The 55982-nt window shown below is 75.2% G+C and carries 55 protein-coding genes, 1 other RNA gene and 3 pseudogenes (2 of these 59 running past the window's edge); 31 read left to right on the top strand and 28 right to left on the bottom strand.

Going from position 1 to position 55982, the window contains the following annotated elements:
- Positions 1-1512, top strand: the 3' portion of a protein-coding gene (locus GC089_RS07605) for a ubiquinol-cytochrome c reductase cytochrome b subunit (RefSeq protein WP_155377168.1). Its footprint begins 264 nt before the window's first position; the window shows 1512 of its 1776 coding nt (coding positions 265-1776); its start codon lies beyond the left edge, outside the window; its stop codon occupies positions 1510-1512.
- 128 nt (positions 1513-1640) lie between these two features.
- Positions 1641-2269 (top strand): annotated as a pseudogene (locus GC089_RS07600) (superoxide dismutase).
- A 123-nt stretch (positions 2270-2392) separates the two neighbouring features.
- On the opposite strand, the gene GC089_RS07595 reads toward GC089_RS07600, so the two are convergent.
- The 4 genes from GC089_RS07595 to coxB form a co-directional block, all read right to left on the bottom strand.
- On the bottom strand, positions 2393-2893 hold the full coding sequence (locus tag GC089_RS07595; protein ID WP_155377167.1) for a GNAT family N-acetyltransferase: 501 nt from the start codon (positions 2891-2893) through the stop codon (positions 2393-2395).
- A 131-nt stretch (positions 2894-3024) separates the two neighbouring features.
- A complete protein-coding gene (locus GC089_RS07590; RefSeq protein ID WP_155377165.1) occupies positions 3025-3423 on the bottom strand; it encodes a cytochrome c oxidase subunit 4 in 399 nt (132 codons plus the stop codon).
- On the bottom strand, positions 3420-5240 hold the full coding sequence (gene ctaD, locus GC089_RS07585) for a cytochrome c oxidase subunit I (protein ID WP_155377163.1): 1821 nt from the start codon (positions 5238-5240) through the stop codon (positions 3420-3422). Before ctaD ends, GC089_RS07590 begins: the two co-directional genes overlap by 4 nt.
- A complete protein-coding gene (gene coxB, locus GC089_RS07580) occupies positions 5240-6112 on the bottom strand; it encodes a cytochrome c oxidase subunit II (protein WP_155377161.1) in 873 nt (290 codons plus the stop codon). The genes ctaD and coxB overlap by 1 nt, the downstream gene beginning before the upstream one ends.
- Before the next feature lie 181 nt (positions 6113-6293).
- Between coxB and GC089_RS07575 the strand changes: the two genes are divergently transcribed.
- On the top strand, positions 6294-7457 hold the full coding sequence (locus GC089_RS07575; RefSeq protein ID WP_370514092.1) for an aminotransferase class V-fold PLP-dependent enzyme: 1164 nt from the start codon (positions 6294-6296) through the stop codon (positions 7455-7457).
- Positions 7454-7696 (top strand): sulfurtransferase TusA family protein, encoded by a 243-nt coding sequence (locus GC089_RS07570; protein ID WP_155377157.1) that lies wholly within the window; start codon positions 7454-7456, stop codon positions 7694-7696. Before GC089_RS07575 ends, GC089_RS07570 begins: the two co-directional genes overlap by 4 nt.
- 81 nt (positions 7697-7777) lie before the next feature.
- On the opposite strand, the gene erpA is transcribed toward GC089_RS07570, so the two are convergent.
- Positions 7778-8128 carry an iron-sulfur cluster insertion protein ErpA gene (erpA, locus tag GC089_RS07565; RefSeq protein WP_155377155.1) on the bottom strand — a complete coding sequence of 117 codons (351 nt, stop codon included), beginning with the start codon at positions 8126-8128 and terminating at the stop codon, positions 7778-7780.
- A 127-nt stretch (positions 8129-8255) separates the two neighbouring features.
- Positions 8256-9479 carry a glycerate kinase gene (locus GC089_RS07560; protein WP_196250858.1) on the bottom strand — a complete coding sequence of 408 codons (1224 nt, stop codon included), beginning with the start codon at positions 9477-9479 and terminating at the stop codon, positions 8256-8258.
- A gap of 144 nt (positions 9480-9623) precedes the next feature.
- On the opposite strand from GC089_RS07560, the gene nadA reads away from it, so the two are divergent.
- The 3 genes from nadA (at position 9624) to GC089_RS07545 (ending at position 12076) form a co-directional block, all read left to right on the top strand.
- On the top strand, positions 9624-10829 hold the full coding sequence (nadA, locus tag GC089_RS07555; RefSeq protein WP_155377153.1) for a quinolinate synthase NadA: 1206 nt from the start codon (positions 9624-9626) through the stop codon (positions 10827-10829).
- Between the two features lie 49 nt (positions 10830-10878).
- Complete coding sequence (locus GC089_RS07550; RefSeq protein WP_155377152.1) at positions 10879-11478, top strand: DJ-1/PfpI family protein; 600 nt, start codon at positions 10879-10881, stop codon at positions 11476-11478.
- Positions 11479-11548: 70 nt separating this feature from the next.
- Positions 11549-12076 (top strand): thioesterase family protein, encoded by a 528-nt coding sequence (locus GC089_RS07545; RefSeq protein WP_155377150.1) that lies wholly within the window; start codon positions 11549-11551, stop codon positions 12074-12076.
- An 83-nt stretch (positions 12077-12159) separates the two neighbouring features.
- On the opposite strand, the gene GC089_RS07540 is transcribed toward GC089_RS07545, so the two are convergent.
- Entirely contained in the window at positions 12160-13566 is a 1407-nt protein-coding gene (locus GC089_RS07540) for a dipeptidase (protein ID WP_155377148.1), read from the bottom strand.
- Between GC089_RS07540 and GC089_RS07535 the strand changes: the two genes are divergently transcribed.
- Positions 13544-14200, top strand: a complete 657-nt coding sequence (locus GC089_RS07535) for a DUF3043 domain-containing protein (protein ID WP_196250941.1) — start codon at positions 13544-13546, stop codon at positions 14198-14200. The two genes, GC089_RS07540 and GC089_RS07535, sit on opposite strands and share 23 nt — an antisense overlap.
- 68 nt (positions 14201-14268) lie before the next feature.
- On the opposite strand, the gene GC089_RS07530 is transcribed toward GC089_RS07535, so the two are convergent.
- Both GC089_RS07530 and GC089_RS18395 read right to left on the bottom strand, forming a co-directional pair.
- Positions 14269-14931, bottom strand: coding sequence for a YitT family protein (locus GC089_RS07530; RefSeq protein ID WP_196250857.1), 663 nt, complete (start codon positions 14929-14931; stop codon positions 14269-14271).
- A complete protein-coding gene (locus GC089_RS18395) occupies positions 14928-15071 on the bottom strand; it encodes a hypothetical protein (RefSeq protein ID WP_196250856.1) in 144 nt (47 codons plus the stop codon). Before GC089_RS18395 ends, GC089_RS07530 begins: the two co-directional genes overlap by 4 nt.
- A gap of 61 nt (positions 15072-15132) precedes the next feature.
- Here GC089_RS18395 and GC089_RS07525 point away from each other — a divergent pair, with 61 nt between their 5' ends.
- Together GC089_RS07525 and GC089_RS19635 are read left to right on the top strand one after the other, a co-directional pair.
- On the top strand, positions 15133-16212 hold the full coding sequence (locus tag GC089_RS07525) for a PLP-dependent aminotransferase family protein (RefSeq protein WP_255449050.1): 1080 nt from the start codon (positions 15133-15135) through the stop codon (positions 16210-16212).
- Positions 16095-16583 (top strand): aminotransferase class I/II-fold pyridoxal phosphate-dependent enzyme, encoded by a 489-nt coding sequence (locus GC089_RS19635; RefSeq protein WP_255449060.1) that lies wholly within the window; start codon positions 16095-16097, stop codon positions 16581-16583. The genes GC089_RS07525 and GC089_RS19635 overlap by 118 nt, the downstream gene beginning before the upstream one ends.
- A gap of 28 nt (positions 16584-16611) precedes the next feature.
- Here the strand turns inward: GC089_RS19635 and GC089_RS07520 are convergent, their stop codons facing one another.
- The 4 genes from GC089_RS07520 to GC089_RS07505 are packed head-to-tail and all read right to left on the bottom strand — an operon-like array spanning position 16612 to position 18670.
- Positions 16612-16824 (bottom strand): hypothetical protein, encoded by a 213-nt coding sequence (locus GC089_RS07520; protein WP_155377143.1) that lies wholly within the window; start codon positions 16822-16824, stop codon positions 16612-16614.
- On the bottom strand, positions 16821-17873 hold the full coding sequence (locus GC089_RS07515; RefSeq protein WP_155377141.1) for a quinone-dependent dihydroorotate dehydrogenase: 1053 nt from the start codon (positions 17871-17873) through the stop codon (positions 16821-16823). The genes GC089_RS07520 and GC089_RS07515 overlap by 4 nt, the downstream gene beginning before the upstream one ends.
- A 9-nt stretch (positions 17874-17882) precedes the next feature.
- On the bottom strand, positions 17883-18314 hold the full coding sequence (locus GC089_RS07510; protein ID WP_155377139.1) for a hypothetical protein: 432 nt from the start codon (positions 18312-18314) through the stop codon (positions 17883-17885).
- A complete protein-coding gene (locus GC089_RS07505) occupies positions 18311-18670 on the bottom strand; it encodes a hypothetical protein (RefSeq protein WP_155377125.1) in 360 nt (119 codons plus the stop codon). Before GC089_RS07505 ends, GC089_RS07510 begins: the two co-directional genes overlap by 4 nt.
- 81 nt (positions 18671-18751) lie before the next feature.
- Between GC089_RS07505 and GC089_RS07500 the strand changes: the two genes are divergently transcribed.
- Positions 18752-20230 carry a leucyl aminopeptidase gene (locus GC089_RS07500; protein ID WP_155377123.1) on the top strand — a complete coding sequence of 493 codons (1479 nt, stop codon included), beginning with the start codon at positions 18752-18754 and terminating at the stop codon, positions 20228-20230.
- A gap of 50 nt (positions 20231-20280) precedes the next feature.
- Here the strand turns inward: GC089_RS07500 and GC089_RS07495 are convergent, their stop codons facing one another.
- Complete coding sequence (locus tag GC089_RS07495) at positions 20281-20640, bottom strand: oxidoreductase (protein ID WP_155377122.1); 360 nt, start codon at positions 20638-20640, stop codon at positions 20281-20283.
- A 187-nt stretch (positions 20641-20827) separates the two neighbouring features.
- Here GC089_RS07495 and lpdA point away from each other — a divergent pair, with 187 nt between their 5' ends.
- The 3 genes from lpdA to GC089_RS07480 all read left to right on the top strand — a co-directional run bounded on the left by lpdA (position 20828) and on the right by GC089_RS07480 (position 25152).
- Positions 20828-22210 (top strand): dihydrolipoyl dehydrogenase, encoded by a 1383-nt coding sequence (gene lpdA / locus GC089_RS07490; protein ID WP_155377120.1) that lies wholly within the window; start codon positions 20828-20830, stop codon positions 22208-22210.
- A gap of 27 nt (positions 22211-22237) precedes the next feature.
- Positions 22238-24163: a 2-oxoglutarate dehydrogenase, E2 component, dihydrolipoamide succinyltransferase gene (gene sucB, locus GC089_RS07485; protein WP_155377118.1), complete on the top strand. Its 1926-nt coding sequence runs from the start codon at positions 22238-22240 to the stop codon at positions 24161-24163.
- A gap of 77 nt (positions 24164-24240) precedes the next feature.
- Complete coding sequence (locus GC089_RS07480; protein WP_230685137.1) at positions 24241-25152, top strand: TIGR01777 family oxidoreductase; 912 nt, start codon at positions 24241-24243, stop codon at positions 25150-25152.
- Here GC089_RS07480 and GC089_RS07475 read toward each other — a convergent pair.
- The 4 genes from GC089_RS07475 to GC089_RS20005 are packed head-to-tail and all read right to left on the bottom strand — an operon-like array spanning position 25127 to position 29930.
- The gene (locus GC089_RS07475) at positions 25127-26509 is read right to left on the bottom strand and encodes a hypothetical protein (protein ID WP_155377117.1); all 1383 of its coding nucleotides are present in this window, start codon (positions 26507-26509) and stop codon (positions 25127-25129) included. The two genes, GC089_RS07480 and GC089_RS07475, sit on opposite strands and share 26 nt — an antisense overlap.
- Before the next feature lie 52 nt (positions 26510-26561).
- The gene (locus GC089_RS07470; RefSeq protein WP_155377115.1) at positions 26562-27608 is read right to left on the bottom strand and encodes a Gfo/Idh/MocA family oxidoreductase; all 1047 of its coding nucleotides are present in this window, start codon (positions 27606-27608) and stop codon (positions 26562-26564) included.
- Positions 27609-27666: 58 nt separating this feature from the next.
- Positions 27667-29601: an MMPL family transporter gene (locus GC089_RS07465; RefSeq protein ID WP_370514091.1), complete on the bottom strand. Its 1935-nt coding sequence runs from the start codon at positions 29599-29601 to the stop codon at positions 27667-27669.
- The gene (locus GC089_RS20005) at positions 29595-29930 is read right to left on the bottom strand and encodes a hypothetical protein (RefSeq protein ID WP_370514090.1); all 336 of its coding nucleotides are present in this window, start codon (positions 29928-29930) and stop codon (positions 29595-29597) included. Before GC089_RS20005 ends, GC089_RS07465 begins: the two co-directional genes overlap by 7 nt.
- On the opposite strand from GC089_RS20005, the gene GC089_RS07460 reads away from it, so the two are divergent.
- Positions 29929-30507 carry a MarR family winged helix-turn-helix transcriptional regulator gene (locus GC089_RS07460; protein ID WP_230685136.1) on the top strand — a complete coding sequence of 193 codons (579 nt, stop codon included), beginning with the start codon at positions 29929-29931 and terminating at the stop codon, positions 30505-30507. The two genes, GC089_RS20005 and GC089_RS07460, sit on opposite strands and share 2 nt — an antisense overlap.
- A 10-nt stretch (positions 30508-30517) precedes the next feature.
- Positions 30518-31207: a lipoyl(octanoyl) transferase LipB gene (lipB, locus tag GC089_RS07455; protein WP_155377113.1), complete on the top strand. Its 690-nt coding sequence runs from the start codon at positions 30518-30520 to the stop codon at positions 31205-31207.
- Positions 31208-31233: 26 nt separating this feature from the next.
- Here the strand turns inward: lipB and GC089_RS07450 are convergent, their stop codons facing one another.
- Positions 31234-31737, bottom strand: a complete 504-nt coding sequence (locus GC089_RS07450; RefSeq protein WP_155377111.1) for a flavodoxin domain-containing protein — start codon at positions 31735-31737, stop codon at positions 31234-31236.
- 186 nt (positions 31738-31923) lie between these two features.
- On the opposite strand from GC089_RS07450, the gene lipA reads away from it, so the two are divergent.
- The 3 genes from lipA to GC089_RS07435 are packed head-to-tail and all read left to right on the top strand — an operon-like array spanning position 31924 to position 34526.
- On the top strand, positions 31924-32937 hold the full coding sequence (lipA, locus tag GC089_RS07445) for a lipoyl synthase (protein WP_155377110.1): 1014 nt from the start codon (positions 31924-31926) through the stop codon (positions 32935-32937).
- Between the two features lie 51 nt (positions 32938-32988).
- A complete protein-coding gene (locus GC089_RS07440) occupies positions 32989-33738 on the top strand; it encodes a DUF4191 domain-containing protein (RefSeq protein WP_155377108.1) in 750 nt (249 codons plus the stop codon).
- A gap of 29 nt (positions 33739-33767) precedes the next feature.
- Complete coding sequence (locus tag GC089_RS07435) at positions 33768-34526, top strand: alpha/beta fold hydrolase (protein ID WP_196250855.1); 759 nt, start codon at positions 33768-33770, stop codon at positions 34524-34526.
- 20 nt (positions 34527-34546) lie between these two features.
- On the opposite strand, the gene GC089_RS07430 is transcribed toward GC089_RS07435, so the two are convergent.
- The gene (locus GC089_RS07430; RefSeq protein WP_155377106.1) at positions 34547-35050 is read right to left on the bottom strand and encodes an RDD family protein; all 504 of its coding nucleotides are present in this window, start codon (positions 35048-35050) and stop codon (positions 34547-34549) included.
- Positions 35051-35228: 178 nt separating this feature from the next.
- Here GC089_RS07430 and glnA point away from each other — a divergent pair, with 178 nt between their 5' ends.
- Together glnA and GC089_RS07420 are read left to right on the top strand one after the other, a co-directional pair.
- The gene (gene glnA / locus GC089_RS07425; RefSeq protein ID WP_155377104.1) at positions 35229-36653 is read left to right on the top strand and encodes a type I glutamate--ammonia ligase; all 1425 of its coding nucleotides are present in this window, start codon (positions 35229-35231) and stop codon (positions 36651-36653) included.
- 171 nt (positions 36654-36824) lie between these two features.
- Positions 36825-37187: a hypothetical protein gene (locus GC089_RS07420; protein ID WP_155377102.1), complete on the top strand. Its 363-nt coding sequence runs from the start codon at positions 36825-36827 to the stop codon at positions 37185-37187.
- Positions 37188-37199: 12 nt separating this feature from the next.
- On the opposite strand, the gene GC089_RS07415 is transcribed toward GC089_RS07420, so the two are convergent.
- From GC089_RS07415 to GC089_RS07400, 4 genes are all read right to left on the bottom strand, one after another.
- Entirely contained in the window at positions 37200-38450 is a 1251-nt protein-coding gene (locus GC089_RS07415; RefSeq protein ID WP_155377100.1) for a cytochrome P450, read from the bottom strand.
- Positions 38451-38556: 106 nt separating this feature from the next.
- On the bottom strand, positions 38557-42531 hold the full coding sequence (locus GC089_RS07410) for an Ig-like domain-containing protein (protein WP_155377099.1): 3975 nt from the start codon (positions 42529-42531) through the stop codon (positions 38557-38559).
- A 148-nt stretch (positions 42532-42679) separates the two neighbouring features.
- A complete protein-coding gene (locus GC089_RS07405; RefSeq protein ID WP_155377097.1) occupies positions 42680-45727 on the bottom strand; it encodes a bifunctional [glutamine synthetase] adenylyltransferase/[glutamine synthetase]-adenylyl-L-tyrosine phosphorylase in 3048 nt (1015 codons plus the stop codon).
- Positions 45728-45732: 5 nt separating this feature from the next.
- Entirely contained in the window at positions 45733-47070 is a 1338-nt protein-coding gene (locus GC089_RS07400; RefSeq protein ID WP_155377095.1) for a glutamine synthetase family protein, read from the bottom strand.
- Positions 47071-47175: 105 nt separating this feature from the next.
- Between GC089_RS07400 and panB the strand changes: the two genes are divergently transcribed.
- Both panB and GC089_RS07390 read left to right on the top strand, forming a co-directional pair.
- Complete coding sequence (gene panB, locus GC089_RS07395; protein WP_155377093.1) at positions 47176-48048, top strand: 3-methyl-2-oxobutanoate hydroxymethyltransferase; 873 nt, start codon at positions 47176-47178, stop codon at positions 48046-48048.
- Positions 48045-49046, top strand: a complete 1002-nt coding sequence (locus GC089_RS07390; protein ID WP_155377091.1) for an endonuclease/exonuclease/phosphatase family protein — start codon at positions 48045-48047, stop codon at positions 49044-49046. Before panB ends, GC089_RS07390 begins: the two co-directional genes overlap by 4 nt.
- Before the next feature lie 20 nt (positions 49047-49066).
- On the opposite strand, the gene GC089_RS07385 is transcribed toward GC089_RS07390, so the two are convergent.
- The gene (locus tag GC089_RS07385) at positions 49067-49237 is read right to left on the bottom strand and encodes an SPOR domain-containing protein (protein WP_155377089.1); all 171 of its coding nucleotides are present in this window, start codon (positions 49235-49237) and stop codon (positions 49067-49069) included.
- Between the two features lie 74 nt (positions 49238-49311).
- On the opposite strand from GC089_RS07385, the gene map reads away from it, so the two are divergent.
- From map to rnpB, 7 genes and pseudogenes are all read left to right on the top strand, one after another.
- Positions 49312-50184, top strand: a complete 873-nt coding sequence (gene map / locus GC089_RS07380) for a type I methionyl aminopeptidase (RefSeq protein ID WP_155377087.1) — start codon at positions 49312-49314, stop codon at positions 50182-50184.
- On the top strand, positions 50181-50963 hold the full coding sequence (gene ppgK, locus GC089_RS07375; protein ID WP_155377085.1) for a polyphosphate--glucose phosphotransferase: 783 nt from the start codon (positions 50181-50183) through the stop codon (positions 50961-50963). Before map ends, ppgK begins: the two co-directional genes overlap by 4 nt.
- Before the next feature lie 221 nt (positions 50964-51184).
- The gene (locus GC089_RS07370) at positions 51185-52270 is read left to right on the top strand and encodes an acyl-CoA desaturase (RefSeq protein ID WP_155377083.1); all 1086 of its coding nucleotides are present in this window, start codon (positions 51185-51187) and stop codon (positions 52268-52270) included.
- A gap of 26 nt (positions 52271-52296) precedes the next feature.
- Positions 52297-52809 (top strand): DUF6191 domain-containing protein, encoded by a 513-nt coding sequence (locus GC089_RS20000; protein ID WP_370514089.1) that lies wholly within the window; start codon positions 52297-52299, stop codon positions 52807-52809.
- The gene (locus GC089_RS19995) at positions 52806-53057 is read left to right on the top strand and encodes a VOC family protein (protein ID WP_370514088.1); all 252 of its coding nucleotides are present in this window, start codon (positions 52806-52808) and stop codon (positions 53055-53057) included. The genes GC089_RS20000 and GC089_RS19995 overlap by 4 nt, the downstream gene beginning before the upstream one ends.
- A 274-nt stretch (positions 53058-53331) precedes the next feature.
- Positions 53332-53928 (top strand): annotated as a pseudogene (locus tag GC089_RS07355) (DUF817 family protein); the annotation flags it as partial.
- Positions 53929-54139: 211 nt separating this feature from the next.
- Positions 54140-54534: RNase P RNA component class A (gene rnpB, locus GC089_RS07350), an RNA gene on the top strand.
- A 67-nt stretch (positions 54535-54601) separates the two neighbouring features.
- Here rnpB and GC089_RS07345 read toward each other — a convergent pair.
- From GC089_RS07345 to GC089_RS07335, 3 genes and pseudogenes are all read right to left on the bottom strand, one after another.
- The gene (locus GC089_RS07345) at positions 54602-55003 is read right to left on the bottom strand and encodes a VOC family protein (protein ID WP_155377081.1); all 402 of its coding nucleotides are present in this window, start codon (positions 55001-55003) and stop codon (positions 54602-54604) included.
- A gap of 46 nt (positions 55004-55049) precedes the next feature.
- Positions 55050-55283, bottom strand: a pseudogene (locus tag GC089_RS07340) (ArsR/SmtB family transcription factor); the annotation flags it as partial.
- A gap of 44 nt (positions 55284-55327) precedes the next feature.
- Positions 55328-55711, bottom strand: a complete 384-nt coding sequence (locus tag GC089_RS07335; RefSeq protein ID WP_155377079.1) for a tautomerase family protein — start codon at positions 55709-55711, stop codon at positions 55328-55330.
- A gap of 63 nt (positions 55712-55774) precedes the next feature.
- On the opposite strand from GC089_RS07335, the gene GC089_RS07330 reads away from it, so the two are divergent.
- On the top strand, positions 55775-55982 hold the 5' portion of the coding sequence (locus tag GC089_RS07330; protein ID WP_155377078.1) for a YaaA family protein. 572 nt of this gene lie beyond the right edge of the window; 208 of the gene's 780 nt are visible here — the first part of the coding sequence; its start codon is at positions 55775-55777; its stop codon lies off the right edge, out of view.

The raw sequence follows: 55982 nt of genomic DNA, 5'->3' as shown, positions 1-55982 counted from the left end.
GTCGAGATGTCGGAGGCCTTCGCCTCCACGCTGCGGCTCTCCTTCGAGGTCAGCGGCGGTCTGCTCATGCGGCAGATCCACCACTGGGCGGCCCTGATCTTCGTCGCGTCGATCGTGACGCACATGATGCGCGTGTTCTTCACGGGCGCGTTCCGCAAGCCGCGCGAGATCAACTGGCTGGTCGGGTTCATCCTCCTGATCCTCAGCCTCGCCGCCGGCTTCTCGGGCTACTCGCTCCCGGACGACGTGCTCTCCGGCAACGGCCTGCGCATCACCGACGGCGTCGTCCGCTCGATCCCGATCATCGGCAGCTACCTGTCGTACTTCATCTTCGGCGGCGAGTTCCCGGGCCACGACATCATCCCGCGCCTGTTCACCGTGCACATCCTGCTCGTGCCCGGCCTGATCCTCGCGCTCATCGCCCTGCACCTGTTCTTCGTGGTGCTGCACAAGCACACGCAGTACCCGGGCTCGGGGCGCACGAACGCGAACGTCGTCGGGTACCCGCTGTTCCCGATCTACGTCGCGAAGGCCGGCGGCTACTTCTTCATCGTGTTCGGCGTGATCGCGCTCATGGGCGCCACGATGTCGATCAACCCGGTCTGGAACTACGGGCCGTACGACCCCTCCCCCGTGTCCGCCGGCGCCCAGCCGGACTGGTACATGCTCTTCCTCGAGGGATCGCTGCGTCTCATGCCCGGCGGCGGCACGGAGTTCGTCATCGGGGGCGACAACGGGTTCACCGTCTCGCTCAACGTGCTCGTGCCCGCGGTGGTCGTGCCCGGCGTGCTGTTCATGCTGCTGGCGCTCTACCCGTTCGTCGAGGCGTGGGCGACCGGCGACAAGCGTGAGCACCACGTGCTGGACCGTCCGCGCAACCGGCCGTTCCGCACCGCGTTCGGCTCCGCGCTGCTCATGGCGTTCTTCATCCTGGTGCTCGCCGGGTCGAACGACCTCATCGCCACGCACTTCCACCTGTCGATCAACGACATCACGTGGGTGTTCCGGATCCTGTTCTTCGTGGGTCCGTGGGCGACGTTCGTCATCACGAAGCGCATCTGCCTCGCGCTGCAGCGCAAGGACCGCGAGCTCGTGCTGCACGGGCACGAGACCGGTCAGATCGTGCGCTTCGCGTCCGGCGAGTACATCGAGGTGCACAAGCCCCTCGACGCGCACGAGCGGTGGCTGCGGGTCCAGCACGACCCGGTGCGTCCGCTGGAGATCGAGCCGGCGGAGGACTCGCGCGGTGTGCGCCGGCCCGGTTACCGCAAGGACCGCATGCGGCAGCGGATCTCGCGGATGTTCTACGAGGACCGCGTGGAGCCGGTGACGCCGGCCGAGCTGGAGGCGGCGCACGCCCACGGCGGCAACCACGACTCCCTCGGCTCGGTGCACCAGGAGCACGCCCAGGTGGGTGCCGCGGCACCCGCCGGGGAGCCGGCCCCGACCGGTGGCGGTACGCGCCTGGTCGCGCCGGTGGACGAGACGGGCGACGACGCGCGGAAGAAGTGACCCCGCGCGACCGTTGACCAGGTCGGACATGTCGCACGCGGTGTCCTCCCGCTCCGGTGGGAGGGCACCGCGTCGGCATACCAGGACGCCGCAGCACGCGGCTGCGGCCCGACGCAGGAAGGCAACAGATGGCTGACTACACGCTTCCGGACCTGCCCTACGACTACGCGGCGCTCGAGCCGCACATCTCCGGCCGGATCATGGAGCTGCACCACGACAAGCACCACGCCACCTACGTCGCCGGCGCCAACACGGCGCTGGAGAAGCTCGCTGCGGCGCGCGAGGCCGACGACCTGGCCGCGGTGAACCTGCACGAGAAGAACCTCGCCTTCAACCTCGGCGGGCACGTCAACCACTCCGTCTTCTGGCAGAACCTCTCCCCGAGGGCGGCGACCGTCCGACGGGCGAGCTGGCCGCGGCCATCGACGAGTTCTTCGGCTCGTTCGACGCCTTCCAGAAGCACTTCGCGGCCAACGCCGTGGGTATCCAGGGCTCGGGCTGGTCCGTCCTCGCGTGGGACTCGGTGGGCCAGAAGCTCGCGATCTTCCAGCTCTACGACCAGCAGAGCAACTTCCCGCTCGGCGTCGTCCCCGTCGTCATGCTGGACATGTGGGAGCACGCGTTCTACCTCGACTACGTCAACGTCAAGGCGGACTACGTCAAGGCGTGGTGGAACGTCGTCAACTGGGCGGACGCGGAGCAGCGCTTCACGCGCGCCCGCTCGCAGACGGCCGGGCTCATCGTCCCGACGGTCTGAGCCGACCGCAGTCGCACGACGGCCGCGTCCCCTCGGTGGGGCGCGGCCGTCGCCGTTCCTACGCCCGGTCCGCGCGCTCGACGCGTCGGTGACGACGCACCCCTCGCGCCGTCGCCACCGTCCTCACCGGACGTGCCGCACGACGGCGAGGCCGAGCTGCTCGTCGACGGTCCGGGCCCCGTCGGGGACGAACCCGTTGCGCTCGTAGAAGCGCCGCGCCCGGGGGTTGCTCTCGGCGACCCACAGCTGGCCGGGCTCGTGCGGCGGGACGACCACGTCCAGCAGTGCCTGACCCGCGCCGGTCCCGTGGTACGACGCGAGGACGTACAGGAGGTACACCTCCCGGACCCGCACCGGCTGGTGCTCCCCCACGTGCCGGCTCGCGGCCGCGAAGGCGAGCCCGACGATCCGGGCCCCCGACTCCACCACGGGCACGACCCCGTCGCCTGCGAGCCAGCGACGCCAGGTCGCCGTGCGGCGCTCCTGCGTGTCCGACCGCCAGTGGCCGGCCGGCAGCAGCGTCGCGTACGTCTCCACCCACGACGCGTGGTGGACGGCCGCACAGGCGGCGGCGTCGTCCGGGGACGCGCGACGGACGGACCACGGGGGCGACGAGCCGGGCACGCCCCCACCCTGCCGTACCGGGATGCATCACCGCGACGTGGTGACGAACGCCCCACAGTGCGTAGCGAAAGACGGCGACGGCCCGCCACGACGAGTCGTGACGGGCCGTCCGCGTGCGTGCCGCTGATGCCTCAGTGGGCGTGCTGCCCCCGCGAGAACTCGAACACCCAGCCGACGAGGCCGATCGCCCCGAGCAGCAGGGCCGGGGCCATGAGCCACCAGCCGACCGCCATCGAGAGGAACGCGACCGAGGCCGCGAGACCGATCACCAGGGGCCACCACGACCACGGGCTGAACACGCCCTGGTTGCCGGCGCCCTGCTCGATCTCACCCAGCTCGTCGTCCTCGGGACGGGCGTCGATGCGCCGCGCCAGCAGGGCGAAGTAGCCGCCGATCATGCCGACGAGCCCACCCACGAGCGGGATGCCGACGGTGCCGACGGCCTCCCCGCCGCTCCAGAACGCGTAGATCAGGCCGACCGGGATGAAGAACATGATCCCGTAGAGGAAGAGCCGCGCCTCGAACTTCATCGCTCGTCCTCCTGCCGGTCCTGCACGTCCTCGATGCTGTCCTCGACGACCGTGGCCGAGGACTTCTGCTCCTCGCCGCTGCCGCTGGCGACCCGCTGCTCCGCCTGCTCACGCTGCCCCGTGCGCTCCGACGTCCAGTCGAGCGGCCCGGGATCGGCCGGCTCGACCTGGTCCATCGCAGCCACCTCGGGGTGGTGCAGGTCGAACGCCGGGCGCTCGGAGCGGATGCGCGGCAGGGACGTGAAGTTGTGCCGCGGGGGCGGGCAGCTGGTGGCCCACTCGAGGGAGCCCCCGTAGCCCCACGGGTCGTCGACGGCCACGAGCGGCGCGCGACGCCACGTCACGTACACGTTCCAGAGGAACGGCAGCGTCGAGGCCGCGAGGATCACCGAGCCCACCGTCGACAGCTGGTTCATCCACGTGAAGCCGTCCGCCGGCGAGTAGTCCGCGTACCGGCGCGGCATGCCGACCACACCCAGCCAGTGCTGGACCAGGAAGGTCATGTGGAAGCCGATGAACAGCAGCCAGAAGTGGATCTTGCCCAGGCGCTCGTCGAGCATCCGCCCGGTGAACTTCGGCCACCAGAAGTAGAAGCCGGCGAACATCGCGAAGACGACCGTCCCGAACACCACGTAGTGGAAGTGCGCCACCACGAAGTAGGTGTCGGACAGGTGGAAGTCGAGCGCCGGGCTGGACAGGATGATCCCGGTCAGACCGCCGAAGAGGAACGTGACGAGGAACCCGATCGACCACAGCATCGGCGTCTCGAACGTGAGCTTGCCGCGCCACATCGTGCCGATCCAGTTGAAGAACTTCACACCGGTCGGCACCGCGATGAGCATCGTCATGAACGAGAAGAACGGCAGCAGGACCGAGCCCGTGACGTACATGTGGTGCGCCCACACCGTGACGGACAGCGCCGCGATCGCGATGGTCGCGTAGACGAGGCCCTTGTAGCCGAAGATCGGCTTGCGGCTGAACACCGGCAGGATCTCGGTCACGATGCCGAAGAACGGCAGCGCGATGATGTACACCTCGGGGTGCCCGAAGAACCAGAACAGGTGCTGCCACAGCAGGGCGCCACCGTTCTCCGGGTTGAAGATCTGCGCGTCGAGGCGCCGGTCCGCACCGAGCGCGAACAGCGCGGCGGCCAGCGGCGGGAACGCCATCAGCACGAGCAGCGACGTGATGAGGATGTTCCAGGTGAAGATCGGCATCCGGAACATCGTCATGCCGGGCGCGCGCATCGTGACGATCGTGGTGATGAAGTTGACGGCACCGAGGATCGTGCCGAAACCGGTCAGCGCGAGGCCGAACACCCAGAGGTCGCCCCCGACGCCCGGTGAGTACACCGTGCTCGAGAGCGGCGTGTAGGCGAACCACCCGAACGACGCCGCACCCTGCGGGGTGAGGAAGCCGCCGGCGGCGATGAGGCCGCCGAAGAGGTACAGCCAGTACGCGAACATGTTGAGCCGCGGGAACGCCACGTCGGGCGCACCGATCTGCAGCGGCATGACGATGTTGGCGAAGCCGGCGAACAGGGGCGTCGCGAACAGCAGCAGCATGATCGTGCCGTGCATCGTGAACGCCTGGTTGTACTGCTCCTTGGACTGGAACAGGTCCATGCCCGGCGTGAACAGCTCGGCGCGGATGAGCAGCGCCAGGATCCCGCCGATCGCGAACCACACGAACGACGTGATCAGGTACATGTAGCCGATCGTCTTGTGGTCGGTGGAGGTGATCCACCGGACGACCGTGCGGCCGAGCGTCTGACGGCGCGGCGCCAGACCCGGGATCCGCTCTGCCTGGGCGACCATCAGTTCTCGTCCTCCCCCGCGACCTCGTTGAGGTTCTGCTGACGGCTGTACTCGAGGCTCAGCGCACCGGTCTGGCCCTTCTCGCGGAGCTCGTCCATGTGGGCGTCGTACTCCTCCTGCGAGACGACCGCGACGTTGAAGAGCATCGAGGAGTGCTCCTCACCGCAGAGCTCCGCGCACTTGCCGCGGTAGAAGCCCTCACGTGTCGGGGTCACCTGGAACGTGTTCGTGACGCCCGGGATCATGTCCATCTTGTAGAGGAACTCGGGGATCCAGAACGAGTGGTTGACGTCGCGCGACTCGACGATGAACTCGACGCGCTGGTCGACCGGCAGGTAGAGCGTGACCTGACGGTCGAGGGTCTCGGGGTCCTCGCCGACGGCGCGTGCGTGCTGACCGGTCTCGTAGACGTCGTCGTCGAGGTAGTTGAAGTCCCAGCTCCACTGCTTGCCGATGACCTGGATGTTCACGTCCGGCTCGGCGGACGTGTCCTGCATCGCCATCGTGTCGCGGTTCGTGTAGTAGAAGAGCACGCCGATCATGACGATCGGGAGCAGGACGTACATGACCTCGAGCGGCACGTGGTAGCGCAGCTGCACGGGCAGGGTGTCGTCGTCCTTGCGCTTCCGGTAGACGGCGACGCACCAGAGGATCAGGCCCCAGGTGATGATGCCGACGATCAGCGCGGCGATCCAGGAGCCGACCCAGAGCTGGACGACACGACCGGTCTGGTCGGTGACCTCCTGGTCGGAGTCGCCGGGGAGCCAGCCACGCTGGACCGTCTCGGAGCAGCCGCTGAGCACCAGCACGAGGGCCGAGGCCAGCAGGGCCGCGGTCACGCGCCGGGCGCGGCGGGGGGAATCCGGGTGCACGGGGGCCTTCCACTCGCGTCCCTGCCGACCACGCCCCGTACCGGCGCGCGGTCGTGCGGGACCTTCGTCCTCGACCCGTGCAGCCTAGCGCGCCCCACGCGGGGTGACGTGCCGCGGCGCTCCTTTGGCGACGCGGTGTCAGCACCGTCACACGTCGTCCCCGGGGGCGTCCGGCACTAGCGTGCCGGACGTGAACGCGTCCGCGCCCGCCGCCCGCGCCGTCCTGGACGTCGCCGGGCACGCCCCCCTGCGTCCTCGCGCCCGAGCGGCCCTGCTCGAGGCTCTCGACCAGGGCTGGGCCGACCCGCGCCGGCTCTTCGCCGAGGCACGCCGTGCCCGCATGCTCCTCGACGGCGCGCGGGAGGCCGTCGCCGGTGTCGTCGGCGCCCGCACCGAGGAGGTGGACCTCTTCGGGACGCACACGGCGGCGCTGCACGGGGCCGTCCGCGCGGTCGCGCGGGGCCGGCGCCGGCAGGGTGCGGACGTCGTCGTCGGCGCCGTCGAGCGCGCCGCCGTGCACGCCGCCGCGGCGTTCGTGGCCGCGCGCGGTGAGGGCACCGTGACGACGGTCCCGGTCGACCGCGCGGGACGGGTCGACCCGGAGGCGTTCGACGCGGCCGTCGGGCCGGGCACGGCCCTCGCCGCGCTGCAGCACGCGAACGGCGAGGTCGGCACGCTGCAGCCCGTCGGGCCGGTCCACGACGGGCTGCGCCGGCGGGGCGTCCCCCTGCTCGTCGACGCCGGTGCGAGTCTCGGGCACGTCGACGTCGGGGCGGCGTGGGACCTGCTGGCGGCGGACGCCGGCGACTGGGGCGCACCTCCCCTCGGCGTCCTCGTGACGCGCACCGGTGTGCGTCGCTCCCCCGACTGGCCGGAGGACGAGGACCGCTGGTCGCCCGGCGGCGTCCCCGTCCCGCTCGCCCTCGCCGCCGCCGTCGCGCTGCAGGACGCGGTCGCCGACCGCGCGCGGGCGGACGCCCACCGGCGCGCGCTGGTCGACGTCGTGCGGGCGCGGGTGGCCGCCGAGGTGCCCGACGTCGACGTCGTCGGCGACCCCGAGGCGCGGCTCCCCCACGTCGCGACGTTCTCGTGCCTCTACGTCGACGGCGAGGCGCTCGTGACGCAGCTCGACCGGCTCGGCCTGGGGGTCGGCTCGGGATCGGCGTGCACGTCGGGGGCGCTGGAGCCCAGCCACGTGCTGGCGGCGATGGGTGCGCTCACGCACGGCAACGTGCGCCTCTCGCTGCCGGTCGACGTGCGCGAGCAGGACGTGCACCGCCTCTGCGACGCGCTCCCCGGTGTCGTCGCGCAGGTCCGGGCCGCCGCCGGCGCGGTCGGGCTGTGAGCGGGCCGGGCGGCGACGCCGCCGAGGTCGACGCGCGGGGGCTCCGCTGCCCCGCGCCGGTGCTGCGCGCCGCGGCCGCAGCGCGCACGCTGCCCGCCGGCGCGCTGCTGCGCGTGACCGCCACCGACCCGGCCGCGGCCGTCGACCTGCCCGCCTGGGCGCGCATGCGCGGTCACGAGCTCGTGACGTGCGAGGGCACCGGCGACCTCGTCGTCGTCACGGTCCGCCTGACCGGCTGAGGCCGGCCGGCGGACGCCCCGCACGCGCACGGGCCCGCGACCGGTGTCCGGTCGCGGGCCCGTGGGGCAGGGCGCAGGGGCTCAGGCGAACGAGCCACCGCAGGCGCAGGAGCTGCCCGCGTTCGGGTTGTCGATCGTGAAGCCCTGCTTCTCGATCGTGTCCGCGAAGTCGATCGTGGCGCCCTCGAGGTACGGCACGCTCATGCGGTCGACCACGACCTCGACGCCGTCGAAGTCGCGCGTCGCGTCGCCGTCGAGCAGGCGCTCGTCGAAGTACAGCTGGTAGATCAGGCCGGAGCACCCGCCGGGCTGCACCGCCACGCGCAGGCGCAGGTCGTCACGACCCTCCTGCTCGAGCAGGGCGCGCACCTTGTCGGCCGCCACGTCCGTGAGTTGGACGCCGTGGGTCGCGGTCTGCGTGGTCTCGCTCATGTCACTCCCGGTTCAGCCAGAGACGGTCCTCGACGGTCGCAACACCGCCGACCGGGCCGTTGTTCCCGCCCAGCGTACGCCCGCCGCACCGCGCACGGCGGTGACCTGTGTCGCAGCGCGCCGACGGTCAGGCCGGCGACCACGTCCGGGCGACCCGGGCGGCCCGGGCAGCCAGCGTGCCGGCCGGGTCGGCCAGCGCGGCCGCCACCTGCTCGGCGCCGTCGGCCACCGCGTACGCCGCCGCGACGCCCGCCGCGGACAGCTCGCGCCGGCCGACCAGCACCTCGCCGGCGACCACCACGGTCGGCACGGCGAGCGGGAGGGCCCGCGCGGCGACCTCGGCCACGACCTTGCCGTGCAGCGACTGCCAGTCCGTGCGCCCCTCCCCGGTGACCACCAGGTCGTGGGCGGCGATCCGGTCCGGCAGCCCGAGCGCGTCCGCGACGAGGGAGGCGCCGGGGACGAGGCGGCCGCCGAGCAGCGCGAGCGCGAACCCCACCCCGCCCGCGGCCCCCGCCCCCGGCAGAGCCGTCCAGCGCGAGGCGCCCGACCGTGCGCCCGGCCGTGCGCCAGGCCGTGCCGCCGGCGGTGCGAGCAGGTCGCGGCGGACCGGGTCCGGTCCGAGCGCTGCCGCCGCCGCGTGCGCGAAGACCCCGAGGGCCCGTTCGAGGTCCTGCGCCTGCTCGGGCGTCGCCCCCTTCTGCGGTGCGAACCCGGCGGACGCCCCCTGCAGACCGAGCAGCGGGACGTCGACGTCGACGGCGGCGACCAGGTCGACGTCCCGCAGGGCGTCGCGCAGCGCGGGCAGCCACCGCAGGTCCTGCTCGCGCACGTCGTGCAGCGCACCCCCGCCGCGGCGCAGGACGGCCCCCGCGGTGCCGACCGCCCCCTCCCCGAGCAGCGTGTCCGCCAGCTCGGCCAGCAGACCGGCACCGGCGTCGTTGGTGGCCGAGCCGCCCAGGCCCACGACGACCCGCCGCGCCCCGCCGGCGAGGGCGGCCGCGAGCAGGACGCCCGCGCCGGCGCTCGTCGTGCGCGTCGGGTCGCGCCGCGCGGGCGGCACCAGGTCGAGCCCGAGCGCGTGGGCCGACTCCACGTACGCCGTCGTGCCGAGGCGGAGCACCGCGGCCGGCACGCGGTCGCCGAGCGGACCGGTGACCGTGACCGCGTCGACGTCGCCCCCGAGGCTCGTGCGCAGCGTGGCGACGAAGCCCGGACCCCCGTCGGCCATCGGGCAGGTGGTGACCTCGTCGTGCGGGGCCCCGCCCCGCCAGCCGGCCGCGAGGGCGTCCGCGGCCTGCGCCGCCGTCAGGGCGGTGCCGAAGCAGTCGGGGGCGAGGAGCACGCGCACCGGGCGATGGTGGCACGGCCGGGGGCCGCCCGGTCACGTCGACGCACACGCGCCGAGGACCCGGGCGAGGCCCGCGCAGCGCCCGCGTCCGGACGGGACGGACGGCCCTGCGCCCGGGCGTGACGCGTGTGGGATCATCGCGCCGTGAGCCTCACCCTGCCCACGACCGGGACGTTCGCCGAGCCTGCTCCGTCCGCGCTGCTGCTGCTGGGACGAGGCGCCGACCTCGCCTCGGAGCGGGGCGTCGAGTGCGCGGGCGCGCTGCCGGACCCGAGCGACCCGACCCTCGTGGAGCGGGCCCGCGTCGCGCGTGCCGCGCTCGGCGAGCGGGCGTTCGTGCTCGGCCACCACTACCAGCGCGACGAGGTCATCGCGTTCGCGGACGTCACGGGTGACTCGTTCAAGCTCGCGCGGGAGGCGGCGGCGCGTCCCGACGCCGAGTTCGTCGTCTTCTGCGGCGTGCACTTCATGGCCGAGTCCGCCGACATCCTCACCGCCGACTCCCAGCAGGTCGTCCTGCCGGACCTCGCCGCGGGCTGCTCCATGGCCGACATGGCCGCGATCGACCAGGTCGAGGACGCGTGGGACGTGCTGGTCGACGCCGGTGTCGCGGACGACACGGTGCCGGTGACGTACATGAACTCGACGGCCGCCATCAAGGCGTTCACGGGTCGGCACGGCGGGACGGTGTGCACGTCGTCGAACGCGCACGTGGCCCTGCGCTGGGCGTTCGAGCGGGTCGGGGGCGTCGCCGGCCGCGGCAAGGTGCTGTTCATGCCCGACCAGCACCTGGGACGCAACACCGCCGTCCTGCAGCTGGGGCTCTCGCTGGACGACTGCGTCGTCTACGACCCGCGCAAGCCGGGCGGCGGCCTGACGGCGCAGCAGCTGCGTGACGCGCGCATGATCCTGTGGCGGGGGCACTGCTCGGTGCACGGGCGCTTCTCGGCGCGCAACGTCGAGGACGTGCGGGCCGCGGTGCCCGACGTCACGGTGCTGGTCCACCCGGAGTGCCGGCACGAGGTCGTCACGGCCGCCGACATGGTGGGCTCGACGGAGTACATCATCAAGGGCCTCGACGCCGCCGCGCCCGGCTCGTCGTGGGCGATCGGCACGGAGCTCAACCTGGTGCGCCGCCTCGCGCAGGCGCACCCCGAGCTGTCGGTGCACTACCTCGACTCGACGGTGTGCTTCTGCTCCACCATGAACCGGATCGACCTGCCGCACCTGGTGTGGTCGCTCGAGGAGCTCGTCGCGGGTCGGGTGCCGAACCGCATCGTCGTCGACGCCGACGACGCGCACTGGGCACGCGTCGCGCTCGACCAGATGCTGGCCCTGCCGGGCCACTGACGTCGGCGCCCGGCGGGACCGCCGGGCGAGCGGGAGGACGGAGAGGCGCATGAGCACGCAGAGGCCGCTGCGCGTCGGCGTCCTGGTCTTCGACGGGGCCGAGGAGCTGGACGTCGTCGGGCCGTGGGAGGTCCTCGCGGCGTGGGCGGCGCACAGCGCCCTGCGGCCGGAGGTGGTCACGTTCTCGCCCGACGGCGGCGGCGTGCGCTGCGCGAAGGGGATGAGCATCGTCCCGGGCACGAGCGCGCAGGACGTCGGCGCGCTGCACGTGCTGGTCCACCCCGGCGGCCCCGGCACGCGCACGCTCATGACCGACGAGCAGCACCTCGCGTGGGTCCGGGGCATGCGGGCGACGACGCCGCTGCTGGCGAGCGTGTGCACGGGCGCGCTCGTGTACGCGGCCGCCGGCGTGCTGGCAGGACGGCCCGCCACGACGCACTGGGCGTCCCTGGACGCGCTCGTGGCCGCGGACCCCAGCGTGCTCGTGGACACCGAGGCGCGCTTCGTCGACGACGGCGACGTCGTGACGTCGGCCGGGGTGTCCGCGGGGATCGACATGGCGCTGCACCTGGTCGCGCGGCTCGAGTCGGCGGACGTGGCGCGCGGCGTGCGGCGCGGCATCCAGTACGACCCCGCTCCCCCGGTCTGAGCCCGCCGGCCGGCCGCCGCGCCGGGTCGGCCCCCGCTCGGCCGCAGCGCCCGGCCGGTACCGTCGCACCGTGACCCGCACGCTGCAGCTCGCGCTCGCCGTCGCGCGCCCCCGCCGGCCCGTGCCCGGCCGGCACGTGCTCGAGCCGTCCGTGACGCACCTGCGCGTGCGCCTGGGCGACCTCGACCTCTACCGGCACGTCAACAACGGCGTCTACCTGCAGATGATGGACGTGGCGCGGACGAACTACCTCGCCGACCTGGGGGCGTTCGGGCTGCTCGCGTCGCGCGGCTGGTACCCCGTGGTGGCCGCCTCGACCGTGAAGTACCGCCGGTCGCTGACCTGGCGGCAGCGATTCGCGATCACGACGCGGGTGCTCGGCTGGGACGAGCGGGTGGTGTACCTCGAGCAGGTCTTCACGCGCGGCGAGGACCACGTGGCCCGTGGTTGGGTGGCCGGTCGGTTCCTGGCGCGGGACGGCACGCGCGTCCCTGCGCGGGACGTCGTGACGCTGCTCGACGCGGCGCAGGGCGAGAGCCCGCAGCTGCCCTCCGACGTGACGGCGTGGGCGCGTGCCGTGGACGTGGCGCACCGCTGACGTGCGGTCGCGGTGCGCCGTCCCCGCCGGCTCCGGTCCGGCGCGGCGGGGACGGCCCGGGCGTCAGGCGTCCGGTGCGAGGGTCAGGCGCGCGGTGCGAGCGCCGCGAGCAGCAGCGCCTCGGCGAGCACGACGTGCTCGAGCTCCCCGAGGTGCACCGACTCGTTCGCACCGTGCGCGCGCGAGTCGGGGTCCTCGACGCCCGTGACCAGGATCGCGGCGTCGGGGTAGACGTCGAGCAGGTCGCTGATGAACGGGATCGAGCCGCCGACGCCGACGTCGACCGACGGCGTCCCCCACGCCTCCCCCAGCGCCCACCGCGCGGTGCGCGCCGCCGTGGAGTCGCCGGCCGCCTGGAACGGGCGCCCGAGCTCGCCGTCGTGGACGGTCACCCGCGCGCCGAACGGCGCGTGGGCGAGCAGGTGGTCCTTCACCGCGGCGAGCGCGGCGGCCGGGTCCTGACCGGGCGCCAGCCGCACGGAGAGCTTCGCGGACGCGCGCGGCGTGATCGTGTTCGAGGCGCTCGCGACCCGCGGTGCGTCGATACCGATGACGCCGATCGCCGGCCGCGTCCACAGGCGGGCGGTGAGGGGGCCCGTCCCGGCCAGGCGCACCCCCGGCAGCACACCGGCGTCGGCGCGCAGGGCGTCCTCGTCCATGTCGACGGTGGGGTCGTCGGCCCGCACGAGGCCCTCGACCGCCACGTCGCCGTGCTCGTCGTGCAGCGTGGCGAGCAGGCGCGCGAGCAGCGTCGGCGCGTCGAGCACGGGCCCGCCGAACATGCCGGAGTGCACCGCGTGGTCGAGCACCGCGACCTCGACCACGAGGTCGGCGAGGCCGCGCAGCGACGTCGTCAGCGCCGGGACCCCGACCTTCCAGTTGCTCGAGTCGGCGACGACGATCACGTCGGCGGCCAGCAGCTCGCGGTGCGTGCGCAGGAAGTCGACGAACGTCGGCGACCCCACCTCCTCCTCCCCCTCGACGAAGACGGTGACGCCCACGGCGAGCTCGTCCGCGAGCACGCGCAGCGCGCCGACGTGCGCCATCACGCCCGCCTTGTCGTCCGCCGCACCCCGCCCGAACAGGCGCTCGCCGCGCTGGGTCGGCTCGAACGGCGGCGTCTGCCACTCGTCGGCGTCGCCGGGCGGCTGGACGTCGTGGTGGGCGTAGAGCAGGACGGTCGGGGCGCCGGCGGGCGCGGGGCGGCGCGCCACGACGGCCGGGGCGCCGGGCGACCCGTCCGCGCGGGCGACGCGCAGCACCTGGACCTCGGGCAGGCCCGCGCCGCGCAGGAGCTCTGCGACGGCCGACGCCGACGCCTCGACGTGCGCCTGGTCGAACTCGGCGTTGGAGACGCTGGGGATGCGGACGAGCGCCTCGAGGTCGGCGCGCACGTCGGCGAAGAGGTCGGCGGTCCGCGCGCGCAGGGCGGCCACGCGGTCGGCGGGCAGCGGGGACGGGGTACCGGTGGGTGCGTTGCTGGGCGTCACGTCCCGCCACGCTACTCGACTACCCTGGGCGGGTGTTCGGACGCAAGCAGGACCCCCGCTGACCGCCCCGGCGACGACGCCGGAGAAGCCGCCGACCGACGAGGTCCGCGCCGGCAAGGGCCGTCCGACGCCCACCCGCAAGGAGGCGGAGGCGCGCAACCGCCGTCCGCTGGTCCCCGAGGACCGTCGCGCCGCCGCCCGCTCGGCCAAGCTGAAGGTCCGCGAGCAGCGGGAGCTCGAGTACCAGGCGATGCGCACGGGCGACGAGCGCCACATGCCGCTGCGTGACCGGGGCCCGGTGCGCCGCTACGTGCGTGACCACGTGGACGCGCGCTGGAACCTCGGCGAGTTCTTCCTGCCGACGGCCGCCGTGTTCCTCGTGCTGCAGATGGTCACGGCCGCGACCGCCCCGGACGTCGCGCTGGTCTCGATGCTCGTCCTCTACGTGTTCATCCTGGCGATGATCGTGGACGCGTGGCTGCTGTGGCGGGGGCTCAAGCGCCGGCTGAACCGGCGGTTCGACAGCGCGGAGGTCCCGCGCGGCATGGCCATGTACGCCGTCCTGCGCGCCTTCCAGGTCCGCCCGTCGCGTCTGCCGAAGCCGCAGGTCAAGCACGGGCAGTACCCCTCCTGAGCGCCCCCTCCTGAGCCACCCCTCCTGACCGCACGGCGGGCACCGGCGGGGCCCGTGCCCGCGGCGTGTCAGCGGGCGACGGGCTCGGCGGGGACGTCGGGCGTGCCGCTCGGCCGTGGCACCGGCACGGTGAGCCGCGGCAGCAGCACCTGCACGAGGGGCCCGATCGCGAGCGCGTAGGCGAGCGTCCCGAACCCGAGGACGCCACCGAGGGCCCACCCGACGGCCACGACGACGACCTCGATCGACCCGCGCACGAGCCGCAGGGGCCACCCGGTGCGGGCGACGATGCCGGTCATCAGGCCGTCCCGCGGCCCCGGCCCCAGCCGCGCCCCCACGTAGAGCGAGGTGGCGAGCGCGTTCGTGACGACCCCGAGGACGACGAGCCCCACGGCGAGCGGCAGGGGCAACGGGTCCGGCAGGTGGGCGGCGAGCGCGAGGAACGGGTCGAGGAGCGCCCCGATGACCACCACGTTCGCGACGGTCCCGATGCCGGGACGCTGCCGCAGCGGCACCCAGCAGGCGAACACCAGGAACGACAGCGCGACGGTCACCGTCCCGAACGACCAGCCGGTGACGCGGACGACCCCCTGGGAGAGCACGTCCCAGGGCATCGACCCGAGCTCGGCGCGCACCAGCATGACGATGGACGCCGCGTACAGGACCAGCCCGCCGAGCAGCTGCACGCCCCTGCGGACGGCGTGCGGGTGACGGGCGGGGTCGGTGGTCACCACGCGGTGCCTCCCGGGGGTAGGGGCCGCGAGGGCGGCGGTGGACGGTGCCCGAGGCCGTCGGCCCGCACGACGCGCACGAGCGCGACGACGAGGGCGACGACCCCGGCGGCGGCGAGGACGACGAGGAACAGGGCCATGGTGAGACCTTGGCGGCCGAGAGGCCTTGTCCTCCATAGCCACTTCGAGGATAGTGGCCGTGTGGCCGCCCCGTCTCCCGTCGACCGCCGCGTCAGCGGCGCACGCCTGCGCGTCCTGCTCGGGGCGTGGGAGGGCAGGGGTCCGGCCTACCAGGCCCTCGCGGACGGGGTGCGCGCGCTCGTGCGGACCGGTGCCCTCCCGCTCGGCACGCGCCTGCCGGGCGAGCGCGAGGTCGCGGACACGCTCGGCGTCTCCCGCACCACCGTGACCGCGGCGTACGACCTGCTGCGGGACGAGGGCTTCCTCGTCAGCCGCCGCGGCTCGGGGACCGTCACCACGCTGCCGCCCGGCGCGGGCGACCGCGCACCCGCGACCCTCGGCACCGTGGACGACGGGCTCGTCGACCTCTCGGCGGCCGCCCCGACGGCTCCCCCGCAGCTCGCGGAGGCCTGCGCCGCCGCGCTCGACCAGCTCCCCCGGCACCTGGACCACACCGGGTACCTGCCGCTCGGCCTGCCCGCGCTGCGGCAGGCGGTCGCGGACCGCTACACGGCGCGCGGCGTGCCGACGCGGCCGGACCAGGTGCTCGTCACGACGGGCGCCCAGCAGGCGATCCACCTGCTCATGACGACCCTCGCCGGGCCCGGCGACCGCGTCGTCGTCGAGCACCCGACCTACCCCCACGCCATCGACGCGGCGCGCGGTGCGGGCGCGCGCCCGGTCCCGGTGCCGGTCGGGGCCCACGGCCTCGACGTCGACCTGCTCGCGTCGACCGTGCGGCAGACCTCGCCCCGGCTCGTCTACCTCGTGCCGGACCACCACAACCCCACCGGCACGAGCCTGGACCTCGAGGCGCGCGCCCGCGTCCGCGACCTCGCACGCCGCACACGGACCGTCGTCGTGGGCGACGAGACGCTGACGGACCTGACCCTCGACGGGCCGCCGCCCCGCCGTTCGCGGGCGGTCCCGCCGACGACCTGGTCGTGTGCGTCGGCTCGGCCTCCAAGTCCTTCTGGGGCGGCCTGCGCGTCGGCTGGGTGCGCGCGCACCCGGACCTCGTCGGCCGGCTCGCGCAGCGGCGCGCGCACGTCGACATCGGGTCGTCCGTGCTCGACCAGCTCGTCACGGCCGCGCTCCTGAGCCGTGCCGAGGAGGTGCTCGCCGCGCGGGTCGACGCCGTGCGCGCGCAGCGCGAGGTCCTGCTCGGCGCCCTCCGCGAGCGGCTGCCGTCCTGGCGCGTGCCCGTGCCGGCCGGGGGCCTGTCCGCCTGGGTCGACCTCGGCGCCCCCGTGTCCTCCGCGCTGAGCGCGCTCGCGCACGCGCACGGCGTCCGCATCGTGCCGGGGACGGCGTTCGGCGTGGACGGCACGTTCGAGGACCGCCTGCGGGTGCCGTTCTCCCGTCCGCCGGCCGAGCTGCGCCGGGCGGTGGACGGCCTCGCCGCCGCGTGGGCGGTCCTCGACCCGTCGGGGTCCTGGGGTGCGGCGCGCCCGGCCGCCGCGCTCGTCTGAGCTGCGAGCGGTCCCGCTCTGCGGCGGGTCAGACGGGCGGCAGCCGCAGCGGCGCGCCCGCCTCGTCGCCGTCGTGCTCGAGGACGACGCTGCGCACGCCCTGTGCCGCCAGCCCGCGCCAGTGCTCGCCGAGCCACTGCTCGGCCTCGAACCGCGCCAGGAACACCGGGCTGGTGGGACGGTCCACCTCGGCCCCGGCCTCGGTGCGCAGGCGCCAGCGCCAGCGGGGACGCAGCGTCATCGGCGCACCGCCGGCGGGTGCACGGCGGCCGGGGCGAGTGCGCGGGCGATGCGCGCCGCGTAGCCCGGCCCCTCGTAGACCAGACCCGTGTAGCCCTGGACGAGCGTCGCGCCCACCGCGACGTACTCCCGCGCGTCCGCCGGGCCGCTGATGCCACCGACCCCCACCACGACGGCCTCCTCGCCCAGGCGGGTGCGCAGCCGCGCGACGACGTCGAGGCCCCGGGCCAGCACCGGCGGACCGGACAGGCCACCCGGACCGAGGTCGTGCCCGACCGTGGTGTTGACGGCGACGACGCCGTCGAGCCCCAGCTCGGCGACGAGGTCGGCGACCGCGTCGACGTCCTCGTCGGACAGGTCCGGGGCGATCTTCACGAGCACGGGCACCGGGGCACGGCCCGCCCGGGTCGTCGCCTCGTCCGCCGCGACGCGCGTCGCCTCGAGCACGGGACGCAGCGCCTCCACGGCCTGCAGGTCGCGCAGGCCCGGCGTGTTGGGCGAGGACACGTTGACCACGAGGTAGTCCGCGTAGGGCGCGAGCCGGCCCGCGCTCGTGGCGTAGTCGGCCGCCGCGAGCTCGGGGGGCGTCACCTTGGTCTTGCCGATGTTGACGCCGACGACGAGCCGGCGCCCGCCCGGCGTCGCGCGCAGCCGGCGCAGCCGCGCGGCGACGGCGGCCGAGCCGTCGTTGTTGAAGCCCATCCGGTTGCGCAGCGCGCGGCGCTCCAGCACGCGCCACAGCCGCGGCCGCTCGTTGCCCGGCTGCGGCTCGGCGGTCACCGTGCCGACCTCGACGAAGCCGAAGCCGAGCATGGTCATGCCCCGCACGCCGTGCCCGTCCTTGTCGAAGCCCGCCGCGAGCCCGAACCGGGAGGGGAAGCGCCGCCCCCACAGCTCGATCTCGCCGCCGGGCGGCGGCGCGAGCACCGCGCGGACGACGTGGGACAGCCCGGGCACGGCCGCGACGGCACGGATCAGCCCGAAGGCGAGACGGTGCGCCTGCTCGGGGTCCAGACGGCGCAGGACGAGGTCGAAGAGCAGGCGGTACACGCGACCAACCTAGTCGAGGCCGCGCCCGCCGTCCGGCGCGTCCGCCTCGCGGGCCGCGGGCGCCCGTCCGGTCCGCCACAGCCACACCAGCCCGAGGAGCGGCAGCACGAGCGGCACGTACCCGTAGCCCCGACCGAAGCCGGACCACACCGTCTCGTCCGGGAAGTCTCCGACGTCGACGAGCGAGAGCGTCCCGACGACGAGCACGCCGGCGGCCTCGACGAGCACGGTCGCCCAGGCGAGCCGGCGCCGGTCGGTCGCGAGCGCCACGGTGGCCACGACGTACACGACGCCCGCGACGAGCGAGAGCACGTACGCGAGCGGCGCCTCGGCGAGCTTCGTCGTCACCTGGTAGAGGCCGCGCGCGGTCGCGGCGAGCGCGAGCACGCCGTAGACGGCCACGAGCAGACGGCCCGGGCCGGCACCCGTCCGGGCGCTCACGACGCACCCCAGATCTGCACGAGCCGGTACTGCAGGAACGCCACGGTCAGCGAGGCCACGAGCAGGACGACCGAGCTCCACCGCGTGCGCTCCGCGAACGCCCACGCCGCCGCGATCGGCAGCACGATGAGCTGCGTGGCGACGTAGCCCCAGAAGAGCACGCCGTCGACGTCGCCGCGGCCCGTCACGAGCAGCACGCCCGCGACGAGGGCCTGCACCACGAGCAGCCCCTCGACCACCGCACCGCCCCACAGCTGGCGCAGGACGACGGCCCGGTCCCGGACGACGAACCAGGCCGCCCACGCGGCGAGCGCGACGCACGTGGCGGCGACGAGCCAGGAGACGGGGGCGAGCACGGTGCCCCACCGTACCCGCGGCCGGCAGGCGCCCGCGCAGGCACGACCCGCACGCGCCGCACCGGCGTCTACGATCGGGGCGTGATCTCGCTGACCAGCCAGGACCCCGCCCGCCTCGCCGTCGACGCCCTCGTGGTCGCGACGGGCACGCGCGACGGCGCCGTGCAGCTGCTCGACGGCGACGCGCTGCCGGCCGACCTGCGGGCGGCCCTGCTGCGCGACGCGCGCACGCTGGGGCTGACCGGCACGCCGGACGAGGTGCGCCGCCTGCCCGCGACGGGCCTCGCGGCGGCGGTGCTCGTCCTCACCGGCGTCGGCCCGGTCGACGGGCTGGGGCCGGAGACGCTGCGCCGCGCCGCCGGCGCCGCGACCCGCGAGCTCGCCGGGACGGGCTCCGTCGCGCTCGCGCTGCCCGCCGAGCGTGTGGAGGACGTGGCCGCCGTCGCCGAGGGCGCGCTGCTCGGTGCCTACGCGTACACGCGCTACCGCACCGGCGACGGCCCCGAGACCGCCGCGCCCGCCGCGCGCGTGCAGGTGGTCACGCCCCGCGCCAAGGACCGGGCCGCGACGCAGGCCGTCGCGCGCGCCGAGGTCGTCGCCGCCGCCGTGCACGGCACGCGCGACCTGGTGAACACCGCGCCCAACGACCTCTACCCGGCGGCGTTCGCCGACCTGGCGAAGGCCGCGGTCAAGGAGGCCGGCATCCGGGGGCTGAAGGTCTCGGTCCTCGACGACAAGGCGCTCGCGGCGGGCGGCTACGGCGGGCTCGTCGGCGTCGGCCAGGGCTCGGCGCGCGGGCCCCGGCTCGTGCGGGTCGCCTGGGCCCCGTCGCGTGCGCGCGGGACGGTCGCGCTGGTCGGCAAGGGCATCACGTTCGACTCCGGCGGCATCTCCATCAAGCCGGCCGCGGGCATGGAGGCGATGAAGTCGGACATGGCCGGCGCCGCCGCGGTCCTGCACACCGTGCTCGCCGCCGCCCGACTCGGTTTGCCCGTCGCCGTCACGGGGTGGCTCTGCCTCGCGGAGAACATGCCCTCCGGCACGGCCCAGCGCCCCTCCGACGTCCTGACCATCCGCGGCGGGAAGACGGTCGAGGTGCTCAACACCGACGCCGAGGGCCGCCTCGTCATGGCGGACGGGCTCGTCGCCGCCGTCGAGGAGTCGCCGGACGCCGTCATCGACATCGCCACGCTCACCGGTGCCCAGATGGTCGCGCTCGGCAACCGGGTCTCCGCCGTCATGGGCACCGACGACGTGCGGGCGGAGGTCGTCGCCGCCGCGCAGGACGCGGGCGAGCAGTTCTGGCCCATGCCGCTGCCGGCCGACCTGCGCGCCGGGCTGAAGTCGAAGGTCGCCGACCTCGCGAACATCGGCGACCGCTTCGGCGGGATGCTCACCGCCGGCGTCTTCCTGCAGGAGTTCGTCGGCTCCACGCCGTGGGCGCACCTCGACATCGCGGGCCCGGCGTTCAACGAGCGCAGCGCGTACGGCTACACGCCGGTCGGCGGGACCGGCGTCGGCGTGCGCACCCTCCTGCGCCTGCTCGAGCAGCGCGCCTGACGAGAGGCCCGGTGCCGGGCACGCCCGGCACCGGGGCGGTGCGCGAGCGGTCAGCCGCGCTCGGCCGCCCGGCGCTGCCGCTCGATGCGCTGCCGCGCGTTCCAGTCGCGCACGCGCTGCGGGTAGCCGGTGCGCTGCACGTCGTACACCGGGATGCCGAGCTCGCGGGCGAGGGCACCGGCCGTGCGCTCGTCCGGCACCTTGCGCCGGGTCCACTCCCCGTCGGTCGCGACGAGCATGATCGTCGTCTGCGTGACGTTCGTGCGCGGCTCGACGTACGCCTCGACGCCGACGCGCGTGGCGACGAAGTCGGCCAGGTACGCGAGCGTCGCGGCGCGCGCCTGCTTCTCCGGGACCGCGTCCGGGGCGGGCGCGGGCGCGCTGCGGCGACGACGGGAGAACAGGCCCATGCGCGGCACCCTACCCAGCGCGGCTGGACGTCACCTGGACGCCCTTCACCCGTTCCGACCCCGGCCGAGTCATGGGACGACTGTCGCCCGACTCACACGACGCGCGTCGGCGGCGGGTTCGTCCGCACGCAGGGAGGATGCCAAGATGGGGCGGCAGCCCGATCCCACAGCCTGCGAGGAGTAGCACGTGGCCGACACCGGCACCGCTTTCGACATCGTCGTCCTGGGCGGAGGCAGCGGCGGCTACGCAGCCGCGCTGCGCGCCGCGGAGCTCGGCAAGACCGTCGCCCTGGTGGAGGCGGACAAGGTGGGCGGCACGTGCCTCCACCGGGGGTGCATCCCCACCAAGGCCCTCCTGCACGCGGCCGAGGTCGCGGACGTCGCACGCGAGGGTGAGGCGTTCGGCGTCCACACGCACCTCGAGCGCATCGACATGAACGGCGTCAACAAGTACAAGGACGCCGTGATCGGCCGGCTCTACAAGGGCCTGCAGGGACTCATCAAGTCGCGCAAGATCGAGGTCGTCGAGGGCTGGGGCAAGCTCACCGGCCCGAACACCGTGCAGGTCGGCGACCGCACGCTCACCGGTGAGCACATCGTGCTCGGCACCGGCTCCTACGCCCGCTCGCTGCCCGGCCTGGAGATCGGCGGCCGCGTGATGACGTCGGACCAGGCGCTCACGCTCGACTTCGTCCCGAAGTCCGCGATCATCCTCGGCGGTGGTGTCATCGGCTCCGAGTTCGCGAGCGTGTGGAAGTCCTTCGGCGCCGACGTCACCATCATCGAGGCGCTCCCCCACCTCGTCCCCAACGAGGACGAGGCCCTGTCGAAGGCGTTCGAGCGCGCGTTCCGCAAGCGCGGCATCAAGTTCAACCTCGGCGTCCGCTTCTCCGGCGTGACCCAGGACGACAACGGCGTGCACGTCACGCTGGAGGACGGCAAGACGTTCGACGCCGACCTCCTGCTCGTGGCCGTCGGCCGCGGGCCGAGCACCTCGGGCCTGGGCTACGAGGAGCAGGGCCTGACGATGGACCGCGGCTTCGTCATCACCGACGAGCGCCTGCACACGGGCGTCGCCAACATCTACGCGGTCGGCGACATCGTCCCGGGCCTGCAGCTCGCGCACCGCGGCTTCCAGCAGGGCATCTTCGTGGCCGAGGAGATCGCGGGGCTGAACCCGCCGGTCATCGTCGAGTCCGGCATCCCGCGCGTGACGTACTCCGAGCCGGAGGTCGCGTCCGTCGGCCTCACCGAGGCCAAGGCGATCGAGGTGCACGGCGCCGAGAACGTCGAGACCCTCGAGTACAACCTCGGCGGGAACGGCAAGAGCCAGATCCTCGCCACGCAGGGCTTCGTCAAGCTCGTCCGCCAGAAGGACGGCCCGGTCGTCGGCGTGCACATGATCGGTGCGCGCGTCGGCGAGCTCATCGGCGAGGGCCAGCTGATCGTGAACTGGGAGGCGTACCCCGAGGACGTCGCCGCCCTCGTGCACGCCCACCCGACGCAGAACGAGGCGCTCGGCGAGGCCTTCCTGGCCCTGGCCGGCAAGCCGCTGCACGCCCACAACTGACCTGATTCGAAGGAGAGACGAGCGGTCATGTCCGAGAACGTGCAGCTCCCCGCCCTCGGTGAGTCCGTCACCGAGGGGACCGTCACCCGCTGGCTGAAGCAGGTCGGCGACACCGTCGAGGTCGACGAGCCCCTGCTCGAGATCTCGACCGACAAGGTCGACACCGAGATCCCCTCGCCCGTCGCGGGCGTGCTCGAGCAGATCCTCGTCCAGGAGGACGAGACCGTCGAGGTCGGCGCCACGCTGGCCGTGATCGGCTCCGGCGACGGCGCCGGCGCCGGCGACCAGGCGTCCGACGCGGCCCCGCAGCAGTCCGGGCAGCAGGACGAGCCCGCGCAGCAGTCGCAGGTCGAGGAGACCGCGGCGGAGACGTCGGCCGTGCAGAGCGTCGAGGAGCACGAGGACGCCCCGGCGCCGTCGCAGTCCTCGCAGCCCGCCGCCGACGCGCAGCCGTCCGGCGACGCCCCGGCGTCGGGCGGTCAGGGCGGGGGCGAGGAGGTCCGTCTCCCCGCGCTCGGCGAGTCGGTCACCGAGGGCACCGTCACCCGCTGGCTCAAGCAGGTCGGCGACACCGTCGAGGTCGACGAGCCCCTGCTCGAGATCTCGACCGACAAGGTCGACACCGAGATCCCCTCGCCGGTCGCCGGCACGGTCCAGGAGATCCGGGTGCAGGAGGACGAGACCGTCGAGGTCGGTGCCGTGCTCGCGGTCGTCGGGTCCGGTGCGGCCACGCCGTCCGCCCCGGCGCAGTCCGCTCCCGAGCAGCCGCAGCAGGCCCAGCCCCAGCAGGCGCAGCCCGAGCCCAAGCCGGCGGCGACGCCCGAGCCCGCGCAGCAGGAGCCCGCGCAGGCGGAGGCGGCCCCGCAGCCGGGCGGTTACGAGGCCCCGGCGCCCGAGGTCGAGTCGGCGCAGGCGGCCGGGCAGGCCCCGGCCGCGCAGGAGGCCGCGGCCCGGCAGCCGACCTCGCAGCAGGCCCAGACCTCGTCGACCGCGACGGCCGGCGGCTCCTACCTCACGCCGCTCGTGCGCAAGCTCGCGGCCGAGAAGGGCGTCGACGTCGCCACGCTGACCGGCACGGGCGTCGGCGGACGCATCCGCAAGGAGGACGTCCTCGAGGCCGCCCGCAAGGCGGAGGAGGCGCGCAAGGCCGAGGAGGCCGCCAAGGCCGCCCCCGCCCCTGCGGCCGCACCGGCCGCCGCGCCGGCGGCGAAGGCCGCTCCGCCGGCCGTCTCGCCGCTGCGCGGGACGACCGAGAAGGCGAGCCGCCTGCGCCAGATCATCGCCGAGCGGATGGTCGAGGCCCTGCACACGCAGGCCCAGCTGACGACCGTCGTCGAGGTGGACGTCACGAAGATCGCCCGCCTGCGCGCCCGCGCGAAGGCGGACTTCGCCAAGCGCGAGGGCGTCAACCTCACCTTCCTGCCGTTCTTCGTGCAGGCGGCCGTCGAGGCGCTCAAGACCTACCCGAAGGTCAACGGCGTGCTCGAGGGCACGACGATCACGTACCACGGGCAGGAGAACGTGGGCATCGCGGTCGACACCGAGCGCGGCCTCGTCGTGCCGGTGATCCGCGAGGCCGGCGACCTCAACCTCGCCGGGATCGCGCGCAAGATCAACGACCTCGCGACCCGCACGCGGTCGAACAAGATCACGCCGGACGAGCTGAGCGGCGCCACCTTCACGGTGACGAACACCGGCTCGGGCGGGGCGATCATCGACACGCCGATCGTCCCCGGCGGCACGTCGGCGATCCTCGGCACGGGCGCGATCGTCAAGCGCCCGGTCGTCGTCAAGGACGCGGACGGCGAGGAGGTCATCGCCATCCGGTCGATGTGCTACCTCTGCCTGTCCTACGACCACCGCCTGGTCGACGGCGCGGACGCCTCGCGCTACCTCACCGCGGTGAAGAACCGCCTCGAGGAGGGCGCGTTCGAGGCCGAGCTCGGCCTCTGACGCCGGACGACGAGCACGCGCGCGGGCCGCGCACCCCTCGGGGTGCGCGGCCCGCGCCGTACCGGGAGGGTGTGCACGTGAGCGGTGGCATGCGCGTGGTGGTGGCCGGGTCGTCCGGGCTGATCGGGACGGCGCTCGTGCGCCACCTGGTGGACCGGGGCCACGAGGTACGCCGGCTCGTGCGACGCGCGCCCCGCGGCGGCGACGAGATCGGGTGGGACCCGGCGGCGGGCAGGATCGACGCCGACGCCGTCGCGCGCGCCGACGCGGTCGTCGACCTCGCGGGCGTGAACGCCGGGTCCCGGCCGCTCACGCCGGCGCGCAAGGACGCGATCCTGGCGTCGCGCCTGCAGACCGCCGGGCTGCTCGCTCGCACCCTCGCCGAGCGGGCGGACGGCCCGCGCGTGCTGCTGCAGGCGTCCGGGATCGGCGCCTACGGGGACCGCGGGGACACGCTGCTGACCGAGGAGGAGCCGCTCGGGCGCACCTTCTTCGCGGACGTCGTGCGCCAGTGGGAGGCCGAGACGCGGCCCGCGCAGGACGCGGGCGTGCGGGTGGTGCACCTGCGCACGGGCGTCGTCCTCAGCCCCGGCGGGGGCGCGCTGGGGCGGCTGCTGCTGCCGATGCGCGCCGGTGTCGCCACGCGGCTCGGGCACGGGCGGCAGTTCTGGAGCTGGATCAGCCTCGCGGACGAGGTCGCGGCCATCGAGCACCTGCTCACCGCCCCGGTGCACGGCCCGGCCAACCTGGTCGCGCGGGCCGACCGGCACGTCGTCCTGCTGGACGCGCTGCGCCGCGCCTTCGGCGCCCGCGTGACGGTGCCGGTGCCCGCGCCCGCACTGCGCCTCGCGCTCGGCGACTTCTCCTCCGAGGTGCTCGGGTCGATCCGCGCCGACCCGCGGGTGCTGCGCGAGTCGGGCTTCGTGCCGCAGCACGCCACGCCCGACGAGGTGGCCCGGTGGGTCAGGACGGCGCGTCCGGTGCCCTGACGTCCCAGACGCGCCAACCGTCCGGGGTGCTCCTGAGCACCAGCTCGACCGTGCGCTCCTCCCCGGCCGGCACGCTCGTCCGCTCGCCCGACGGTGCCACGCGCGCGTGGGCGCCGACCGAGGAGCGGACGGCGACGACGGTGTCGCCGTCGGTGGTCTCCCCCGCCCGCACCACCTCCGCGACGTGCACGACCAGCCCCTGTGACCGGGCGCCGGCGAGGCGCTCGAGGAGCGCGACATCGCGCGCGAGGGCCGGTGAGCCGGCGACGTGCACGTCCGCGAGACCGGCCGACGACGCGTCGGCGAGCGCCTGCGCGCGTCGACGCGTCAGGTCCACCGCGGCCGCGGCGACGGGGTCCTCGGCGGCACGGTCGGCGGGCTGCGGCGTCGGGGCGCCGCCACCGCGTGCCGGGTCGGTCGGCGTCGGTGCCGCCGCCGTCGGCGCCGCGGACGGGCCGTCGTCCGGGGCGCCGGCCACGCGCGCCGCGGCGAGCGTCCCGCCGGCGGCGAGGACGAGCCCCGCCGTCAGCACGACGACCAGGCGTCCGCGCCGCGCCCGGGGCCGGCGCGCGCGGCGCGAGGGCGGGGTCCGGGCGGACGCGCGCGGCAGCGCCCGACCCGCCGCGAGCGCCACCTGCGCCCCGGCCAGCGCGTCGGGGTCGGGGACCTGGACGGCCTGCGGGTGCGCCGCGGCGAAGGCGGCCTCGACCACGTCCTGCGCCCGGGGTGACGGCCGCCGGGCCACCTCCTCGAGCGCACCGCGCAGCCGGTCGAGCTCGGGGAGGTCGGCGGCGAGCTGGGCCTCGACGGGCGGCAGCACGCCGAGCACGGTCGCGACGAGCCGGCGCACGTCGCCGTCGGGCGTGCCCGACCCGGCGAGCACGCCGCGGACGTCGACCAGGACGGGGAAGCCGTCGGGGCGCACGACGACCCGGTCCGCGGCGACGGCGGCGTGCGTCAGCCCGGCGGCGTGCAGCGCGCCCAGCGCCTGGGCCACGGGCACGGCGACCGTGACGGCCTCGCCGTTGCTCAGCGGCGGCCGGGCGGCACGGAGCGCGGCGAGCGTGGGCCCGGGCACGTGCGCGACGACGACCGCCACGCGTCCGGCGTCGAGCGGGACGACGTCGCGCACGGCCGCGAGGTGGGGGTGCGCGGCGCCGCGCAGCCGGGCCGCGCGCGCCCGCAGGTCGTCGTCGGCCGGCACGCGCACGACCTGCACCTCGAGCGGCTCGCCCGCGCACCCGGCGGCGGGGTGCGCGACCCACCACGCACCGTCGGTACCCACGGCGGCGACGACCGCGAGACCGCGGTCCTCGAGGAGGCGGACGACGTCGTCGGGGACCAGGGCGGGCTGCACCGCGCCATCCAACCGCCGGCACGGGCGTGGCGTCCGGCGTCGTCCACAGCCCTCAGGCGAGGACGACCGGCGTCCCCGTCGCCGCCGCACGCCGGGCCGCGTCGAGGACGCGGGCCGTGACCACGGCGTCCCGCGGGTCCACGGGCACCGGGCCCGCACCGCGCACCCACCGGGCGACGGCGTGGTACAGGTCCTCGTGCCCGCCCGCGGCGCGTGGCACCGGGGTGCGGTCGCCCCCGCGCACCAGCCAGCCCTCGTGCGGCGGCTCCTCGGGTCGTCGGGCCTGCTCGTACGCGTCGTCGAGCGCCGCGAACGGCGTCGGCTCGCCCTCGAAGCTCGTGACGAGGTAGGCGCCCCGGTCGCCGAGCACGCGGGTCCGGGGGCCGGGCGCGCCGACCAGGCCGCCCGCCTGCAGGTGCGAGAGCACGACGTGGCCGTCGGCGTCCGGGACGTGCTCGAGGGCGAGGAAGACGTCGTCGACGGCCGGGGTCGTCAGCGCCCGCAGCTCGGCGTGCACGCGCCGCACCGGACCGAACAGCTGGACGGCGGAGTCGACCAGGTGCGCGCCGAGGTCGAGCAGCAGACCCCCGCCGACCGGGTCCTCCTCCTTCCAGCGCCGCTGCGGCTCCGGCCGGAACCTCTCCCACCGACGCTCGAAGCGGTGCACGCGGCCCAGCTCCCCCACGTCGAGGAGGCCGCGCAGGGTCAGCTGCTCGGGGTCCCAGCGGCGGTTCTGGAACACGGTCAGCCGACCGTCCCGCTCCTGGGCGAGGCGCACGAGCGCGGCCGCCTCCTGCTCGGTCGTCGCCAGCGGCTTGTCGACCAGCACGGGCACGCCGGCCTCGAGCACGGCGCGCACGTGCGCGACGTGCTCACCGGTCGGGCTCGCGACGACCACGAGGTCGAGGTCCTGCGGGCGCTCGAGCAGCGCCGGCAGGTCCGGGACGACGCGCGCGTCGGGCCAGTCCTCGCGGACCGCGTCGCCGCGGTGCCGGGTGACGACGGCGACGACCACGTGCCCGGTGGCGCGCAGCAGCCGGGCGTGGATGCCACGCCCGGCCCCGCCGTAGCCGACCAGTCCGACGCGCAGGGGCTCCATGCGCGTCACTCTAGGCGTCGGAGCGGGGCCGGCCGCGCGTCCGGCCCCGGTGCGCCGGTCACCCGGCGGTGCGTCCCGGTGCGGCGGGCGCCGCCGCGTGCGCCCCGCCCTCGGGGCGACGCGACAGCGCGCTCGGCCACCACGTGCGCGGACCGATGTCGTGCACGAGCCCGGGCACGAGGAGGCTGCGCACCACGAACGTGTCGAGCAGCACCCCGAAGGCGACGATGAACGCGATCTGCGCGAGGAACAGCAGCGGGATCACGACGAGCGCGGCGAACGTGGTCGCGAGGACGAGGCCGGCCGACGTGATGACGCCTCCGGTGACGGCGAGCCCACGCACGACGCCCGCCCGCGTCCCGTGCGCGAGCGACTCCTCCCGCACGCGCGTCATGAGGAAGATCGTGTAGTCGACGCCGAGGGCGACGAGGAAGACGAACCCGTACAGCGGGACCGCGGGGTCGGCGTCGGGCAGGTCGAGCAGGTCGAACACGATCGCCGCGACGCCCAGCGCGGCCGCGAACGACGCGACGTTCGCCGCCATGAGCAGCAGCCCGGCCGCGAGGGAGCGCAGCAGCACGACCAGGATGAGGAGGATCACCAGCAGGACGACGGGGACGATCACGCGCAGGTCCCGCTCGCCGGCGAGCTGCGTGTCGAGCGTCTCGGCCGCGGCGCCGCCGACGAGGGCCTGCGGCGCGACCTCCCGCACCGCGGTCCGGACGTCGGCCGCCACGTCGACGGCCTCCTGGCTGTCGGAGGGCGCCTCCGTCACGACGTCGACGCGTGCCACGCCGTCGGCCACGACAGGGGCCGCGTCCGCCGTCGGCGCACCGGCCGGCGCACCGGTGTAGGGCGCGGCCGCGGCGACACCCGGGACGTCCTCGGCCGCCGCGACCACGTCCTCGACCTGCGCCTCGTCGACGACGACGGTCAGGGGCTGCACGGCGCCGGCGGGGAAGTGCTCGGCCAGGACCTCCTCGCCCGCCACGGAGTCGACGGGCGTGAGGAAGACGTCGGTCTGGCTCGTGCCACCGGCACGCAGGGTCGGCACGAAGGCGGCGAGCCCGAGCAGCGCCACCGCGCTGACGACCCACACGGGTCGCGCGTGCCGGGCGACCCAGCGCGCCCAGCGCGACCACAGGTGCGAGGCGTCCGCCAGGTCCGCGCCCGCGGCGGCGTGGGCACCGTGCGTCGCGGGCACGACCGCGGGCTCGGGACGCGGCACGCGCGGCCAGAACAGCACGCGCGAGCGGCGCCCCGCGACGAGGAGCAGCGCCGGCAGCAGCGTGAGCGCGGACAGCACCGCGGCGCCGATCCCGACCGCGGCGACGGGCCCGAGGCTGCGGTTGGACGCGAGCTCGGAGAGCAGGAGGCAGAGCAGGCCGGCGACCACCGTCCCCGCGCTCGCGAGGATCGGCTCGAGCGAGCGCCGCCAGGCCCGGCGCAGCGCGTCGGCGGGGTGCTCGTGCCGGCGCAGCTCCTCGCGGTGGCGCGCCACGAGCAGCAGCGCGTAGTCCACGCTCGCACCGACGACGAGGATCGAGAGGATGCCCTGCGACTGCCCGTTGAGCACGAGCACGCCGGCGTCGGCGAGGTGGTAGACGACGAGGCCCGCGAGCGCGAGCGCGAAGACCGCGGTGACGATGACGACGAGCGGCAGGAACGGCGAGCGGTAGACGACCACGAGGATGAGCAGGACGGCCCCGAGCGCGACGAGCAGCAGGATCCCGTCGATCCCGGCGAACGCGCCGCTGAGGTCGGTGACGAAGCCCGCGGGACCGGTCACCCACGCCTTCAGCCCGAGCTCGCCGGCGTCGTCGGCGGTGGCCCCGAGGTCGTCGGCCAGGAGCTCGCGCAGGTCCTCGACCAGCAGCGCGGACACGCGCTCCTCGCCGATGCGCTCCTCGCCGCGGTCGGCGTCGAGCGGCACGGCGAGCAGGACCGCCTCGCCGTCCTCGGCCGGCACCGGCACGACGTCGCCGGTCAGCACGTCCGCCCACGTCCCCTCCCCGCCGGGCACCCGTCGGTCGGCAACCGCCGCGGCCACGTCGCGTGCGGCCTCGAGCTGCTCGGGGGTGACGCCTCCCCGGCCGCGGGGGCGAGCACGACGAGCGCGGGTAGGGTCTGGCTGTCGACCAGGTCCCGCGACGCGTCCGCGGCCCGCGTGGACTCGGCCGACGACGGGAGGAACGCCGCCGCGTCGTTCGTCTGCACCTGAGCCAGCCGGCCCTGGGCCATGCCGCCCACGCCGCCGACGGCCAGCCAGACGAGCAGCGCGACGGTCACCGCCAGGGCGCGCGCCCACGCTTTCCTCAGCATGCTGAGCATCATGGGTCGTGGCGCGCGACCCGGCAAGCGGAAGGGCGGGGTTGCGGTGCAGGACGTCACGCGTGGCGAGGTCGACCACTGGCCGGTCGGCCGGCTGCTGTCGGCAGCGGCCCGGCGCATGGAGCGGGAGTGGAACGCCCACCTCGCGGCGTGGGACCTCAACCACGCGAGCCACCCCGTGCTCGTGCACCTGACGACGCGCCCGATGTCCCAGCGCGAGCTGGCCGAGGCGTGCGGCGTGACCGAGCAGACCATGAGCCGCGTCGTCGCCCGCCTCGAGCGCACCGGCTACGTCAGCCGGCGTCCGGACCCCGACGACCGGCGCCGGCACGTCATCGCCATCACCGACGCCGGCACGGCCGCGTTCGTCGCCTCGGCCGACCCCCGACCCGCCCAGGAGCGCGTCCTCGGGGTGCTCGACGAACGCCAGCGCGACCAGCTGCGCGAGCTGCTGCTGCTGGTCGTGCAGCCCGACGACCTCGCCTCGTCGACAGGCGACCCGACCGGCGGCCCGGCCCCCGTCCCGTCGCCCGCGCCGCCGTCGGACGACGCCGCGGCGAGGGCTTAGCCTGGCTCGCATGCGCGTCGAACCGCTCGACCTCGGCACCCGCCTGCAGCCGTACGAGCCGACGTGGGCGCTGCAGCGCGAGCTGCACGCGGCCGTCGAGGCGGGCACCCGTGAGGACGTCGTCCTGCTGCTCGAGCACGAGCCCGTCTACACCGCCGGCAAGCGCACGGCGCGCAGCGACCGCCCCACCGACGGCACACCGGTGGTCGACGTCGACCGCGGCGGCCGGATCACGTGGCACGGGCCCGGCCAGCTGGTCGGGTACCCGATCGTCCGCCTCGCCGAGCCGGTGGACGTCGTGCGCTACGTGCGGGCCCTGGAGGAGGCGCTCATCCGCGCGTGCGCGGACGTCGGCGTGCGCACCGAGCGGGTCGAGGGCCGCAGCGGCGTCTGGCTCCCGGCGGACGAGCCCGGGAGGACCCCCGCCCCGCGGCGCGCCCGCAAGGTCGCCGCGATCGGCGCGCGGGTGGCCCGCGGCGTGACGATGCACGGCTTCGCCCTCAACTGCTGCCCCGACCTGACCTGGTACGAGCGCATCGTGCCCTGCGGGATCGACGACGCGGACGTCACGTCCCTCTCGGCGGAGGCCGGCCGGCACGTCGCCGTCAGCGAGGTCGCCCCGCTCGTCGAGGGGCACCTGCGGGACGTGCTCGGCCCGCTGCTCGCGGCGGGCTCGGCGGCGCGCCCCGCCGCGGTCTGAGCGGCCGCGCGGCGAGCCGACCGGCGTCAGGCGTCGGCGCCGTGCGCGACGAGCGCCTGCGCCACCTCGCGCCCCCACGCACGCACCGCGTCGAGGTCGCGGAAGTCGCCCGCCTCGGCGCGCGTGAGCGCCACGAGGGCACGCTCCGACAGGTCCAGGCCCGTGCGCTCCAGACGGCCGGGGAACATCGCGACGCCCCGGGCCCCGACCGCCGTGGCCAGCGCCGTGACGTCGTCCGGGACGGTGGTCGGCACCGGCGGGTCCCCGATCGGCCCCGACCAGAACAGCCAGGTGGGACGCCCGCGCAGCTGTCCGCCCTGCCGGTCCACGAGGGCCCGCAGGCCCAGCGCGAGCCGTCCGACGTAGACGGCCGAGCCGAGCACGACGGCGTCGTACGCGTCGACACGCTCGACGTCCTCCGGCTCCACCTCGGCCACGTCGTGCCCGGCCGCGCGGAGCTCCTCCGCCACGACCGTCCCCATCTCGCGCGTCGCACCGTGCCGCGACGCGACGCTCACCAGTACCCGCATGTCGCCACCTCGTCCCCTGGGTCCACCGGGGAGGTGCACGTCGTCGGGCCCCCGGCTCCCCTCCAGGGTCCGTCGCCCGCGGTGCGCGGACCTGGGACCGAGGTCCTCGCCGGGGTCGCCGCGGGCGAGGCCGCCGTCACACCCCGGCACCGCTCCCGTCCGGGTGCCCCGGGTTAGTCTGACCACGTGACGATCGCCCCCGAGGGACGCCGGATGCTCCGGGTGGAGGCGCGCAACGCCGCCACCCCCATCGAGAAGAAGCCCGAGTGGATCCGCACGCGCGCCACGACCGGCCCCGAGTACAGCGAGCTCAAGGGCCTGGTCCGCCGCGAGGGCCTGCACACGGTGTGCGAGGAGGCGGGCTGTCCCAACATCTTCGAGTGCTGGGAGGACCGCGAGGCGACGTTCCTCATCGGCGGCGACCAGTGCACGCGCCGGTGCGACTTCTGCCAGATCGACACCGGCAAGCCGGCGGCCTTCGACGCCGACGAGCCGCGGCGCGTCGCGGAGTCCGTGCAGGCGATGGGCCTGAAGTACTCCACGGTGACGGGCGTCGCGCGTGACGACCTGCCCGACGGCGGGGCGTGGCTGTACGCGGAGACGGTCCGCCAGATCCATGCGCTCAACCCGGGCACGGGCGTCGAGCTGCTCATCCCCGACTTCAACGCGGTCCCCGAGCTGCTGGACGTCGTCAACGAGTCCCGCCCGGAGGTCCTCGCGCACAACCTCGAGACCGTGCCGCGCATCTTCAAGCAGATCCGTCCTGGCTTCCGCTACGAGCGGTCCCTGTCCGTGATCACGCGGGCACGCGAGGCGGGCCTGGTGACGAAGTCCAACCTCATCCTCGGCATGGGCGAGACCACGCAGGAGGCGGCCGACGCGCTGCGCGACCTGCACGAGGCCGGGTGCGACCTCGTGACGATCACGCAGTACCTGCGCCCGTCGGTGCGGCACCACCCCGTCGACCGGTGGGTGCGCCCCGAGGAGTTCGTCGAGCTCTCCGCCGAGGCGGAGCGCCTCGGCTTCCTCGGCGTCATGTCCGGCCCGCTGGTCCGCTCGTCGTACCGGGCCGGACGCCTGTGGGGCCAGGCGATGCGGCGCCGCGGCCTGCCGATCCCGGACGCGCTCGCGCACCTGGGCGAGCCGACGACGTCCCGCCAGGAGGCGTCGGCGCTGCTCGCGCGCACGCCGGCCCGCTGAGCCGCCGCCGGCGGGCCGGGTCCACCCCGCCCGCCGGTAGACTCACGGCCCATGGCACGCGAGCGCTCCACCTCCCCGCAGGGCTCCCCCGCCGGCGCCGGCACGGGGACGGGCAAGACGGGCAAGGTCAAGAAGACCCGCTGGTACCACCAGGTGTGGCAGGCCTACACGATGACGCGCCAGGTCGACCCGGCGGTCACCTGGATCGTGCTCGCGGTGTTCGTCGGCGTCATCGCCCTCGGCCTCGTCATCGGCCTGCTGACCGAGAGCGTCGTCTACGTGCTGCTGCTCAGCATCCCGTTCGCGGTGCTCGGCGCGCTGTTCGTGCTGGCACGCCGTGCGGAGACCGCCGCGTACTCGCGCATCGAGGGCCAGCCCGGCGCGGCCCTGGCGGCGCTCGGCACGCTGCGCCGCGGCTGGACGTTCGGCGACGAGCCCGTCGCCGTCGACCCCCGCACGCAGGACATGGTGTTCCGCGGCGTCGGCCGGCCCGGGGTCGTGCTCGTCGGCGAGGGCCCCGCGCACCGCATCGCCAAGCTGCTCGAGTCCGAGCGCAAGCGCACCGCGCGCGTGGTCTCCGGTGCGCCCGTGCACGTCATCCAGGTCGGCAACGGCGAGGGCCAGGTGTCGCTGCGCAAGCTGCCCCGCACGGTGCAGAAGCTCAAGCCCCAGCTGACCAAGCAGGAGGTCGCCGAGGTCCTGCGCCGGCTCACCGCGCTGGGCGGCGCCCGGCTCCCGGTGCCGAAGGGCATCGACCCCACGCGCGCGCGCCCCGACCGCAAGGGCATGCGCGGCCGCTGACCCCGGGGCGCCCCGGTAGCCTCCTCGTCGTGCTGCCCCTGACGGTCCACCGGTACGGCAGTCCCGTCGCTCCCCCGCTCGTGCTCGTGCACGGGCTGACCGACGCGGGCACGGCGTGGCCGGACCTCGTGCGGCACTGGGGCGACCGCTGGGACGTGCACGCCCCGGACCTGCGCGGGCACGGCCGGTCGCCGCGGTTCACCGCCGAGGAGCTGGTCGCCGCCCCGGACGTCCTGCTGGGCGACGTCGTCCGGCTGGTGGGCACCCTGCCCGCGCCGGCCGTCCTCGTCGGCCACTCGCTCGGCGGGCTGCTCGCACTGCGCGCGGCGCTCGCGTGCCCCGACCGCGTCGCGGCGCTCGTGCTGGAGGACCCGGCGCGGCCGTCGGGGGACGTCCCCGACCCGGTGTTCGTCGCCGGGCAGGAGCAGTTCCTGGACTCGCTGGGCGACCTCCCGGCCGCGGTGCGCCGGATGGTGGACGAGGTCCGCTGGAGCCGTGCCGAGGCGGAGGCGTGGGCCGCGTGCAAGCCGCTCGTCGACCGCGCGTACGTGCGGCACGGGCTGTGGCTGGGCGACCCCGCCTGGGAGGAGCTGTTCGAGGCGCTCCGGGTGCCGACCCTGCTCGTCGTGCCACCGGACGCGCCCATGGCTCCCGGCGCCCTCGTGAACGACCTGGTGCGCCGCGTCGTCGTCCCGGGCGCGGGCCATTGCGTGCGCCGCGACCAGTCGGACCTCTACCACGAGGCCGTGGACGCGTTCCTCGCGGAGGTCGCACCGACGCGTGCGTGAGTGCGGTGCGCGCCCCCTCGTCAGCGCCGGACGAGCGCCGTTCCGGCGGCGCGGTCGTGCAGTCCGCGGCCGTCCGCGTCCCACACCGCCGCGGGGATGACGAGGCACAGCAGCACCGACCGCACGAGCCCGCGCAGCAGGCCCGGGACGCCCGCCGCGACGGCCCCTCCCCCGCGGGCGGTGCCGTCGACCGGGACGACGCGCATGCCGAGCAGCCGGTGCCCGAGGGTCGTCCCGAGCGCCCCCACCAGCACGAGGTTCTCCACCGCGAAGACGCCGAGCGTCGCGAGCTGGTGCCCGCGGAGCAGGTACAGGCCGTCGGACGCGACGGGGAACAGCACGGCCGACACGGCGAGGCACGCGACCCAGTCGACCGCGAGCGCGGCGAGGCGCCGCGGCAGACGCGCGAGCGACCCCGGGCCCTCGGCCGGCAGGTCGAGCCCCGTCCCCTCGCGGTCGTCGCCCCCGCCGGGACCGCCGGGCCCGCCGTCGAGCCAGGAGCCCATGGAGTCGCGCGTCGCCATGCCCCCAGCCTAGGTCGCGTCCACGGGTCGGACGCCCGACCAGGAGTTCGACCGATCGTTACACGGCGGCAGCCTGCGTAACGTGACGGAAACAAGCGCGGCACGGCCGGGAAACCCTGCACTCCTAGCCTCGGGGACGCCCGGGCCGACCGGGCACCCCCCACCCGAGGAGCAGCGGATGTTCACCAAGCCAGAGGAAGTCCTGGCGTTCATCAAGAACGAGGACGTCAAGTTCGTCGACGTGCGGTTCTGCGACCTGCCGGGCGTCATGCAGCACTTCAACGTGCCCGCCGCCTCGCTCGACGCCGACTTCTTCACGGACGGCCAGATGTTCGACGGCTCGTCCATCCGCGGCTTCCAGGCCATCCACGAGTCGGACATGAAGCTCGTGCCGGACGTGACGACGGCCTACGTCGACCCGTTCCGCACGGAGAAGACGCTCAACATCAACTTCCACATCGTCGACCCGTACACCGACGAGCCGTACAGCCGCGACCCCCGCCAGGTCGCCGCGAAGGCCGAGGCGTACCTGAAGTCGACGGGCATCGCGGACACCGCGTTCTTCGCGCCCGAGGCCGAGTTCTACATCTTCGACGACGTCCGCTTCGAGACGAAGCAGAACGCGTCGTACTACTACATCGACTCCATCGAGGCCGCCTGGAACACGGGCCGCGTCGAGGAGGGTGGCAACCTCGGCCACAAGACGCCCTACAAGGGCGGCTACTTCCCCGTCCCGCCGGTCGACCACTTCGCCGACCTGCGCGACCAGATCTCGCTGCAGCTCGACGCCCTGGGCCTGCAGGTCGAGCGCGCGCACCACGAGGTCGGCACGGCCGGCCAGGCGGAGATCAACTACCGCTTCGACACGCTCGCCAAGTCGGCCGACAAGGTGCAGCTGTTCAAGTACGTCGTGAAGAACGTCGCGCACGCCAACGGCCGCACGGCGACCTTCATGCCGAAGCCGCTCTTCGGTGACAATGGGTCGGGCATGCACGTGCACCAGTCGCTGTGGAAGGACGGCGAGCCGCTGTTCTTCGACGAGAAGGGCTACGGCGGCCTCTCGGACATCGCCCGCTGGTACATCGGCGGCCTGCTCAAGCACGCGCCGGCGCTGCTCGCGTTCACCAACCCGACGGTGAACTCCTACCACCGCCTGGTCCCCGGGTTCGAGGCCCCGGTCAACCTCGTGTACTCGGCGCGCAACCGCTCCGCGTGCATCCGCATCCCCGTCACGGGCTCGAACCCGAAGGCCAAGCGCATCGAGTTCCGCGTGCCGGACCCGTCGAGCAACCCGTACCTCGCGTTCGCGGCCATGCTCATGGCCGGTCTCGACGGCATCCAGAACCGCATCGAGCCGCCGGAGCCGGTCGACAAGGACCTGTACGAGCTGCCCCCCGAGGAGCACGCGCTCATCCAGCAGGTCCCCGGCACGCTCGCCGAGGTCCTGGACAACCTCGAGGCCGACCACGACTGGCTGACGGCGGGCAACGTGTTCACGCCCGACCTGATCCAGACCTGGATCGACTACAAGCGCTCCGCCGAGGTGGACCCGATCCGTCTGCGGCCCCACCCGCACGAGTTCGAGCTCTACTTCGACGTGTGATCGTCCGCGGTCCCTGGCTGCTCCCAGGGGCCGTGGGCCCGCAGTACCGGCACCCCCGTCGCCCGCGTGGCGGCGGGGGTGCCGTCGTCTCCGGCCGTGGTGCTGCCGGGCAGCCGCCCCCGCTACGCTCGCGCGTGGCCGGGCACCGCCGGCGACCGGACGAGGAGCCGCATGCACGAGGTCGAGACCGTCATCGCACAGGCGTGCGCGTCCCACCTCGCGGCGGGCCGGCTCCGGCTCGTCGAGTCGCACGTCGGCGACCACGGCGTCCCGGCGTGCACGGCGGCGACGGACCGGTTGACGCTCCTGGCGTGGGTCTTCCACGGCGAGCTCGACGGGAACCTGCGCTCGACCGCGCCCGGCACGCAGCCCCTCGACCTCCGCCGGGCGCTGCGCCACCTGGGCGCCGACTGGGGCTCGACGTGGAACCGCGAGGGCATCGCCTCCGCGTTCGCGCAGCACCTCGACCGGCTGGACCACGAGGCGGCGGACGCCGGCCGGTGGGAGGCGTTCCGCGCGGCAGTGCAGACCTGACACGGACCCGCGTCATCCTCCCCGGCGCACCCTCGCCGGGACGCGCCGCACCCGCAGCCGCACGAGGTCGTAGCCCTGGCTGACGTCGTTCCACCGCACGTGCGGCGGGCCGGCGGCGGCGAGGTCGTCGCGCAGCAGCGCGCTGACGAAGATCTCGGACTCCATGAGCGCGAGCGGTGCACCGGGGCACTTGTGGTGCCCGTCGCCGAAGCCGAGCAGCGACGGCGGGACCGCGCGCGGCAGGGGCCGCGCCGGGCAGAGGGCCAGCGGCTGCGCCCCGGCCGTGCGGGCGTCCGCGTTGGCCGCACGGACGTCGATGTCGAGCAGCGTGCCGACCGGCACCTCCACCGGGCCCTGCGGGCCGTCGAGGGTCAGCGGCGCGGTCGTGCGCCGCAGGATGTGCCCGATGACCGGCTCGAGCCGCAGCACCTCGTCGAGCACGGAGACGCGGCCCTCCCGGTCCGCCGCGCGGTAGCGGGCGCGCAGCGCGTCGTCGTCGAGCAGGTGCCACACGGCGACGGAGATGAGCTCGCGCGTGGTCACCATGCCGGCGGCCGCGTACGTCACGCACTCGGTGAGGATGTCGACGTCGCTGTAGCCGTCGTCCAGGAGGCGGCTGATGAGGTCGTCGCGGCGCTGCCGACGCCGCGCCCGGACGGCCGGCTTCACGTCGAGCAGGAAGAACCGCAGCATGGCGGTGCTGCGGTTCAGCGCGCGCCACCGGGCGAGCGGTGTGCGTGCCGTGGACGCGTCGGGCTCGAAGAAGGTGTCGAGACGACGGTGCATCCCGCCCGACGCGGCGCGGTCCAGGCCGATCACGCGCGAGGCGACCTCCATCGCCATCCGCATCGCCAGCCGCGTCAGGTCCGTCCAGCCGTCCGTGCGCACCTGCGCGACCAGCCGCTCGGCGGTCTCCTCCATCCACGGCCGGTAGCCCTCGACCGTGCGCGGGGCGAAGAAGCGGGCCGCGGCCCGGCGCTGCGCGTGGTGCGGGTCGCCCTCGAGGTAGAGGATCGGCGGCCGGATGGCGAGGCCGCCGCCGCTGCCGAAGTCCTCCGCGTTGAACCCGGCCTGGCGGGTCGCGTCGGCGTGGCGCAGCACCGCCCGCGCGAGCTCGAACGAGCGGATGCGCCACCGCTCCCCCGGCCCGTCCACGGGCTCCAGGTCCGGGGTCAGCGCGTCGTCGGGCTGGGCGAGCTTGCGCACGGGGCAGGTGGCGGCAGCCGCCGCGACCGGCGTGGGCCCCTGCGTCTGCGCCGTCACCCGATCGAGCGTAGGTCCGGCCTCCGTGCGGCACCAGCCGGCGGCGTGGTCCGGACAGCAGGACGGCGGGCGACCCCGGAGGGCCGCCCGCCGTCGTACGCGTGGGTCAGGCCTGCCGGCGCCGGACCGTCACCACCAGGCCCGCGCCGAGCGCGAGCAGGAGCACCGCCAGCCCCGCGGGCACGAGCGCGCCCGCGCCCGTCACCGCCAGTGCGGCCCGGACCTCGACCGCCGCCGACAGGACCTCGCTGCGCACACCGTCCGCGTCGCTGACGGCGTACGTGATGCGCACGGTGCCGGTGTAGCCCGGGGCCGCGACGAACGTGAGCCGTCCCGTCGCCGGGTCGATCGTCACGGTCCCCTGCTCGGAGGTGGGCCCGTCGATCACCGTCCACGTGAACGGTGCGCGACCCACGGGCGTCGGGAGCTGCAGCGTGGTGCTCCCGCCGGAGACCACGGTGCCCGTCGTCGGCCCCGGCGTCACCGTCGGGGCGACGTCGATCCGCAGCGTCTGCGGTGCGCTCGGCACCCCCGCGCCGTCGACCACCCGGTACCGCAGCGCGACCTCGCCGCTGAAGCCGGGCGCCGGCACGAAGGTGACCTCACCGGTGCGCGGGTCGATCGTCGCGGTGCCCTGGTCCGACGTCGGGCCGTCCACGAGCTCCCAGGTGAACGGGCCGGTGCCGACCGGGGCCGGCAGCGGCAGCGTCGTCGGCGTGCCCGCACCCGTCCGGGCCGGCGTGCCCGGCGAGCCCGGGGACGTGTCCCCCGTCGGCGCCGCGAGCGGCGCGATGCGGAACGTCACCGTCGCGGGGTCCGACGTCACGCCCCGGGCGTCCGTCGCGGCGTACTCCACGTCGACCTCGCCGCTGAAGCCCGGCGCCGGGTCGAACGTGACGACACCCGTGTCGGGGTCGATCGTCGCGGTGCCCTGCGCGGGCGCGGGCGGCGTGACGATGACGAACCGGAAGGGACCCGTGCCGGACGGCTGCGGGGTCGGACCGGCGACAGGGCGGCCCGTGGTGCCCGGCTGCCGGGCCGGCCCGCCGGTGCCCTCGTCGGGCGCGACCGGGTCGACCGTCACGGCCAGCAGGGCCTCGGCGCTGACCAGGCCGGACCCGTCGGTGACGGTCCAGCGCACGTCGTACGGACCGGAGTACGTCGCCGCCGCCCGGACCGTCGCCACGCCGTCGACGACCTCGACGGTGCACGCCTCGTCCGGGCCGGCCGACGTGACCGTCCACGTGAACGGCCCCGTGCCCGTCGGGACCGGCAGCGGGACGGCCGTCGCCGCGCCGGAGGGGACGTGCGCCGACGAGCCGGCGACCGCGGGACGGACCCGCAGCTCGGCGCGGACCGGTGCGCTCGTCAGACCGGCGGCGTCGACGACGACGTAGGTCGCGGACAGCGTGCCGGAGACACCGGGAGCGGGCGTGATCGCCAGCCCCGTCCCCGCCGCGTCCACGGCGACGGTGCCCAGCGCCGGCGGCAGACCCGTGGCGACGGACAGCGTGAACGGCCCGGTGCCCGTCGGGGCGGCCGGGGTCAGCACCGTGGCCGCGGGCTCCTGCGCGGCGGTCGTCTCGCCGTCGACGGGGACCGCCACGGGGGCGACGACGAACCGCACGACGCGGGTCGCGCTCGGCTCGCCGTCGGCGTCCCGGGCGACGAGCGACACGTCGAACGTCCCGCTGCGACCGCGCGGGTCGAGGGTCACGGCGCCGTCGGGCGCGACGGACACCGACGTCCCGGTGGGCGTGGAGGTCTCCCACGTGACCGGTCCGGTGCCGCGCAGGGCGGGAGCCTGCGACGTGGCCGGGGCGTCCGCGATGCCCGCGACGTCCGGCACGGTCCCCAGGTAGGGACGGATGACGACGTCGACGGTGGCCTCGTCGCTCGTGCCGCTCCCGTCGCTCACGGTGTAGCGGACGGTGCTCGCACCGCTCGCGCCGGTGTCCGCGACGACGGTGAGCGTGCCCGAGGGCGTGAGCGTCGCGCGCGCCCCGCCGAGGTCGCCGTCGCCGACCAGCGTGTACGTCAGCGGGCCCGTGCCGGTGCCGGCGGGCAGCGTCGCGGTGACGGTCGCCTCGCCGTCGGCGTCGAGCACGCCCTCGAGGGCGGCGTCGCCGGCGACGGGGCGGACGAGGACCGTGACGGTCGCGGGTGCGCTCGGCACGCCGGTGGCGTCGAGCACGCGGTAGGTCACGGTCTCCGTGCCGCTCCAGCCCTCCTCCGGCGTGACGACGACGACGGGACGCCCGCTGCCGTCGACCGACACCGACGCCGCCGACAGGTGCGCGCCGCGCGCCACGACCTGCGCGGTGACGGGGCCGGTGCCGACGACGGCGTCGAGGGTCGTCGACGCGTCCCGGCCGGCCGTGGTCGTCGCGGTGCCCGCCGGTGCGACGGGGGCGACCCGCATCGACACGGTGGCCGTGCCGCTCACGCCACCGTCGGCGTCCGTGACCCGGTAGGTGGCGCGCAGGTCGCCGCTCGCGCCCGCCGCGGGGCGCAGGACGAGCCGGCCGTCGACGACCACGACGGTCCCGACCGCGGGGGTCTGGTTCTCCACGACCTCGACCGTGAACGGCGCGGTGCCGACGACGGCGGGCTCGACCACGGCGTCCGCCGGGGTGGCGCTCGCCACCGTCGCGGGCGCCTCGACCGGTGCCACGACCGGGTTCCAGCGCACCTCGGCCGAGGCCGTGTTGTCGAGCGCGAGCTCGGTGTCGTCGGACGCGGCCGAGACCTGCGCGACCACCGTGGAGCGACCGCTCGAGCCGACCGCCGTCCGGGTCAGCGGCACCGTCACGGTCGGCAGCGTCGTGCCGGGGTCGACCGCGGTGGTCGACGTACGGGTGCAGCTGACGCGCGTGGGCGTGCTCGCGGAGCAGTCCCAGCCCGCGCCGGTCGCGGTGCCGTAGGACGTGCCCTCGGGCGCGTCCGCCGTGACCACCACCGGCTCGTTCGCCGGGACGGGCCCGGACGCCGCGTCGGTCCGTGCGGTCAGCGAGACCGTGGCGGTGTCACCGCTCGCGACGGGCGTCGTCGAGGCGGTCAGGGCGAGGTCGGAGCGGATCGGCTGGACCGACTCCACCTGCAGGAAGTTGATCTCGTGGAAGTCGTTCTGGCCGCCCGTGGAGGCGCCCCAGCCGAACTTGAACGTCGGCGCGGTGGCGAGCTCGGCCGGCTGCGGCACGCTCGTCACGAGACGCGTGTTGAGGTAGACGGAGACGCGCGGGTTCGCCGTGCTCGGCGGGTCGACGACGATCCGCACCGTGACGGGCGACGGCCGCGTCGAGCCGCTCCGCGTGGCCAGCTCGGGCGCCGCGACCGCAGGGCCGAGGAGGCAGTAGCGCTGCTTGCCGTTGCCGGGGCCGCGGATCGCGACGGTGTTGGGTTGCAGCACCGAGCTCGTGTGCTGCGTGCCGCAGCGTGCGGTGTCGTTCGTCTCACGCGTGTAGTTGCCGTACACGTCGAGGCCGATGCCCAGCAGTGCGTTCGCGACGCCGTCCGCACCGGTCGTCTGGTGGTGGTAGCCCAGCGACCCGCCGAACGCGCCCGCGCGGCTCAGGGTGTAGCGCCCGTCCGTGAGGAAGAACGTGATGCCGTCGGCGAGCGTGCCGCCCCACTGGTACTGGTTGAACGTGATGTCGAGGCCCGCCTTCGTCGGCAGCGCCTTGTCGTAGAGCAGGAAGCCGGCCTGGTCGTTCACGTTCGCCGTCAGGCGCAGCGCACCCTCGCCGTTGGGGTCCGCCGCGCTGCCGCAGCCGGGGACGGGTCGGCTGGACGTGCTGGTGCCCGCGGTGAGGCAGGGCGTGAAGTTCGTGCCGCCCACGACGTAGCTCGACGCGAGGGTCGTCGCGGAGCGGAAGTCGTCGGTGAGCAGGACCGTGCCGGTACCGGCGGCGACGGCTGCGTCGGGCCGACCGAGCCCGGCCGCGGCCACGGCGACGGCCACGACGGCCGTCACCGCGGCGAGGGCCTGCCAGCGGCGGTCGGGGGCGCCGCGGTGGCGGGCGCGCGGGGCACCTGCCGAGCGGGCCCGCGCACGCAGTGCCTGCGGGAGGAGGGAACGCATACCAGTCCTTGCGTCGGAGGGACGGTAGAGGGCGGCAGAGCCCTCGTCCTCGTCCCATCGCCCGCCCGCCCCCGGTCCTGAACGATCGTCCGGGTGAAGTGCGCCGCACCACGGGTGAAGGTCCCGCGCTCGGTCCCGTCGCCGACCGTCAGCCGTAGAAGACGCGCTCCACGACCGCGCGTGCCCGTCGCGCCGTGCGCAGGTAGTCCTCCTCCAGCGCGCTGCCCGACCCCGCCGGGTAGCCGACGACGCGCGCGACGCCCGCGAGGGCCCGGCGGTCGTGCGGGAGGACGTCCGCGTGCGCGCCCTCCGCACGTCCGGTCCAGAGCACGTTCGCGTCCCGCAGGCGCGAGGCGAGCTCCCACGCCTCGCGCAGGACGCGCGCGTCGTCCTCGGCGAGCAGCCCGGCGGCCGCCGCGGCGTCCAGCGCGCCCAGGGTCGAGGTCGTCCGCAGCGCGGGGACCGCGTGCGCGTGCTGCAGCTGCAGCAGCTGCGCGGTCCACTCGACGTCGGCGATGCCGCCGCGTCCGAGCTTGAGGTGGCGTGTCGGGTCGACCCCGCGCGGCAGCCGCTCGGCCTCGACGCGGGCCTTGATGCGCCGCACCTCGCGCACCACGCCCGCGTCCAGGCCGCCCGCCGGGTAGCGCAGCGGGTCGACCAGCGCCACGAACCGCTCCCCCAGCGCGGGGTCGCCCGCGACGGGCCGGGCCCGCAGCAGCGCCTGGCTCTCCCACGGCGCGGACCAGCGCGCGTAGTACTCGGCGTGCGCCGCGAACGTGCGCGTCAGGGGGCCGTTGCGTCCCTCGGGCCGCAGGTCGGCGTCGACCGCCAGCGCCGGCTCCGGTCCCACCGCGCCGAGCAGCTGGCGCACGCGCGTCGCGGCGGACACGGCGAACTCCTGCGCGAGGCGCGGGTCGGCACCGGGGCACGGGTCGTGCACGAACAGCACGTCGGCGTCGGACGAGTAGCCCATCTCGCGGCCACCGAGGCGGCCCATCGCGACGACGAGCAGGCGGGTGGGCGAGGCGTCGAGACCACGCTCGGCGCGCGCCTCCACCTCCGCGACCCGCAGAGCCCCGGCGAGGAGCGTGTCGGCGGCGTCCGTCAGGCTCTGCGAGGCCCGGATGCCGGTGACGACGCCCAGCACGTCGGCGGCCGCCGTGCGCGCGAGCTCGCGACGGCGCAGCGCGCGCAGCGCGGTCACGGCGGGCACCGGCTCGTCGGCCCGGCGCAGCACCGCGTCCGCCTCGGCCGCCAGCCGTTCGGCGCTGCGCGGCTCGAGCTCGGCGTCGTCGGCGAGCCAGGCGACCGACTCCGGCGAGCGGCTGAGGGCGTCGGCGACGTAGCGCGACGTCGAGAGCACGCGCGCGAGCCGTTGCGCCGCGGTGCCGGAGTCCCGCAGCAGCTTGAGGTACCAGTGCGTGGTGCCCAGCTGGTCCGACAGCCGCCGGAACGCGAGGAGCCCGCCGTCGGGGTCAGCGCCGTCCGCGAACCACCCGAGCATGACCGGCAGCAGCTGACGCTGGATCGCCGCGCGGCGGGTCACCCCGTCCGTGAGCGCCGCGAGGTGCCGCACCGCGCCGGCCGGGTCGCGGTAGCCGATCGCGGCGAGCCGCGCGCGCGCCGCCTCGGGCGCGAGCACCGCCTCCTCCGTCGACAGGCGCGCGGTCGCCGGCAGCAGCGGCCGGTAGAAGAGCTCCTCGTGCAGGCGCCGCACGTCGCGGCGCGTCTGCCGCCAGCGCTCGAGCAGGCCCTCGGGTCCCTCGGCGCGCAGCCCCATGGTGCGGGCCAGCCGCCGCAGGTCCGCCTCGGCGGTCGGGACGAGGTGCGTGCGCTGCAGCCGGTGCAGCTGGATGCGGTGCTCCATCGTCCGCATCCAGCGGTAGCAGACGGCGAGCTGGGCCGCGTGCTCGCGGCCGACGTACCCGCCCGCGGCCAGGGCGGCGAGCGCGGTCAGCGTGTTCCCGCTCCGGATCGACTCGTCCGCGCGGCCGTGCACCAGCTGCAGCAGCTGCACGGTGAACTCGACGTCGCGCAGCCCGCCCACGCCGAGCTTCAGCTGGCGGTCCGCCTCCGCGCGCGGCACGTGCTGCTCGACGCGCCGGCGCATCGCCTGCGAGTCCTCGACGAAGTTCTCGCGCGTGACCGCCTGCCACACCAGCGGGTTCGTCGCCGCGACGTACGCCTCCCCGAGCGCACGGTCCCCGGCGAGCGGGCGGGCCTTGAGCAGCGCCTGGAACTCCCACGTCTTCGCCCAGCGCTCGTAGTACGCGCGGTGGCTCGCGAGCGTGCGCACGAGCGGCCCGTCCTTGCCCTCGGGGCGCAGCGCCGCGTCGACGGGCCACAGCGCCGGCTCCGAGCCGCTCGGGCTCGCGCACGCCCGGGCGAGGCCCGCTGCCAGGCGCGCGCCCGCGGCGAGCGCGGCGTCCTCGTCGGCTCCCTCGACGGGCTCGGCGACGTAGACGACGTCGACGTCGGAGACGTAGTTGAGCTCGCGCCCACCGGCCTTGCCCATCCCGATGACCGCGAGCCGCACGTCGCGGCCGTGGTCGTCGAGGTCGGCGCGCGCGACCGCGAGGGCCGCCTCGAGCGCGGCGCCCGCGAGGTCCGCGAGGGCGGCCGCGACGCCCGGCAACCGGCTGAGGGGGTCCTCGGCGGTGAGGTCGCTCGCCGCCACGCGCAGCAGGCGCGCGCGGTAGGCGCGCCGCAGGGCGTCGGTGGCGTCGCCGCCCGTGAGGCCCGCGACGGGGACGGCGGCGTCGGGGTCGGCGCCCACCGCGCGGAGCAGCTCGGCGCGCACCTGGGCGACGGGCACGGCCGTGCCCGGCGTCGGGTCGGCCACGACGCGCAGCGTGGCCGGGTGCGCCGCGAGCGTGTTCCCGAGCGCGGACGACGCTCCCGTGACCGCCAGGAGCCGGGCGCGTGCGGGACCGTCCTCGGCGAGCACGTCGTGCAGCAGCGCGCGCAGCTCCGGGTCGCGCTGCACCGCGCCCGCGACCTTGGCCAGCGCGAGCAGGGACTCGTCGGGGTCGCCCACGTCGCGCAGGGGCGCGACGAGCGTCTCGGCGGCGTCGGGCGCGACGTCGACGAGGGCCGCGTCCGCCAGCAGCCGCTCCGCGCGCGGCACGTCGTCGACCCCCGCGCGCCGCAGCCGTCCGGCCAGGGACGAGCCCCGCCCCGTCGGCGCGCCGCTCACCACGGTCAGATCAGCGGCAGGAACCGCTGCAGCTCGTACGGGGTCACCTGGGCGCGGTACTCCGCCCACTCCTGCCGCTTGTTGCGCAGGAAGTAGTCGAACACGTGCTCCCCGAGCGTCTCCGCGACGAGCTCCGAGCGCTCCATCACCTGGATGGCGGCCTCGAGCGACGTCGGCAGCGGCTCGATGCCGAGCGCGCGCCGCTCCGCGTCCGTGAGCTCCCACACGTCGTCGTCCGCACCCTCGGGGAGCTCGTAGCCCTCCTCGATGCCCTTGAGGCCGGCGGCGAGCACGACCGCGAACGCGAGGTACGGGTTCACGGCGGAGTCGATGGCGCGGTACTCGACGCGGCTCGAGTTGCCCTTGCCCGGCTTGTACATGGGCACCCGCACGAGCGCGGACCGGTTGTTGTGGCCCCAGCAGATGAAGCTGGGCGCCTCGGCACCGCCCCACAGCCGCTTGTAGGAGTTGACGAACTGGTTCGTCACGGCGGTGATCTCCGCCGCGTGGCGCAGCAGGCCCGCGATGAACTGCCGCGCCACCTTCGACAGCTGGAACTCCGCACCCGGCTCGTGGAAGGCGTTGCGGTCACCCTCGAACAGGGACACGTGCGTGTGCATGCCCGAGCCCGGCTGGTCCGCCAGCGGCTTGGGCATGAAGGACGCGAACACGCCCTGCTCGAGCGCGACCTCCTTGACGACCGTGCGGAACGTCATGATGTTGTCGGCGGTCGTGAGCGCGTCGGCGTAGCGCAGGTCGATCTCGTTCTGCCCCGGCCCGGCCTCGTGGTGCGAGAACTCCACCGAGATGCCCATCGACTCGAGCATCGTGATGGCGGCCCGGCGGAAGTCGTGGGCCGTCCCGCGCGGGACGTGGTCGAAGTACCCGCCGTGGTCGACGGGCCGCAGCGGCTGCGCGGGGTCCGCCGGCGCGTCGAACAGGTAGAACTCGACCTCCGGGTGCGTGTAGAAGGTGAAGCCGCGGTCGCTCGCGCGGTTGAGCGCACGCTTGAGCACGTGCCGCGAGTCGGCGAGCGAGGGCTCACCGTCGGGGGTCAGCAGGTCGCAGAACATCCGCGCCGTGCCGTGCCGCTCGCCGCGCCACGGCAGGATCTGGAACGTCGTGGGGTCGGGCTTGGCGATCATGTCCGCCTCGAACACGCGCGTGAGCCCCTCGATGGCGCTGCCGTCGAAGCCGATGCCCTCCGCGAACGCCGACTCGAGCTCGGCCGGCGCGACCGCCACCGACTTGAGGATCCCGAGCACGTCGGTGAACCACAGACGGATGAAGCGGATGTCCCGCTCCTCGACGGTCCGGAGCACGAACTCCTGCTGCCTGTCCATGGCGTACATCCTGCCTGATGACACGTCCGCCGCGGGCGCAGGCGGTGCGTGTGGCGAGGCGCACGTCCCCCGGGCGCGCCGGTCGTCCCGCACTAGGCTCGGCGCATGGCCACGAGCGACCAGCCCGGCGCCGGCACGACCGGCGCACCGACGACCGGGGGCGCCGCGGCGCCGGCACGCCCGTCCCGGGTGCGCGTGCACCACCTGCAGGCCGCGAAGCAGCGCGGCGAGCGGCTGACGATGCTCACCGCGTACGACGCGGTCACGGCCCGGCTGTTCGACGACGCCGGGATCGACATGCTCCTGGTGGGCGACTCGATCGGGAACACGATGCACGGGCACGCCACCACGCTGCCGGTGACGCTCGACGAGCTCGTGGTCGCCGCCCGCGCGGTGGCGGGCGCGGCGCGCCGTGCCTTCGTGGTCGCGGACCTGCCGTTCGGCTCCTACGAGGCAGGGCCGGAGCAGGCGCTCGCGAGCGCGGTGCGGATGATGAAGGAGACGGGCGTCGCGGCGGTGAAGATCGAGGGCGGCCAGCGCGTCGTCCCGCAGATCCGTGCGCTGACCGCGGCCGGCATCCCCGTCGTCGCGCACCTCGGGTACACGCCGCAGTCGGAGAACCTGCTGGGCGGGCCCCGGGTCCAGGGGCGCGGCGACGCGGCGCAGCGGCTCAGCGACGACGCCGTCGCGGTGACGGAGGCCGGTGCGGTCGCGATCGTGCTCGAGATGGTGCCGGCCGAGGTCGCGGCGCGCGTCACCGAGGTCGTGCCCGTCCCCACGATCGGCATCGGCGCCGGTCCCGAGTGTGACGGCCAGGTCCTGGTCTGGGTCGACATGGCGGGCATGGGCGACTGGTCCCCGCGCTTCGCGAAGCGGTTCGGAGAGGTCGGCGCGGCACTCACCGCCGCCGCGCGGGCCTACGCCGACGAGGTGCGGTCCGGCACCTTCCCGACGGCGGCGCACTCGTTCGACGCGTGAGCCGCCGGCCCGCCGCGCCGGTCGGCGTAGCGGTGGCGGTCGGGACCACGGCCGTGCTCGGCGTCGGCGTGCTCACGCTGGTGCCGCTGGGCGCCGGCGCCTGGCCCGTCGCCCAGGTCGTCGCGCTGCGCGGGCTGCTCGCCGCGCTCGCCGCCGCCGCGGCCGCGACGCTGCTCGTGGCGCTGCTGCTCGTGCGCGGCGCACGACGCACCCTGGTCCCGCTCGCGGTGGCCTGCGCGGTGGTCGCGGCGGCGCACGGAGCCGTCCTCGCGGTCCGGTCCGTCCCCACAACGGACGCCGAGGCTGCGGCCGCCGGACCGCAGGGCGGCGGCGGCGACCTCGTCGTGCTCACGTTCAACACGCTCGACGCGGTCCCGGCCTCGACGCTCGCCGACCTGGTGACGGGCGTCGGTGCCGACGTCGTCGCGCTGCCCGAGACCTCGCGGACCACCGCCGGGGCGCTCGCCGACCGGCTCCCGCCCGCGGGGTGGCAGGTGCTGCACGCCCCCAGCCGGGTGCCGCACGTCGCGGGGACGTCCCTCGTCGTCGCCGCGCACGTGGGCACCTACCCCGACGTCGAGCCGCTCGACCACCGGCTCGGCAGCCTGCGGGCGCGGCCCGACGGTGACGGACCGGTGCTCGTCGCCGCCCACCCGCTCGCGCCGACGGGGCGCGCCGTGATGCGCGCGTGGCGCACCGAGGGCGAGGCGGTCGCCGCCGTGTGCCGCTCGACGCCGGGCGTCGTGGTCGCGGGCGACCTCAACGCGACGCTCGACCACCCCGCGCTGCGCGACACCGGCCCCTGCGTCGACGCGGCCCGCGCGGCCGGGGCCGGCGCGCACGGCACGTGGCCGGCGGCGGCGCCGACGCTGCTCGCGGCCCCGATCGACCACGTCCTCGTCGACGAGCGTGCCTGGCGCGTCGTGGACGCGCGGGTGCTCCCCCGCGTCGGTGCGAGCGACCACCGTCCGCTCGTGGCGGTCCTCGCCCGCCGCTGAGGCGACGCGACGGCCGGGCCTCAGCGGTCCTCGGCGTCCTGGGCGTCCCAGGCCTCGGTCCGGCGCCGGGCGCGGTCGAGGGCCTGCTCGGCCTCCTCGCGCGTCTTGTAGGGCCCCATCCGCTGGGACCAGTCGCTGCGCCGGCCCTCCTCGACCTGGCCGGTGCGGATGTTGTACCAGTAGTCGGCCATCGGTCCTCTCCGTCCTGGCGGGGCCCGCCGTCCCCCGGCGGGTGACGGGCCGTACCTTCCGTAGACTGCCAGGCATGCCGCCGGTCCACGCGTCGCGCGCCGCCCTCGTCCCCGGGCAGGTCAGCCCGCGCCGCCCGGTGCCCCCGAGCATCCCGCGCCCCGAGTACGTCGACCGCCCGGCGCCCGCGCCGTGGCGCGGTCCCGACGTGTTCGACGCCGACACCGTGGCCCGCATCCGCGTGGCGGCCCGTCTCGCGGCCCGAGCGCTGGAGGAGATCGGCGCGCACGTGCGCCCCGGTGTGACGACCGACGAGCTCGACGCGATCGGGCACCAGTTCCTCGTCGACCACGGCGCGTACCCGTCGACCCTCGGCTACCGCGGCTTCCCGAAGTCGATCTGCACCTCCCTCAACGAGGTGATCTGCCACGGCATCCCGGACACGACGGTCGTGCAGGACGGCGACATCGTGAACGTCGACGTCACCGCCTACGTCGACGGCGTGCACGGTGACACGAACGCCACCTTCCTCGCCGGCGACGTCGACGAGGAGTCGCGGCTGCTCGTCGAGCGGACCCGCGAGGCGCTCGAGCGCGGGATCCGGGCGGTGAAGCCGGGCCGCGAGATCAACGTGATCGGACGTGTCATCGAGAAGTACGCGGGCCGGTTCGGGTACGGCGTCGTGCGCGACTTCACCGGCCACGGCGTCGGCCCTGCCTTCCACACGGGTCTCGTCGTCCCGCACTACGACGCCGCCCCGGCCTACGACACCGTCATCCAGCCCGGCATGGTCTTCACCATCGAGCCGATGCTCGACCTCGGGACCGCCGACTGGGAGATGTGGGACGACGGCTGGACCGTCGTCACGGCCGACCGCAGCAGGTCGGCCCAGTTCGAGCACACGCTGCTCGTCACCGACGACGGGGCGGAGGTCCTCACGCTGCCATGAGCAAGGACGCGAAGCACAAGAAGCACAAGGTCTCGACCGCGTTCGGCATCGACATCGGCGGGTCCGGCATCAAGGGCGCCCCCGTCGACCTGGCGACGGGGGCGTTCGCCGGTGAGCGTGTGCGCATCCCGACGCCGCGGCCGGCCACCCCGGCCGCCGTCGCCGACACCGTCGCGCAGGTCGTGGACTCGTTCGCGCTCGAGAAGGACGTGCCCATCGGGGTCACGTTCCCGGCCGTGATCCTGCACGGCGTGGCCCAGTCCGCGGCCAACGTCGACAGGTCGTGGATCGGCACCGACGTGGAGACGACGATCGGCGCGACGACGGGGCGGCGCGTGCTCGCCGTCAACGACGCCGACGCCGCGGGGTACGCGGAGGTGCAGTACGGCGCCGCGAAGGGCGTCCCGGGGGTGGTCCTGGTCGTGACGCTCGGGACGGGGATCGGGTCCTGCCTGGTGGTCGACGGCGTGCTCGTGCCCAACACCGAGCTGGGCCACCTGGAGGTCGACGGGCACGACGCCGAGACCCGGGCGTCGGACGCCGCGCGCGACCGCGACGGCCTGACCTTCCCGCAGTGGGCCGAGCGCCTGCAGCGGTACTTCACGGTCGTCGAGAACCTGTTCTGGCCCGACCTCATCGTCGTGGGCGGCGGGGTGAGCAAGAAGCACCAGGAGTTCCTCCCGCTGCTCGAGCTGCGGACACCGATCGTGCCCGCCGCGCTGCGCAACGCCGCCGGCATCGTGGGGGCGGCGCGCCTCGCGGCCCAGGGCGCCCACTGACCCACCTCGCACCCCCACCCGCACGCCCACCCCGCACGCCCGGCGTCCGGGGTGCCGTGCACCGCGTGCACGCGGGACCCCCGCATCACCCGGACGAGGACCGAGCCGTGGGTTAGCCACCAGGTGCGGTCCGGGTTCGCCACGTACTGTGGAGGGCATCCGCGAGTCGAGCGCCCGCTCACCCCCACGGCTGGGAAGTCGAACCGAGCCCTGGAGGTCATGTGGCTCCTGCACCCGTCAGCACCCCGTCCGCACCGCGCGCGACGTCGCCCCGCGAGGCGGCGGCCGGCACCTACCACGAGCTGTCGGCGGAGGTGAAGGCGGCAGGACTGCTCGACAGGACCCTGGGCTTCTACGTGTCGCTGCTCGCCGGCCTGACGACCGGGCTCGTCGCGCTCGTCGTCGCGTTCGTCCTGCTGGGCCACTCGTGGTGGCAGCTGCTGGTCGCGGGTCTGCTCGGCGTGCTGCTCACGCAGTTCGCGTTCGTCGCGCACGAGGCGTCGCACCGGCAGGTGCTGCTGACCGGACCCGCGAACGACCGGCTCGGGCGGGTGCTTGCCAACGGCGTCGTCGGCATCAGCCACCAGTGGTGGATGAGCAAGCACACGCGTCACCACGCGAACCCCAACAGGGTCGGCAAGGACCCGGACATCTCCCCGGACACGATCGTGTTCCTCGAGGAGCACGCCCGCGAGACTCGCGGCTTCGTCCGCCAGATCGTCAAGCGGCAGGGCTGGCTGTTCTTCCCGCTGCTGACGCTCGAGGGCCTGAACCTGCACGTCGTGGCCATCAAGAGCCTCGTGGCCGCGCCTGCCAGCCGGACGCGCACGCTCGAGATGGTCGTCATCGGCCTGCGCCTGTCGCTGTACGTCGCCCTGGTCGTGTGGGCGCTGCCGCTCGGCATGGCCGCCGCGTTCCTCGCGGTGCAGCTCGCCGTGTTCGGCGTGTACATGGGCGCCTCGTTCGCGCCGAACCACAAGGGCATGATGATGGTGCCCGAGAACAGCCGCCTGGACTTCCTCTCGAAGCAGGTGCTGACCTCGCGCAACATCGGCGGCGGCCGGTTCGTCACCGCGCTCATGGGCGGGCTCGACGCGCAGATCGAGCACCACCTCTTCCCGAGCATGCCGCGGCCCCACCTGGCCCGCGCCCGGCAGATCGTGCGGGAGCACTGCGCCCGCACCGGCGTGCCGTACACGGAGACCTCGCTCGTGCGCTCGTACGCGATCGTCGTGCAGTACCTCAACCGGGTCGGCCTCGGCGCCCGCGACCCGTTCGACTGCCCGGTGCGCGCGCAGTACCGCTGACGCCGGCGCCCTGGTATCCAGGGCGCATGGACGCGCTGGGCTGGGTGCTGGTGGTCGTCGCTGCGGCGCTGGTCCTCGTCCTGCTCGACCGGGCGGTCGCCCGCGGGTGGTTCGACCGGTTCCGGCTGTCCGTGCGGTCCGGCACGGGGTCCTCCCCGGGCGGCGGGCTGCTGCCGGACTTCGTCGAGGTCTTCCAGCCCGCGCACAAGCACCTCGTGGCGGAGCAGGAGCGCCAGCGCCTGGACGTGGTCCGCGAGGGCGACGCGGCTCCGCCGTTCGACCTCGACGCCGGCCCGGTCGCGCTCGGACCCACGGCGGACGCGCGGCCCGCCCCTGCCTCCCCTACCGTGGGGCGCATGCCCGTGGTCGTGTCCCAGATCGTCGTCGACGCCGCCGACCCCGCCGCGCTGGCCCGCTGGTGGTCCGAGGTGCTGGGCTGGCCGGTGACGGAGGAGGACGACGGGGAGGTCGTCATCGCGCCCGGGACGGGTCCGCGACCGAGTGGCTCTTCCTCCGGGTCCCCGACGAGCGCCGGGTGAAGAACCGGCTGCACTTCGACATCAGGCCCGCGGACGGCTCGGACCAGGAGACGGAGCTCGCGCGGCTGCTCGAGCTCGGCGCGACGCGGGTCGACCTCGGCCAGGGCGACGTCGCGTGGCACGTGCTCGCGGACCCCGAGGGCAACGAGTTCTGCCTCCTGCGCAGCACGCCGTCCCAGCTCGCCGCCGCGGAGGCGGCGCGGGCCGGCACGGCCGAGCCGGACGCACCGGCCGGCGCGAGCTTCTGACCACAGGACGTCCACGCAACCTGCCCGCGGCCCCCGCCCCGACCGCGCGCGCGACGGGCGGCGGTGGTGCTGAGGTGGGACCGTGCTGCGCCGCCGCTCCCCCGCCCCCGTCGCGTCGCCCGCCGAGCGCGGGTTCACGGGGGTCGAGGAGCGCATCGACCGGCGGGCGCACGCGCGCCTGCGCGCCCTGGGCGCACGCGGCTGGCGGACGGGCGCGCTCGAGCTCGTCGTGTTCGTGCTCAAGCAGGCGTGGGCGTGCCTCTTCGGCGCGCTCATGCTCGCGCTGCTGCTGGCGGCGCGGTTCTGGTACCCGGACGGCGCCGCGCTCGCCCGCGACGACGCGCTCACGCTCGCGGCCGTCGCGCTGCAGGTGCTCATGCTCGCCACGCGGCTGGAGACGGCCCGCGAGATGCGCGTCGTGGGTCTCTTCCACGTCGTGGGCACGGTCATGGAGGTCTTCAAGACGCACGTGGGGTCGTGGGCCTACGCCGCCGACGGCGTCCTGCGCATCGGGGACGTGCCGCTCTACTCCGGCTTCATGTACGCGGCCGTGGGCTCCTACCTCGTGCGCACGTTCCGCATCTTCGACCTGCGGTTCGACCGCTGGCCCCGGCGACACGTGACCGCCGTGCTCGCCACCGCGGTCTACGTCAACTTCTTCACGCACCACTGGGTGCCGGACGCGCGCTGGCTGCTGGTCGCGGCGGTGCTCGTCGTGTTCGGCCGCACCGTCATGCACTACCGGGTGCACGCGCGCACGTGGCGGATGCCCGTGGTCGTCGCGTTCCTCCTCGTGGCCGCCGCCATCTGGGTCGCGGAGAACGTCGCGACGTACGCCGACGCGTGGCTCTACCCGTCCCAGGCCGACGGCTGGCACCTGGTGTCGCTGAGCAAGCTCGGCTCGTGGTTCCTGCTCATGCTCATCTCGGTGGTGCTGGTCGCGTGGGTGTACCCGCCGCAGCCGCCCGAGGCGGGCGGGGCCGGGGTGGTCCCGTCGGCGGGCCTGGTCCCCGCGGCCGGCCTGGTCCCCGGGGTGACGCGCCGGCGGCCGCCGCGCGGGCCGGTAGGCTGTCGGGTGCGGATGAGTCAGCCAGGCGGCCGCGTCGGTCCCTCCCCGGAGGGCCCGCCGAGGAACGTCCGGGCTCCGCAGGGCAGGGTGGTGGGTAACACCCACCCGGGGTGACCCGCGGGACAGTGCCACAGAGAGCAGACCGCCACGCACGACCGGTCCGCCGGACGTGCGGGGTAAGGGTGAAACGGTGGTGCAAGAGACCACCAGCGTGCCGGGTGACCGGTGCGGCTAGGTAAACCCCACCCGGAGCAAGGCCAGACAGGGAGCGTCCGAGGGCTGCCCGCCCGAGCTCCCGGGTAGGCCGCTGGAGGCGTGCGGCAACGTACGTCGTAGATGGATGGCCGCCACCCGCGCGGGGGCAACCGCGCGCGGGGACAGAACCCGGCGTACCGGCTGACTCATCCGCCTCACCCGCGTCCGCGGGGCGCTCCCCTGGGGGCGGCGTGCCGGCCCGGGGCCCGCGCGCGACGGGCTACAGCTCGGCCCCGGGCTTCATCGCGATGATCTGCACGAGGTTGCCGCACGTGTCGTCGAAGACGGCGACGTGGGCGTTGCCGATGTCCGTCGGCGGCTGCGTGAACTGCACGCCGCGCGCGGTGAGCCGCTCGTGCTCGGCGTGCACGTCGTCGACCGCGAGCTGGATCAGCGGGATGCCGTCCTCGACGAGCGCGTCCCGGTACGGCTTCACGGCCGGGTGGCCGGCCGGCTCGAGCAGCAGCTCGGGCCCGTCGGGCCGCTCGGGCGACACGACCGTCAGCCAGGCGGCGTCGCCGAGCGGCACGTCGTGCCGCTTCACGAAGCCCAGGACGTCGGTGTAGAAGGCCAGCGCCGTGCGCTGGTCGTCCACGAACACGCTGGTCAGCTCGATCCTCATGGTGCGCTCCTGGCGTCGGGGGCCACCGCCGGGTGATCTCGGCGAGCGGCTCGGGGCGGAAGTGGTGGAACTTGGACCGGCCGCGGCGCTCCGTCGACACCAGCCCGGCCGCCTCGAGCACCGCGAGGTGCTGGGAGACCGCCTGGCGGCTCATGCTCACGCCGTGCCGTGTCACGAGCGCGGTGCAGATGTCGAACAGCGTCAGCCCGTCCCGCGCGGCCAGCTCGTCGAGCACCAGCCTGCGGGTCTCGTCGTCCAGGGCGCGGAAGATGTCGGCCACGGGCCCACCATAGGCAAGTTCTGGCTTGCCTATCAACCCCGGCGTCAGACGTCGACGCGGTAGTCCAGCGTCAGCTCGTCACCGGCGCGGCCACGGATCCCCCAGTGCGTCGGCGGGGCCTCGAGGACGACCACCTCGAGGTCGTCCGACCCGAGCCCGAGCGCCGGTGCGACGTCGTCGTAGAACGCGGCGATCAGCGCGCGGACGGCCGCCGGGCTGCGGCCGGTGAAGCAGACGACCTCCACCACCAGGTAGCCCTCGCCGCGCGGCGCGACGAGGTCGTCGTCGTCGAGCCAGAGGAAGCGGTGGAACCGCTTCTCCTCCGGCAGGCCCCAGGCGGACGTCACGGCGCCGTGGACGGCGTCGGAGACCTCGTGCCGCCGCCCCGCCCACACCGAGCGCCGGCCGTAGACCTTCACGTGAGCCATCGCACGCCCCTTCTCGTCCCCCGCGGCGCGGTCGCGCGCCTCACCGCACCGTACAGTCGGCCGGTGCTCGTGATGCTCCCGCCCTCGGAGGGCAAGACGCCCGCCGCGACCGGCGCGCCCGTCGACCTGGACGCCCTCGCTCACCCGGACCTCACGCCGCTGCGCGCCCAGGTGCTCGACGCGCTCGTCGAGGTCAGCGCCCGCGCCGACGCCCCCGCGACGCTCGGCGTCTCCCCCGGGCTCGCCGCGGAGGTCGCACGCAACACCACGT

Source organism: Cellulomonas sp. JZ18 (assembly GCF_009720485.1).
In the GTDB taxonomy this organism is placed as follows: Bacteria; Actinomycetota; Actinomycetes; order Actinomycetales; family Cellulomonadaceae; genus Cellulomonas.
Note: the sequence above shows the minus strand (reverse complement) of the source record. Positions and strands in the feature narration are given on the sequence as shown.

Bases quoted from the DNA above. Each gene is read 5' to 3' on its own strand.
- GC089_RS07590 (WP_155377165.1), bottom strand. From the start codon at position 3,423: ATGAAGTTCGAGGCGCGGCTCTTCCTCTACGGGATCATGTTCTTCATC.
- ctaD (WP_155377163.1), bottom strand. From the start codon at position 5,240: ATGGTCGCCCAGGCAGAGCGGATCCCGGGTCTGGCGCCGCGCCGTCAG.
- erpA (WP_155377155.1), bottom strand. From the start codon at position 8,128: ATGAGCGAGACCACGCAGACCGCGACCCACGGCGTCCAACTCACGGAC.
- GC089_RS07550 (WP_155377152.1), top strand. From the start codon at position 10,879: ATGAGCACGCAGAGGCCGCTGCGCGTCGGCGTCCTGGTCTTCGACGGG.
- GC089_RS18395 (WP_196250856.1), bottom strand. From the start codon at position 15,071: ATGGCCCTGTTCCTCGTCGTCCTCGCCGCCGCCGGGGTCGTCGCCCTC.
- GC089_RS07520 (WP_155377143.1), bottom strand. From the start codon at position 16,824: ATGACGCTGCGTCCCCGCTGGCGCTGGCGCCTGCGCACCGAGGCCGGG.
- GC089_RS07495 (WP_155377122.1), bottom strand. From the start codon at position 20,640: ATGGGCCTGTTCTCCCGTCGTCGCCGCAGCGCGCCCGCGCCCGCCCCG.
- sucB (WP_155377118.1), top strand. From the start codon at position 22,238: ATGTCCGAGAACGTGCAGCTCCCCGCCCTCGGTGAGTCCGTCACCGAG.
- GC089_RS07470 (WP_155377115.1), bottom strand. From the start codon at position 27,608: ATGGAGCCCCTGCGCGTCGGACTGGTCGGCTACGGCGGGGCCGGGCGT.
- GC089_RS07460 (WP_230685136.1), top strand. From the start codon at position 29,929: ATGCTGAGCATCATGGGTCGTGGCGCGCGACCCGGCAAGCGGAAGGGC.
- GC089_RS20005 (WP_370514090.1), bottom strand. From the start codon at position 29,930: ATGCTGAGGAAAGCGTGGGCGCGCGCCCTGGCGGTGACCGTCGCGCTG.
- lipB (WP_155377113.1), top strand. From the start codon at position 30,518: ATGCGCGTCGAACCGCTCGACCTCGGCACCCGCCTGCAGCCGTACGAG.
- GC089_RS07450 (WP_155377111.1), bottom strand. From the start codon at position 31,737: ATGCGGGTACTGGTGAGCGTCGCGTCGCGGCACGGTGCGACGCGCGAG.
- GC089_RS07440 (WP_155377108.1), top strand. From the start codon at position 32,989: ATGGCACGCGAGCGCTCCACCTCCCCGCAGGGCTCCCCCGCCGGCGCC.
- GC089_RS07430 (WP_155377106.1), bottom strand. From the start codon at position 35,050: ATGGCGACGCGCGACTCCATGGGCTCCTGGCTCGACGGCGGGCCCGGC.
- glnA (WP_155377104.1), top strand. From the start codon at position 35,229: ATGTTCACCAAGCCAGAGGAAGTCCTGGCGTTCATCAAGAACGAGGAC.
- GC089_RS07420 (WP_155377102.1), top strand. From the start codon at position 36,825: ATGCACGAGGTCGAGACCGTCATCGCACAGGCGTGCGCGTCCCACCTC.
- GC089_RS07410 (WP_155377099.1), bottom strand. From the start codon at position 42,531: ATGCGTTCCCTCCTCCCGCAGGCACTGCGTGCGCGGGCCCGCTCGGCA.
- GC089_RS07400 (WP_155377095.1), bottom strand. From the start codon at position 47,070: ATGGACAGGCAGCAGGAGTTCGTGCTCCGGACCGTCGAGGAGCGGGAC.
- panB (WP_155377093.1), top strand. From the start codon at position 47,176: ATGGCCACGAGCGACCAGCCCGGCGCCGGCACGACCGGCGCACCGACG.
- GC089_RS07385 (WP_155377089.1), bottom strand. From the start codon at position 49,237: ATGGCCGACTACTGGTACAACATCCGCACCGGCCAGGTCGAGGAGGGC.
- map (WP_155377087.1), top strand. From the start codon at position 49,312: ATGCCGCCGGTCCACGCGTCGCGCGCCGCCCTCGTCCCCGGGCAGGTC.
- ppgK (WP_155377085.1), top strand. From the start codon at position 50,181: ATGAGCAAGGACGCGAAGCACAAGAAGCACAAGGTCTCGACCGCGTTC.
- GC089_RS20000 (WP_370514089.1), top strand. From the start codon at position 52,297: ATGGACGCGCTGGGCTGGGTGCTGGTGGTCGTCGCTGCGGCGCTGGTC.
- GC089_RS07345 (WP_155377081.1), bottom strand. From the start codon at position 55,003: ATGAGGATCGAGCTGACCAGCGTGTTCGTGGACGACCAGCGCACGGCG.
- GC089_RS07335 (WP_155377079.1), bottom strand. From the start codon at position 55,711: ATGGCTCACGTGAAGGTCTACGGCCGGCGCTCGGTGTGGGCGGGGCGG.